The sequence below is a fragment of the Pseudomonas sp. CJQ_9 genome (assembly GCF_043106615.1).
GTDB lineage: Bacteria > Pseudomonadota > Gammaproteobacteria > Pseudomonadales > Pseudomonadaceae > Aquipseudomonas > Aquipseudomonas juntendi.
This window is the reverse complement of the sequence record NZ_JBICMS010000074.1, coordinates 57,672-98,185: the sequence shown is the minus strand read 5'-3', so window position 1 is coordinate 98,185 and position 40,514 is coordinate 57,672. Positions and strand designations below refer to the sequence as shown.

Sequence of the window (40,514 nt, the reverse complement as noted above, 5' to 3'; positions counted from 1 at the left end):
ACATCCACATTGCCGCGGGTGGCATTGGAGTACGGGCACACCTTGTGCGCCTTTTCCACCAGCGCTTCGGCGTCGGCCTGGGCCAAGCCGGGCAGGCTGATGTGCAGATCGATGTCCAGGCCGAAACCGCCCGGAATCTGGCCAATCCCCACCTTGGCGGTGATCGAAGCATCGGCCGGCAAGGCTTTTTTCTCTTGCCCTGCCACGAACTTCAAGGCGCCGATGAAGCACGCCGAGTAGCCGGCGGCAAACATTTGCTCAGGGTTGGTGCCGTCACCGCCAGCCCCACCCAACTCTTTCGGGGTGCTCAGCTTGACGTCCAGCTTGCCGTCGCTGGAACGGGATTTACCGTCGCGCCCACCGGTGGAGGTAGCTTCTGCGATGTACAGCGGAGTGACCTTTTGCATCTTGAGCCTCGCTAATGTGCTGTGCGCTCCCGTTGGCAGGAGGGCGCGGGTTGGTGTGGAACTTAAATTAGCGCGCAATTAGTTAGCGCGCAATATAAATGTTCACCCCTCGGACGAATGGCCATTGCCCAGCATAGCCGCTAAAGGTTTTTCTGCAGGTTCTCGCGCAGGTCCAGCAACTCGGCCTGCAACTGCTGCAACTGCTCAAGGCTGCGACCGCTGGCCTTGAGGATGCACTGCGGCACTTCCTTGGCCCGCTGCTGCAGGGCGCGGCCTTTGTCGGTGAGTTGCACCAGCACCACCCGTTCGTCCTCGCGGCTGCGGTTGCGCTGTAACAGGCCTTCGCTTTCCAGGCGCTTGAGCAGCGGGGTCAGCGAGCCCGGGTCGGTCAGCAGATGCTGGCTGATTTCACCCACGGTCAGGCCGTCATGCTCCCACAGCACGAGCATGGCCAGGTATTGCGGGTACGTCAGGCCCAGGGCCTGCAGCAGTGGTTTGTAGACCTTGGTCATCAGCAACGAGGTGGAATGCAGGGCGAAACAGACCTGGTTGTCCAGCAGCAGCTCGTCACAGGAAGCTTGGGTGTCGGCGTTCATGCACGTCCTTGAAGGTAATCAATGGGAAATCCTGGCACGTTGCGCGTCACTGCACGCATCACTCGCGCAGTCCGCTGCGCAGGGCCAGGTCCCAGGGTGGAATCGGACTGAAGCGGCTCTTGAGAAATTCGAGCAGCAAACGGCTGCGAGAGTTCGTTTCATGTTCCAGGCGTAGCGCGTAAATGCCGCTGCTTTCAGCCTGGGGCAGGCCTGCGTCACAAAACAGTGGCACCAGTTCGCCGCGCAGCAGGTACTCGCTGATCAGCCAGGTGGGCAGGTGGGCGATGCCCAGCCCCGCCAGCGCGCCGAACAACAGGGTTTCGGCGTTGTTGGCCGCCATGCGCATGCGGGCCGGGCGGTACAGGCGGGTTTGCCCCGCTACCTCGAAACGCCACGCATACGGCGGTGCCAGGCCGTCCCAGTCCAGGCCGTCATGGCCGGGCAGTTCGCTGGGGCAGTCGGGGATGCCGCGGCTGGCCAAGTAGGTGGGGCTGGCGCAGGCGATGCGCACCATGTAGGCCAGTGGCGTGGCGACCAGGCGGGTATCGGCCAACGGGCCGGCACGCAACACCAGGTCCACTTCGCCCAGGTGGCTGCCATGCAGGTCGACAAAGCTGTCGATCAGGCGCAGCTGCACGTCCAGGCCCGGGTAGGCCAGCAGGAAGTCGGCAATGGCCGGGGCCAGGTGGCGGCGGCCGAACGCGGCGGGGGCGTCGATGCGGATCAGCCCTTCCGGTGCATTGCTCAGCGACACCGCCTCGGCACGGGCCAGGCGCAGTTCCTCGATGATGCGCCTGGCACGCTCGGCAAAGGCGTGGCCCGCCGGGGTGGCGCGCACGGCATGGGTGCTGCGGGTGAAGAGGCGGCTGCCAACGGCGCTTTCCAGGGCGTCAATGCGCCGCGCCACCGCAGACGGGGTCAGCGGGTAGCGGCGAGCGGCGGCAGAAAAACTGCCGCTTTGCAGCACGTCCAGGAACAGGCTTAGCTGCTCGGTGAGGGTATCGGGGCTCATGGTTGCCTTGCTTTTGCACAATACGCACAGCCATTGTGCGCTGCTGTGCGTTTCCCCGCCAGCGCACACTGGTTAGCATGCCGCTATCAACTTTGCTGGCGAACGAGGCCCTGATGATCGAGTGGTTGCTGTATATCGTGCTGGGCGCTGCCCTGGGCACCATGGGGGGCCTGTTCGGCATAGGCGGTGGGCTGATCGCGATCCCGGCGCTGGGCGTGCTGTTCGGCCTGGATCAGCAACTGGCACAGGGTACTGCACTGGTCATGGTGGTGCCGAATGTGTTGCTGGCGTTGTGGCGTTATCACCAGCGCAACCGCATCGAGTTGCGCCACGCCGTGCCGCTGTCGTTGTGCAGTTTCGTGTTTGCCTGGCTGGGTTCGATCTGGGCCGTTGGGCTGGATGCGCATTCCATGCGCCTGGGCTTTGTCGGCTTTTTGGTGGCGCTGGCGGTGTGGAACGTGGCGCGGATGTTCATGAAAGTGGCGCCAGCCAGTGCCGAACTGCGTTATGCCTGGCCTTGGCTGGGGGTGCTGGGCAGCTTTGCCGGTACCATGGGCGGGCTGTTCGGGGTGGGTGGCGCCGTGGTAGCCACACCGATCCTGACCAGTGTGTTCGGCACTACCCAGGTGGTGGCCCAAGGGCTGTCGCTGGCATTGGCGGCGCCGAGCACCCTGGTGACTCTGGTGACCTATGGCGTGCATCACAGTGTTGACTGGGGGGTAGGGTTGCCGTTGGCGGTGGGCGGCCTGCTCAGTATCAGCTGGGGGGTGAAGCTGGCCCATGCGCTGCCAGAGAAGGTGCTACGGGCGATGTTCTGCGTGTTCCTGGTGGTGTGTGCGGTGATGCTCGGGTTCGAGCTTTGAGCGTTTGACCGCGCCGGTGGGGGCGAGCGCCGCGCAGGCGGCGCTTCGCGGCACCAGGCCGAGGGGGTATGGCGCCGAGGGTCAGCGCCGCACTTGCTTCAGTGTTTCTGCAATCAGGAACGCCAGCTCCAGCGACTGGTCGGCATTCATCCGGGGGTCGCAGTGGGTGTGATACCGGTCTGACAGGGCATCTTCGGTGATTGGCCGTGCGCCACCGATGCACTCGGTCACATTCTGCCCGGTCATCTCGATATGAATGCCGCCGGCATGACTGCCTTCGGCCTGGTGCACCTGGAAGAACTGCTTCACCTCGTCGAGGATCTGCGCAAAATCACGGGTCTTGTAGCCACTGCTGGCCTTGATGGTATTGCCGTGCATGGGGTCGGAGCTCCACAGCACCTTGCGCCCCTCGCGCTCTACGCAGCGGATCAGCCCTGGCAGGTGGTCGCCAACCTTGCCCGCCCCCATGCGTACGATCAGGTTCAGGCGCCCTGGGTCGTTGGCGGGGTTGAGGGTGTCGATCAGGCGGAGCAGCTCCTCGGGGTTCATGCTGGGGCCGACCTTGACCCCGATCGGGTTGTGCACCCCGCGCAGGAACTCGACATGGGCGCCGTCCAGCTGGCGAGTGCGGTCGCCGATCCACAGCATGTGCGCCGAGCAGTCGTAGTAGTCGCCGGTCAGGCTGTCCTGGCGCACGAAGGCCTCTTCATAGTTCAGCAGCAGCGCTTCGTGGGCGGTGAAGAAGCTGGTTTCACGCAACTGCGGCGCGCTGTCCAGGCCGCAGGCACGCATGAACGCCAGGGTTTCGTCGATGCGGTTGGCCAACTGGTGGTACTTGTCGGCCAGCGCCGAGTTGGCAATGAAGTCCAGGTTCCACTTGTGCACTTGGTGCAGGTCGGCAAAACCGCCCTGGGCGAAGGCCCGCAGCAGGTTGAGGCTGGCGGTGGCCTGGTGGTAGGCCTGCAGCAGACGCTCCGGGTCGGGGATGCGGCTCTTGGCGTCGAAACCGATGCCGTTGACGATGTCGCCCCGGTAGGCCGGCAGGGTGACGTTGCCGATGGTTTCATCGCCCGCCGAGCGGGGCTTGGCGAACTGCCCGGCCATGCGCCCGACCTTGACCACCGGGCAGCCCGCGGCAAACGTCATGACGATGGCCATTTGCAGCAGCACCTTGAAGGTGTCGCGGATTTTTGCCGCTGAAAACTCGGCGAAGCTCTCGGCGCAGTCGCCGCCTTGCAGCAGGAACGCGCGGCCTTCGGTCACTTCGGCAAACTGCCGTCGCAGTTCGCGCGCTTCGCCGGCGAACACCAGCGGCGGGTAGCTGGCCAGGGTCTGTTCGACCTTCAGCAGGTGCGCGGCATCGGGGTAGGTCGGTTGCTGCTGGATCGGCAGGGCGCGCCAGCTGTCGGGGCTCCACGGTTGGTTCATGTCAGGCTCGGTCTTGTCGGTTGTCGGCTGGAGACCATGGTAACAGTTGGCGCTGCGCTTGTTGCATCGGGGGTGTTGGCGGACAATGCGCGTTTTTGTGCGGGCGGGTGCAGGCATGACGGCGCAACGGCAAGAGCGGCTACTGGCGCGGGTGGAAGATGCCTTTGGCGTCATCAGCGTGTACGAAGTGGACGACTACCGCTTTCTGGAATTCGGCGATGCCATCGAGCAAAGCTGCGTGTTCACCGCCGACCCCAGCTGGTTGGAGTACGACTACACCCGCGCCATGCTGGTCGGCGCGTTGTGCCATGAACAGCCGGAAAGCGCGCTGTTCCTGGGCCTTGGGGCGGGCACGCTGACCCAGGCCTGCATGAAGTTCCTGGCGCTGGACGATATCGAAGCCATCGAGCTGCGCCCGGACGTCCCGCGCCTGGCCATGCAGTACCTGGGCCTGGACGACGACCCGCGGCTGTACGTGCGCATTGGCGATGCCCTGGAGCTGCTGCCCAGCGCAGAAAAGGCCGACCTGTTGTTCGTTGACCTGTACACCGACCATGGGCCGGGGGTCGGGCACCTGGCGTGGAACTTCCTGGCGAGCTGCCAGCAACAACTCAACCCGGGCGGCTGGTTGGTGATCAACCAGTGGGCCACCGATGATGGCAAGCCGCTGGGGGCTGCGTTGCTGCGCGGCTTGTACCACCGCCATTACTGGGAACTGCCGGTGAAGGAGGGCAATGTGATTCTGCTCGTGCCGGCGGATCTGGAGCAGACCCTGGACATGGAAGGCTTGCGGGCCCGGGCGCAGGCGCTGGCGCCACGGTTGGGCTACAGCCTCGAGGGTTTGATCCGCGAGATTCGGCCGGCTACCTGAATGGCAGGTGCGGCCGTAGCCGTGGCGATCCCTGTAGGAGCGGCCTTGTGTCGCGAAAGGGGCGCGCAGCGGCCCCACATTTTCAGCTTCGCAGCGGATATTGCCGGGGCCGCCCTGCGGCCCTTTCGCGACACAAGGCCGCTCCTACAGGGAACGTGGCAGCGTCAGGGATTATCGTTTCAGCCCCTGAAAATATTCCTCACCTAACCGTACATTTCAGGTATAGTACGCGCCGGTCTTTTAGCGGACCTCAAAATCAGGTGGTGCAAATCCTCCGAGTCCAGCTTCGGCTGCGCGTCCGCTAGGCGGACCTTCCCAAGTTTTCTTTTTCAATCGTTTTCGCAAATCCCCGCCGCCAAAGCTGCCTGGGTGACCTGACGGTCTTTCAAGGCATGTGCAGCTTTGGAGCATGGGTCTTTGCGGATGCACCTAGAGGCAGACCCATGACCCAGGAAACCGGCGGCTTCGCCGCTCTCGATCTCAACCCGAATATCGTTGCTGCCGTAGTGGCTACCGGCTATGAAGAGCCGTCCGCCATTCAGCAGCAATCTATCCCGATCATCCTCGCCGGTCATGACATGATCGGCCAGGCGCAGACTGGCACCGGCAAGACCGCTGCCTTCGCCCTGCCGATCCTCAACAAGATCGATGTGAGCAAGCGCGAACCGCAAGCCCTGATCCTGGCGCCAACCCGTGAGTTGGCGCTGCAAGTTGCTACCGCTTTCGAAACCTACGCCAAGCAGATGCCAGGCGTGAACGTGGTTGCCGTGTACGGTGGTGCCCCAATGGGCCCACAGCTGCGCGCCATCCGCAACGGCGCGCAAATCGTCGTCGCCACCCCGGGCCGTCTGTGCGACCACCTGCGTCGCGACGAAAAAGTCCTGTCGACCGTGCAGTACCTGGTACTGGACGAAGCCGACGAGATGCTCAAGCTGGGCTTCATGGACGACCTCGAAGTGATCTTCGACGCCATCCCTGCTACCCGCCAGACCGTGCTGTTCTCCGCCACCCTGCCGTCGTCGATCCGTTCGATCGCTGAACGCCACCTGCGCGAACCGAAGCACGTCAAAATTCAGAGCAAGACCCAGACCGTTACCGCGATCGATCAGGCCCACCTGATGGTCCACGCCGACCAGAAGATCCCGGCTGTACTGCGTCTGCTGGAAGTGGAAGAGTTCGACGCGCTGATCGCCTTCGTGCGCACCAAGCAAGCCACCCTGGACCTGGCCGCCGCGCTGGAAGCCAAGGGCTACAAGGCTGCTGCGCTGAACGGCGACATCGCCCAGAACCAGCGTGAGCGCGTGATCGACTCGCTCAAGGATGGCCGCCTGGACATCGTTGTCGCCACCGACGTGGCGGCCCGTGGCCTGGACGTACCGCGCATCACTCACGTATTCAACGTTGACATGCCGTACGACCCGGAGTCCTACGTGCACCGTATCGGCCGTACCGGCCGTGCCGGTCGCGAAGGCCGTGCGCTGCTGTTGGTCACGCCACGTGAGCGCCGCATGCTGCAGGTGATCGAGCGTGTAACCGGGCAGAAGGTTGCCGAAGCGCGCCTGCCGAACGCCCAGGCGGTGCTTGATGCGCGCATCAAGAAGCTGACCAACAGCCTGGCGCCACTGGTTGCCGAGGCTGAAGCCACCCATGGTGACCTGTTTGACCGCCTGACCAACGACTTGGGTTGCAGCGCTCGTGCCCTGGCCTCGGCCCTGCTGCGCAAGGCCACCAACGGCCAGGCGCTGGACCTGGCGGCGGTAGAGCGTGAGCAGCCGCTGGTGCCGAGCTTCGCCCCGCGTGGTGAGCGTGCCGAACGTGGTGAGCGCAGCGAGCGCCCTGACCGCGGCGACCGCGAGCGTCGTGCGCCGCTGCCGCTGGCCGAAGGCCGCGTGCGTTGCCGTACCGCCCTGGGTGCCCGTGACGGCATCGCCGCCAAGAACCTGCTGGGCGCGATCCTCAACGAGGGTGGCCTGGCGCGTGACGCGATCGGTCGTATCCAGGTCCGCGACAGCTTCAGCCTGGTCGAGCTGCCGGAAGATGGCCTCGAGAAGCTGCTGTCCAAGCTCAAGGACACCCGCGTGGCCGGCAAGCAGCTGAAGCTGCGCCGCTACCGCGAGGATTGATCCTGGCGCAATGAAAAATCCCCGGCCTTGGCTGGGGATTTTTTTGCCTGTGCCATTGTGGGGTTGCGCGGCAGCCCCCGGCAATCGTCAGTCGAACCGGTAGATGTCCATCCCCAGCGCCCCCAAGGTAAAGCCTTGGTGCACAACGCCAAACTGCCCCCCCGCCCCAAGGGCGAAAAACAGCGGCAACAAATGCTCATCGCTCGGGTGGTTGCGCACCGCAAACGGCGCCTGTTGCCGATAAGCCAGCAACCCCTCCCGGTCATCATCCCGCAGTTTTTCCACTACCCAATCCCGAAACGCCAATGCCCACGGCTCGATCACGTCGGGCCCGGCATGCCAGTCCAGCTCGCCCAGGTTGTGGGTAATGCTGCCCGAACCCACCAGCAGCACGCCCTCCTGGCGTAGCCCCGCCAGTGCCTGGCCAACCTTCACTTGCAGCGCCGGGCCCATCTGGGTGGGCAGCGAAACCTGCACCACCGGGATGCTCGCATCGGGGTACATCAATGACAACGGCACCCAGGCGCCATGGTCGAACGGCCGCTGCGGGTCGAGGCGCGCGGCCAGCCCGGCGCCCTGCAGCAGCTCGCCGACCCGGCTGGCGAGGGCAGGGGCACCGGGCGCTGGGTACTGCACCGCATACAAGGCTGGTGGGAAGCCGTAGAAGTCATGCCAGGTTTCTGGATGTGCGCCGCCGGTGATCAGCAGCTCGCGGCTTTCCCAGTGCGCCGACACCACCACAATGGCGTTCGGCCGCGGCAGTGCGTGGGCCAGCCCGGCCAGCGCCGGGCCGCTGGCGCCGGGTTGCAGGGCAAGCATGGGGGAGCCGTGGGAAATGAACAGGCTGGGCAGCATGGCGGGGTCCTGAAGGTTAAGATGCACTCATCTTCGATCAACTAAAGATCGAAATCCAAACCAACTTTTACTGGCAAACCATCAAAAAATCGGGAGTGTTCATGGAACCATCATTCTGGCAGCAACGGTGGGCCGACAACCAGATCGGCTTCCACCAGGCGCAGGTGAACCCGTATCTGCAGCGGTACTGGCCAGGATTGCAGCAGGTGCCCGGCAGCCGCGTGCTGGTGCCACTGTGCGGCAAAAGCCTCGATCTGGCCTGGTTGGCCGGGCAGGGGCACCGGGTGTTGGGCGTGGAGCTTTCGCGGCGGGCCGTGGAGGGTTTCTTCCGCGAGCATGAGCTTGAGGCCGAGGTGCAGCCGCGTGGCGACTTTGAAGTATGGCGCAGTGGCGACGTGGAGCTGTGGTGTGGGGACTTCTTTGCCCTGCAGGCAGAGGATGTCAGCGACTGCGCGGGCCTGTACGACCGCGCGGCGCTGATTGCCCTGCCGCCGCCCATGCGTATGCGCTACACGCAGGCACTTTCGGCGTTGTTGCCAGCCGGGTGCCGTGGCTTGGTGGTGACCTTGGATTACGACCAGTCGCTGCTGGCCGGGCCGCCGTTTTCGGTGGCGGATGAGGAGCTGAGGCAGGGCTTTGCGGGCTGGCAGGTGGTTGAACTGGAGCAGGCGCAGGTGCTCGGGGAAAGTCCGAAGTTTCTGCAGGCCGGGGCATCCAGTGTGTTGGAGCGGGTGTACCGGGTCTGCCGGCCCTTGCGCGGGTAAGCCTGCACAGGCAGGCACAAAAAAGGGCGACCGAAGTCGCCCTTGCTTGCCTGTTGGATCAACCGCGACGGCGCAGGGCCTCGATACGGTCTTCCAGCGGCGGGTGGCTCATCAGCAAGCCGGCCAGGCCGTGCTTGAGGCCGCCGTTGATGCCGAAGGCCTTGAGCGTGTCCGGCATGTGCACCGGCAGGCCTTGTTCTACCCGCAGGCGCTGTAGGGCGCCGATCATCGCCGAAGTGCCGGCCAGCTGTGCACCTGCTTCGTCGGCGCGGTATTCGCGGCGGCGCGAGAACCACATGACGATCATGCTGGCCAGGATGCCCAATACCAGCTCGGCAACGATGGTTGCCACGTAGTAGGCGATGCCCTGGCCTTCTTCGTTCTTGAAGATGACCTTGTCGACAAAATTACCGATGATCCGGGCGAAGAACATCACGAAGGTGTTCACCACGCCCTGGACCAGCGCCAAGGTGACCATGTCGCCGTTGGCCACGTGGCCGATTTCGTGGGCCAGTACCGCCCGCACTTCGTCGGGCGAGAAACGCTCCAGCAAGCCCTGGGACACCGCTACCAGTGCGTCGTTACGGTTCCAGCCGGTGGCGAAGGCGTTCGCCTCGTAGGCAGGAAAAATGCCCACTTCAGGCATTTTGATGCCCGCTTCCCGAGACAGCTCCTCGACCGTTTGCAACAGCCACTGCTCGTGGCGGGTGCGCGGCTGGGTGATGATCTGGGTGCCGGTGGTCATCTTCGCCATCCACTTGGAGATGAACAGCGAGACGAGGGAGCCGGCGAAGCCGAACACGGCGCAGAACACCAGCAGGCTGCTGAGGTTCAGGTCGACCCCGTTGGCGGCCATGAACCCGTTGAAACCGAACAGGCTCAGGGTAATGCTTGCAACCAGCACCACCGCGAGGTTGGTGGCTACAAACAACAGAATGCGCATCATGGTTGTTACGTTCTCCTGACGGATGAATTGTCGCTTACTGCGGGGTATATAAGGGGCCTGGGTTGCCGTTTCAATCGGGGGACTATTTCAAACTGTGTACGGCGGAGTATGGCAGAGGATGACGTGTGGGCAGTGGGATAGAGCGTTGCAGGATGTAAGAAACAGGTGGCGCAGATAACCGGGCTGCTTTGCAGCCCATCGCCGGCAAGCCAGCTCCCACAGGGACCTCACAAAATTCAGGCCTGTGATAACCCTGTGGCTGGCTCCCATAAGCACTCCCCAATCCTCAGGCCTGTGGTGATCCTGTGGGAGCTGGCTTGCCGGCGATGAGGCCGTTACTTACTGCGAGTAAGTGCGCAGGAAATTGCCGATCCGCCCAATCGCCGCTTCCAAGTCATCCACCCGCGGCAAGGTCACCACGCGGAAGTGGTCCGGCCACGGCCAGTTGAACGCGGTACCCTGAACGATCAGCAGCTTCTCCGACAGCAGCAGGTCAAGGGCGAACTTCTCGTCATTGAGGATCGGGCACACCTTCGGGTCGATCCGCGGGAACGCATACAGCGCACCCATCGGCTTCACGCAGCTTACCCCAGGGATGTCGTTCAGCAGCTCGTAGGTGCGGTTGCGCTGCTCCAGCAGGCGCCCGGGTGGCAGCACCAGGTCATTGATGCTCTGGTAACCGCCCAGCGCGGTCTGGATGGCATGCTGCGCCGGCACGTTGGCACACAGGCGCATGTTGGCCAGCATGTCGATGCCCTCGATGTAGCTTTGCGCATGGTGCTTGGGCCCGGAAATGATCAGCCAGCCAGAGCGGAAGCCCGCCACCCGGTACGACTTGGACAGGCCGTTGAAGGTCAGGCACAGCAGGTCTGGTGCCAGCGAGGCGGTGCTGATGTGCACGGCTTCGTCGTACAGGATCTTGTCGTAGATCTCGTCGGAGAACACCACCAGGTTGTGCTGGCGGGCCAGCGCCAGCATGCCCAGCAGCAACTCCCTGGAGTACACCGCGCCCGTCGGGTTGTTCGGGTTGATGATCACCAGGGCCTTGGTGTTCGGGGTGATCTTGGCCTTGATGTCCTCCAGGTCGGGGAACCAGTCGGCCTGCTCGTCGCACAGGTAGTGCACCGGCTTGCCGCCGGCCAGGCTCACGGCAGCGGTCCACAGTGGGTAATCGGGTGCCGGGATCAGCACCTCGTCACCGTTGTTGAGCAACGCCTGCATCGACATCACGATCAGCTCGGAGACACCGTTGCCAAGGTAGATGTCCTCGATGGTCACGCCTTCGATCTCTTTCTGCTGGCAGTACTGCATCACCGCCTTGCGCGCACTGAACAGGCCCTTGGAGTCGCTGTAGCCCTGCGCGGTAGGCAGGTTGCGGATCACATCCTGGAGAATTTCGTCGGGCGCCTCGAAACCGAAGGGCGCTGGGTTGCCGATGTTCAGCTTGAGGATGCGGTGGCCTTCCTCTTCCAGGCGCTTGGCGTGCTTGAGCACTGGGCCGCGAATGTCATAGCAGACATTGGCGAGCTTGTTCGATTTGCTGAACTGCATGATGGGATCCCGATTGAGAATACGCGCTACGCCCCGCCGAAAGGTTTGAAAGGGCAGCAAGCGGGTGCCAGACTGAACGCCTGGCACACGAAGCCACCTAATATACGTGCCGCCCGCGCCCTGGAAAAGACGGCGTGGGGTGAAATTCAGCCTGCCGAGGTTCCTGCATGAAAAAGATCGAGAAAACCCTGGAAGAATGGCGGTCGATGCTCGACCCCGAGCAGTACCAGGTCTGCCGCCTGAAGGGCACCGAGCGGCCGTTCAGCGGCAAGTACAACAGCGAGCGCCGCGACGGCATCTACCATTGCATCTGCTGCGGCCTGGCGTTGTTCGACGCCCAGACCAAGTTCGATTCCGGCTGTGGCTGGCCGAGCTTCTACGCGCCGATCGAAGACAGCGCGATGATCGAGATCCGCGACACCTCCCACGGCATGATCCGTACCGAAGTCACCTGTGCCCGTTGCGATGCGCACCTGGGCCACGTGTTCCCCGACGGCCCGCCACCGACCGGCCTGCGCTACTGCATCAACTCGGTGTGCATCGACTTGCGCCCGCGCGACTGACCGGAGCCCGACCATGGCTGGATCGATACTGGACATCCCCTGCGTGACCCTGGGCGGCGAGCACAAGACCCTCGGCGACTTCCCCGGCAAGGCGCTGCTGGTGGTCAATACTGCCAGCCAGTGCGGGTTTACCCCCCAGTACAAGGGGCTGGAGCAACTGTGGCAGGCCTACCGCGGGCGTGGCCTGGTAGTGCTGGGCTTTCCGTGCAACCAGTTCGGCAAGCAGGAGCCTGGCGAGGCGCGGGACATTGCCCAGTTCTGCGAGCGCAATTTCGGCGTGAGCTTCCCATTGTTCCGCAAGGTGGACGTCAACGGCCCCGGCACCCACCCGTTGTATGTCGAGCTGAAGCAGCGTGCCCCAGGCTTGCTCGGCTCGCAGAAGGTCAAGTGGAACTTCACCAAGTTCCTGCTCGACCCGGCCAGTGGCCAGGTCACGCGTTACGCGCCTTTCACCAAGCCGCAGGCACTGGAAGCGGACATCGAGCGCCTGCTCAGCCGCTAAGCGGCACCCAGTGGTCGACCAGCGCCAGTAGCTCTTCGCGGCGGAACGGTTTGGCCAGGTAGTCGTTCATGCCCGCGGCCCGGCAGCGCTCGCGCTCTTCGGGCATGGCGTTGGCGGTGAGGGCGACGATGGGCAGGTGCGGCCAGCGGCCGCTCTGGCGAATGCGCCGGCTGGCCTCGTAGCCGTCCATCACCGGCATGTTGCAGTCCATCAGCACCAGGTCGAAGCCTTGCCGTTCCAGCATCGCCAGGGCCTCGGCGCCCTGGGTTGCCAGTTCGACCTGGCAACCGAGCTTGGCCAGCATCCCCTTGGCCACCAGCTGGTTCACCGGGTTGTCTTCTACCAACAGAATGCGCGCGCGGCCTTCGCCCTGGGTCACGGGCGGCGTGGCCAGTGGGTGTTCCGGCTCATGGCCTTGCAAGGTTCGGCGCAGGGTCTGGTACAAGGCGTTGCGCGCCAGCGGGCGGGCCAGCTGGTGCAGCGGTGCCAGGGCCAGCGCCTGCTCCTGGGAGAGAAAGTTGCCGTAGGCGGTAACCAGCAGGATCGGCGCTTGCAGGGCCGGGCGCAGTTCGACCAGGTGGTCCACGTCATCGGTGATCAACAGGTCGAACGCGGTGGCCTGCAGGGTGGTACGGCTGTCATGCCGCTGGTAGCTCAAGCCCCAGGCGGGCAACAAGGCCTGCAGTAGCTCGTGCAGCCCGCTGCCCGCCGCACTCAGGGCGGCCACGCGGCCCTGCAGGGGCTGTGGCGGGATGGCTTCGGTGTGTGCGGCCAGCGGCAGCTCAGCGGTGAAGCAACTGCCAAAGCCCGCTTCGGAGCTTATGTGCAGGTGGCCCTGCATGGCTTCGCACAGGTTGTGGGTCAGGGCCAGGCCCAGGCCGGTGCCACCGTACTGGCGGGTGATGCCGGCGCCGGCCTGGGTGAAGGGCTGGAAAATGCGCACCTGGGCCTCTTCGGGGATGCCGATGCCCGTGTCGCGCACTTGCAGGCGTACGCCGCCGACAAGGCGCTCCAGGCGCACATCGACGCGGCCGAAGCGGGTGAACTTCAAGGCATTGGACAGCAGGTTGCTGACGATCTGCCGCACCCGCGTGGGGTCACCCAGCACGCTGCTGGGGAAGTCGCTGGCGATCAGGCAGGTCAGCTCCACGCTTTGCGCGGTGTTCTGCGACAGCAGGTTGGCGGTGTCTTCGACCATCGAGCCCATGTCGAAGGCAATGCGCTCCAGTTCCAGCTGGCCGGCGTCGAACTTGGACAGGTCGAGAATATCGTTCAGCAGTTCGACCAGCACCTTGCCCGAGTCGTGGGCAATCGCCAGTTGCTGGCGTTGCTCGCTGGGCAACGGGTTATCCAGCGCCAGGGCGATCATGCCGAGCATGCCGTTGAGCGGGGTGCGAATTTCGTGGCTCATGTTGGCAAGGAAGGCGGCGCGGGCCTGGGCCATGTCCAGCGCCCGCCGGCGGGCCTGTTCCAGTTCCTGGTTGGTCAGGCTCAAGCTGCTGTTGCTGGCCTTCAGCTCGTTGGTACGTGCCGAGACGATGTCTTCCAGCTCGTTGAGGTATTGGGTCAGTCGGTTTTCCGCAGTACGCCGCTGCTCGATTTCCGTGGCCATGCTGACGAACTGCTGGTTGGCGACCTTCACCAGCACGCCGATTTCATCAAGCTCATGGCCGTGCGGGCACTCCAGGCGGGTTTGCCGGGGTTTACGCGGGTCACTGCCGCTGAGCGCACTGATCACGGTGACCAGTGGCTTGGTCAGCATCAGGTAGAACAGGGCCAGCAGCAGGCCTGTCAGCACCAGGCTGCGGGCAAAGCCGTTGAGCAGGGTGATGCCGGCGCGGTCGAGAAAGCGGCTGCCGAAGGCGAAGGTGTCGACGTCCAGGTACAGGGTGCCAAGGTATTCCTCGGGCATATGGGTAAGGTACAGGCGTTCCCGTAATTGGCGCTGTTCGCCGAACAGGAAGTCGCTCAGTGGCCGCAGGCGGTCTTGCTGGCGTGGGCGCTCGACATCGGCCAGGACCGTCTGGTTGTTGTCGATCAGCCGTGCGCGGAACACCGCCGGCGACTGCAGCAGGCCGCGGGTCAGTTCCAGGGCCAGTTCCGAGTCTATGTTGTAGGCGATCCGCGAGGCCGGGTTGTGGCTGATTTGCAGCAAGGCCCGCACTTCACGGTTGATGGATGCGTCTTCGCTGGCATAATCGATGCCGATCTGGATGAGACTGAGCAAGGTTCCCAGGATGAAGCCGACCAGGACTGTCAACCGGGCTTGCTTGTATGACAGGCGATTGGTGAACTTGATATCCATGAGTTCCGAGCTGGTTTCCCGTTCCTTGCGCTGCGCAAGCATAGCCGATCATCCCCGGCTACTGGTGGGTCTGTCTGTTCATTTCAGTTGATCGCCAAGCGGGGGCCGCCTTGCGCCCCTTCGCGGGCCCCCAGGCCTAACACAATCCCTGTAGGAGCGGGCAAGCCCGCGAAGGGGCGCGCAGCGGCCCCCAAAAACTGAAATTGCTAGGAGTCGTCATGGACGCTCGCTTGATCGCTTTTCTAGACCGCGCCGAATCGGTACTGGCGCGCCTCGAACCCCTGCTGCCGGCCCCGCGCCCGCACATCGACTGGGCCACCACCCTGGCCGCGCGCTGGCAGCGCGATGGCCGCAGCGGCTACCTGCTGCCATTGGAAGTCAGCCTGGACATCCGCCTGACCGACCTGATTGGCGTCGACAAACAGCGTGACCAGCTGGGCCGCAACACCCACCAGTTCATCAACGGCCTGCCGGCCAACCATGCGCTGCTGTGGGGCTCACGCGGCACCGGCAAGTCGTCGCTGGTGCGTGCGCTGCTGGCCGAGCACGCCAGCGCCGGTTTGCGCCTGATCGAAATCGAACGCGACCACCTGGCCGACCTGCCGCGCGTGGTCGAGCAACTGCAGAAGCTGCCGCAGCGCTTCATCCTGTTCTGCGACGACTTGTCGTTCGAGGCCGGGGAGGGCGACTACCGGGTGCTCAAGAGCGTGCTCGATGGCTCACTCGAGCAGGCACCGGACAATGTCCTGCTGTACGCCACTTCCAACCGCCGCCACCTGGTGCCGGAAAAGGAGAGCGACAACGAAAACTGGAAGAGGGTCGACGGCGAGCTGCACCCCAGTGAAGCGGTGGAGGACAAGATCGCGCTGTCCGACCGCTTTGGCCTGTGGCTGTCGTTCTACCCGTTCACCCAGGCGCACTTCCTTGACGTGGTCGAGCATTGGATCGGCCAGCTGGCGGCCCCGGCCGGGCTGGCCTGGCAGCGTGACGAAGCGCTGGAAATTCTCGCCGTGCGCTGGGCTACCGGCCGCGGTAACCGTAATGGCCGTTGTGCCTATCAGTTCGCCCGCTACTGGGTCGGGCTGCAATTGCTGGAGCAAAAGTAAATGATCGACCTCAATGCCAGTGGCGCCGGCCTCGACGGCTACCACCTGCTGGCGGCGCAAGTGCAGGCGCTGTTTGCCGACGAACGTGATTTCATCGCCAATGCCGCGCAGTTTTCGGCATTTCTCTACCACCAGGTAGGCGACCTGAACTGGGCGGGCTTCTACCTCAACCGTAACGGGCAACTGGTGCTGGGCCCGTTCCAGGGCCAGGTGGCGTGCGTGCGCATTCCGTTCGGCAAAGGCGTGTGCGGCGCGGCGGCTGCCACCGGCAAGACCCAGCGGGTCGAGGACGTGCATGCGTTCCCGGGGCACATTGCCTGCGACAGTGCGTCGAACAGCGAGCTGGTGATACCGCTGGTGAAGGAGGGCAGGCTGATTGGTGTGCTGGACCTGGACAGCCCGAAGCTCGCGCGTTTCAGCCAGGCTGACCAGGAGGGGCTGGAGCGGTTGGCGGCGATCTTCCTGGAGCTGACTGACTGCTGATTGTCGTGTTGCCCGGGCTGGCCCTGTCGCCGGCAAGCCCTGGCAACGCTACAAATTCCGGATCAGTCGTACATCACCTTCTTCTTCCAGGTCTCGTCCTCATCGGTCTTGAGGCCCTGGGTCAGTTCGTTGTGTTCGTCCTCGGCCGGTTCCATCTGGTCCAGCACCTGGGCGTTGGCCCGGCCCAGCAGTTTCTCCAGGTACGTCAGCTGCTCTTCATACACCTTCGGCTCCGGCTGCTTGCGCAGGTACTGCACCCCCCGTTCGAATGCCAGGCGGGCTTGGCCTGGCTGGCCTTTCTGCAGGGCCTGCTGGCCGAGGTTGTTGAAGAACTCGATATGCAGCAGCACCAGGATGTGGCGGATCTCCTTGACCCAGTGCTTGGCCTCCGGCGCAGGCAGGAAGCCCTCTTGCGCGGCGCGGGTCACCTGGTTGTGCAGTGCTTCCAGCAAGAAGCGCACATCCTTGGCCTTGACCTCGGTCTGGATCGGGTTGGGCGGGTTGTTCGCCGGGATCTTTTCACCCAGGGCGATCAGCCCTTCCAGTTCGGCCATGCGTGCCTTCAACTGGGCATTGTGCTTGTCCACCGCCAGCTGGCGCTGGTTGAGGTTGAGCTCCAGGCGGGTCAGCAGCAGCTTCAGCGCCGGGGTCATGAACTGGCCCGGGAAGGTCTCGGTGATTTCGCCGCAGCGGCGCAGGCGGTCGGCCAGTTCGATCTTCAGGCGGGCGCGCTCCAGCTTGCCGTTCTCGACCACATTGTTGAGGTAGCCGATCACGATCAGCAACGCGATACCCGCTACGATGAGCAGGGTGATCAGAAGTGGTGTCACCGTTAATGCCTCATTGAAGAAGAATTACAGCGTTGAGTGTAGTGAGTTTGCCTGGGAGCGAATAGCGGCACAGGCAAACCCGTTCTCTATATCGACAAGCCAGCCCGCATCTGCACCCCAACCCACCCGGAAGTCATTGATTTAAATAAATTTCTACAAAGGGGTTGACGCCTGTATCAAGCATCCATAGAATGCGCGCCACTTGCAGCGTAAAGCACACAGCGAAACGCGGCAGGGAGTGAAAGCAGGCAGCGATGCCAGCAGCGTGTCCCCTTCGTCTAGTGGCCTAGGACACCGCCCTTTCACGGCGGTAACAGGGGTTCGAGTCCCCTAGGGGACGCCAAATTGCGGGAATAGCTCAGTTGGTAGAGCACGACCTTGCCAAGGTCGGGGTCGCGAGTTCGAGTCTCGTTTCCCGCTCCAGTTTCTCCGGCAACGCCTGATGGCGGGGCTGGAAAAGAAAATCCAGGCTGAATCGTGAGGTTCTGTTCTGGTGCACTGAAAAGTGTCGTGTGTCCCCTTCGTCTAGTGGCCTAGGACACCGCCCTTTCACGGCGGTAACAGGGGTTCGAGTCCCCTAGGGGACGCCATTTGCGGGAATAGCTCAGTTGGTAGAGCACGACCTTGCCAAGGTCGGGGTCGCGAGTTCGAGTCTCGTTTCCCGCTCCAGTTCAATACTGTGGCGTCTATGCGGTGCAGTGGTGGTGAAGGTCTTCATGGCGCTTCACGCCAAAAGCGGTAAAAGCTATACAATGCGGGAATAGCTCAGTTGGTAGAGCACGACCTTGCCAAGGTCGGGGTCGCGAGTTCGAGTCTCGTTTCCCGCTCCAATTTAAAAAACCACTTCTCTGGAGTGGTTTTTTTTGGCTTGCGCCAAGCATGCCGAGATGCGATGGCCGAACGGGCTTAACCCGCCACCTGCTCGATTCAATTCACGAGCTGTGCATTTACATATGGAAAGCTCATCCAGCTTCTCTGCTCGTCCACGCTGAGAAATGCTTCGATTTCCAGCCATGTACCGACTTCGAACACGCCCAAATCTTTCGGGGTAAGTTGACCCACCGTCATTTCCCCGGTTGCCGAAGGTACCGGGGTGGCGGCAGCGATCACTACCGGGTCATTTTTGCCGTCTTTGCGCACGCCGATAATCTGCAGCTTGACGCATTGGCTGGTGTCCCTTAGCGTCCACTCAGTCAGAGTGAAAGGGGTACTGTCGCCCATTGAGCCCAGGCTGATCTTGTCACCCTGAATCGCTGCGCATTGCGGATGTGGCAGATTGCGCGGAGCTTGCACTACCAGTGTGTGCGGCGTGGAGGTGAGTGCTGCGCCGCGCCGGGTCACTTGGTAATACAGCACGAGCTCACTGCCCATGCGTGCGGCTATGTTGCTTTTGGGGATGGGGCACTCGGTATCGCCAGCTCCCACGTCGACCACAGCTGTATAAGCGCCGTAATCACCCGGCTGGGCCCAAAATATCTCTACGCGGTCAGTCGGCTCGAAGTTGTTTTGCGCTTTTATGACGAAGCTCGCGCCATTGCTGGCCCGCGCTGGGTCGAGCGTGCTGCTGTTGCCGGTACTGCCGGTTTCTTTCAGATAAGGGGCGGAGAAATCTGTCGGGAAAGGGGTGGCATTGCACTGCAATGGTATGGGTAGCGAGCGCTGCGCGGGCGTTCTGGCGCGGTCCTGGATGGTGTAGTGCGCATAACGTATGCCATCTCCCCGCTCACGGATCAACCCGCCAGGGAAGCCGATCCGCAATGGTTTGGTGATGTCTGTCTGGGTCAGGGTGTGGTTATCGACCAAATCGACCGGGTCTTGCCCGTTGTGGGTTTTGCTCCAGTACCAGGTTACGCAATCGCCGGGGTGCGCGGTGTCATAAGCCGGAATCGTGGCGAGCAAGCGATCGCCATTGGCTTGAAGATAGGCATCGGTTACCCCGTGTTCGATGACCTGGGTGTCGAACAGCAGGCTGCTGTCCTCAGCCAATTGCGGGGGCGACCTGTCAATGTGGATGGGTAAGGGTAGCGAGTCGGATGTATTGCCGTTGTAGAGCGCCACCCCATACTCCACTTGGTGCGCGCCTTCTTGATGCAGGAAGCGTTCGGGCACCATGATGAAAAGCTCTTGGTCAGCAATCGGGCCGACCAGTGTCTTGGCTTCGACCAGTACCCCGTCCCAGTAAAGCGTTACGGTGTCTTCATCGTCCGGGGTCGGTGCCGGGTTGTCCCAGCGTTTGAATTTCACTTTCAATGGCGCCTGGGTTGCGCTGAACGGCAGCAGGTTTTTTTCGCCACCGTCTATGTCATCCAGCAACTCCTCGATCAGCGCAGGCTCAAGCGGGCCGTCAGCGCTGTTTCGACGCAGCACGCGGCCGATGAATGCGTGTAGCAGGGCGGTCAGGGACATGGAAGAAGCTCCTGATAAAAACCGATTCACCAGTTGCCGCGCTGCCCCGAACCGAGGCAGCGCAGCGCCCGTGGCTACCAGTTGTAGCGCACGCCTATGCTGGCCCCCCACGGCTGTTCGAGACGTTCACCGTTGGCGTAGTCGAACTCCGCGTGTACTTGCCAGTTGTCGGTCCAAGCCGCGACCACGCCGGCCCCCACCTCCGCTCGTGAGCCGGCAAGGTCGTTATGGAAGCGGTTGCCATTGATCTTGACACGGTTGCCGTTGACGAACTCATGTGCGCCGGCAGCTCGCACATACGGCTGGACCATGCGGCCTTGGCCGTAGTCGAATGTGCGTCCGATGGTGGCCCCCAGCTTGCCCTGCAGCGAGCGGGTGTCCTCGCCGCTGGCTTGCATGCCATTGGCCAGGTGGTAGGACTGCCCCTCGATGGTCATGGCTGCCAGCTGGGCATAGGGTTCGATGAAATAACCATGGTCCAGTTTAATATGGCGGCCGGCCTCCAGCGATACACCGATGCCATAGTTGCTGTAGTCGCCTTTGGTCTTGCTGCCGTCGCTCAGCAGCACATCTGCCCGGTTCTGATAGCGGTTGAGTTTGGCCACGCCGTCGAAGTAATAGCCGCTTTGGGGGTCGAGCCACGTGGCGTACGCGCCGATGTGGAAGCTGTCAACGCTGCCCGAGTTGCCGCCCTGCAGGTTGAGATCGGAATTGCTATAACCTGCGCTTACCCCTGCCAGCCAGTTGCCGTCGCCGAAGGGCAGGCGGCCGTCGGCACCGAATGACAACCCTTGTTGCCGCTGTTTGTAGCCGAAACCGGAGGTAGACGCGTTGTACTGGTTGCCGTAGCTGCGCATCCAGGCGCCGGCCGCGCCATCGTTACGGCGCACTTCCCCCATGCGGCTGCGCAAAGTGTTGAGCTCGCCATACCAGACCGTAGGTGCGGTATTGGCCAGGGCCAGCACGGTCTTGGTGCCATTGCTCAGGCTGCGCATGGTGGCATCGAGGTACCAGTCGTTGCCGCGTTGCACCAAGCCATAGGCGTAGGTGCCGAGGTCGACCGGCCCGCCCGCCAGCGAGAAGTTCGCATCGCTGCCGGCACCGGTTTCCACCAGGTGCAGTTGGGTATCGCTCAGCGGGTCCTTGCCGGTGCTGGTCACGCGGATCTGGTGGTCACCGGTGGCGTTACCGGTCACTTGCAGCAGGTCACTTTGGCCATCAGCAAAATCGACATTCATGATGAAGGTGCCGTTACCTTCCAGGCTGGCTACTTGCAGCGTGTAGAATTCGTCACTTTCGCCGAATTTCACGGCACCGCCGTCCATGGCCAGCTCGTTGAGCCGGGCATCACCGACCATGGTCCATTTGCCGCCACTGTTGAGGGCCAGGTGGTCAAGGTTCTCCAGGCGGCCTTTGAGGGTGGCCTGGTTGGCCAAGGTCAACCTGCCGCTACCACCCTCGGCGACGTTGAAATCACCTTCCAAAGCGCTGGCGCTGACCAGGATGTCTGCGGTGCCGCGGGCGCCGATATCAACCAGGGTGCCGTTACCAGCTTTGAGGGTGGAACCGTTCAATACTTCTATGCGGGCAGTCGCCGGTGCGTTGCCGGCGGTGCCCACGGCGATGGCCGAGCCGTTCTGGCCTTCCACATGGCTGGCATCCAGCACCAGGCTGCCGGCACTGGCGGGCTGGCCGGTGTCGCCGCGAAAACGGACGCCATCCCGGCCCCCGACGATGCGGCTATTGGCGCTGGCCTGCAGGTCGCCATCGAACAGGTTTACCCCTGTACCCGTGGCGTTGGTGCCGAGTACCTGGCTGCCTGCCAATTTCAGCAGGCTGTTGTTGACGACCGCTCCGACGGAGCCGCCGCTGATGCGGCTGTCATGTGCGTCGACCTGTGCGCCGCTGCCCAGGGCCAGGCCCTGGAAGGCGGATGTCACGCTGCTGTTGCTGCGGAGTGTGGCCGCGCCAGCGCTGATGCGCACGCCAGCCGCGTTGCCGGTAGCGTTGACCTGGCTGCCCTCGAGTATCAGTGCCGAGCCAGCCTCTACTGTGATGTCGCGGGTAACAGCACCGTTGGCCGTCAACGTTGCTTTATCCATTACCGTGAAGTTGTCGAGTTCGGTAGCGCTATCGATCGTGGTGTCGGTCTTGATGAACGTTTGCGCCAGGCTGCCAGGGCTAAACAGTAGCAATGGTGCTAACGAGGCCACGTTCAACACCCTGCGTACGGGCGACAGACGGAATGCTGGCATATGGATACCTATGTCTTATCCTGATCGGAAACCAGCCTGCGGCAAGCGGCAGGCTGGAATAGCGGTGCCAAGTCTATGAATCTCGTAAACTTTTCCTGTAGGAAATTTCTGATGGCAGCTAGGACTTTTCATATGCATGGCCGTAGGCCAGTCTGTCAGCCATTGTCGTCTCCTTCGGGGATTGGACAAGTTCCTGAGCCAGTGCCAAGGCTGACCACGGCTTCGGCCGGTTTCGAGTGTACGGTCTCTCCATTGAACTGGAAGTTGTAATTGATGAAACCGCGCCCATCCTGGCCAAAGCCCTCAGGATCGTAGATGGGCAGAATGTGCGTTTCGTATGGCTTGACCTCCCAATAAAAGCCGGCTTCTGCCTGCTCTGCACTGATGGTCTCTTTCGTGGACAGTCTGGCTTCCTCGATCTCGTTATCGCCGCTGCGGCCACCGAAGGCGGTCCACACTATGTTTACTTCCCCACCCGTAGGCAGGTACTTGTCCAGCGGCGGCAAGAAAACTTTGAAGGCGGCTTCGCCACTCGGATTCCCCGAGTCTTCCCATAGCGAATCGCAGTTGAGAAACCTGCCATACATGCGTTGAAACTCTGCAGCTTCCGCCTCGATGACAACCGCGTTTGCGTTTACATCTGCGGTCAGGGAGCGTTGTTCATTGCCTGCCCCAGAAGCCTTGCGAATAGCGTAGTACACCGGTAACTGAGGGTTGTTGCTCGCTTCAAGGATGTAGCTCCAGGGAAGGGAGCGTTCAACCGGATCCTTGTCCTCCAGTACAACTGTGTATGTGGCCTCGGCTACGAGCGTGCCGGCATAATAGAAGTCCACAATGTCGCCCGCCTTGGCGCTTTCATAGCGTTTGAACAAGAACTTTGCGTTTCTGCCGGTATCAGTCCGGTCCAGCACGTTATCGGCATCGGATACTTCGCCTCTTACTACAGGCGCTTCCAGATTGCTGTTGACGGGGTCTGGCCAGTCGGGGTCGGGGCTGGGGCGGGTGGGACCTGCGGTCGAGAAGTCGACTTCCACCTCGGTTTCCTCGGGGCCATAGGGTACGTCATGGCGCAACACGCGATAGCTTACAGAGGTCGTCACCGCATCGTCGGCAGAGCCGTAGGCCGTTTGCAGGCGATCGTGAGGGACGGCGACAGAGAACGGGGGCTCACGCCCCCCTATCGGCTCCATGAAGGGCTCGGTTGGGCCCCAGGTGATCTCGATAACGTCGCTTACCTGGTAATTTGTGAAGCTGACATCAACCGTTACGCCTGTTTGGGCATCGGCCAGGTCAAGCAAACCGTCACCTGCAAGCGGTACGACCGGCTCTTGCAGTGCGGTGGGTAAAACCCCAAGGTTCACAAACACTTCGGCGATTTCGGAAATGCGGCTGCGATTGGTCGCTTTGTCGATCAGTACATACACAATATAGAAGTGGCCATCACCCTGGGTTTCTATGTAATCCTTGGTTATCAGGAGTTTTCTGTCCGGGGGTACGGGGCTGTAAATGACGGGGGGCGGTATCGAGCCGTCGCCAGGAACAGTGTCGGAATAATAAACTGCGCATTTGTCCGTGGGCGCCTGACCCGTATATTCCGGTAATGTCAGTTCCAGGCCCTCTGGGTTTTCACGCAGGAAGGTGTCTGTAATCACTTCCCCAGTGAGCACTGCTACTGGAGGTTCTACAGGATCCCATGGGGGCGTTTTATCGAAAATGAGATCGATGGGTACCGAGTACTCCGGGGTGCCAGTGTTGTATCTGTTGATTTTGTAGCGCAGCTTGCGAATGCCATCGCGAGGATAATCATTCTGGGGGATGTACAGGGTCGTGGGGAATGGACTGGTATTGTCGTATGAGCAACTCTCACCCACAGACCCGAATTCGCCGATATCGTCACCGTTAACGACAGCCATTTCTAACTGCAACGTATCGTGATCGCCATCGATCGGCTCAGGCAAGTTATCCCACTGCTGGATTGTCACTGCAATAGGCGCATCAAGGACGTCCTTGTTCAAGGTGCCGTCTTGGTCGTCGATCATGCCCTCTACTATAGGGTCTGCCAGCGCGAAGGGCTGCCGCGCTGCCCGCCTGTCGGCTCGTTGTTTTTTATAGTCGAGGCGAACTTTTGCTGCACGTTTACGTGCCGAATCATTGCTCATGAGGTTTCCCCTGGCGGTGAATTCTGACAGCAGTTTGCATACCAACGGGTTGAGTTGGCGGTTGCGGTGTGCGACTGAATTCAGGCTAACGGTGCGCAGCGTTTTCGGAAACTGGTAAAAATGCTAGGTGGTCGGTGGTGTGCCGAAGACGCGAACCTGCAAAGCCCCCCCCGCCAAGTCGCAGTGCGTTGGACACTGCGGCTTGGCGGGGGGCGGGTTGCGGGCCTAGGTGTGTGAGAGCTGGATGATCAAGGCCTGAGTCCTTGGCGCTGCGAAGTTCCAAAGAAGCGGAGAACGAGTGCGCCGTATACATTACGCGCGTGAGCAGCCGCCAGGTTGCTCGGCGGTGCCGGAGGGCCAGAACGGGGCACAGATCCCGTGACACTTGGCCGCGGGGTACCCGAGGTAGCCGAGGTAGCCGAGGAAGGCGGCGGAGGCGAGTCAGTCATAGGTATTGGTCGACCTGCCCTGGCAGCCCTTTCAAAGACTTTACTCACCCACTTCGCCCCAAATACTCCCGCCTTGCCCACGGCCCACGCAACGTTCAACCCGGCAGCCCCAAGTCCAACATAAAACGCCGCAGTTTCGTATTTCGGATCCTTAGTAATTAGGCTCATTGTCTGCAGCACGGTACCGGCAGTAATGACTGCGAGATTGACTACGTTGTAAATCGTGGAGCCAATGGTGGTTCCGGCAAAGGAGCCCAGGAAGGTGTCTATCGCGCCGGCTGTGCCTGCTGTCACCGCAGCGCCGGCAGCGGATATCGCGTTTGCCGCGGCTGCACCGAACACGCCCACCGCAGCCAGGGACGCACCTGCCGTGACCACGGCGGCAATGGTGAATAGGATCCCGACGGCCAGCCCTATCCAACTCATTGCGGAGCCCCCGCCGCCACCGCGCCCCAGCCAGTTGGGGTCGTCTTCATCTGGGCGTCGTGGCCTGCCGCCGCCATTCGAGGTCGTCATGCCCGTGGGGTCGCGCAGGACAATCGGGTTGTTCAGGCAGTAGCTATAGGGGTTCAACTCGCCGGTCTCGAACACGCTGCGGGGGTCGGGGCTGTTGAAACGCCGCAATTCTGGATTGTAGGCGCGCACTCCCCGCCCCAGCATGTACCAATCACTGGCCTCATCGAGTGCTTCGCCATTGAAGCCCAGCTGGCTGTGCACGGGAATGGTGACGTGCCGCTGACCGTAGGCGGTGTACTGGATGTCGCGTACCGTGCCCGCTTCGCACTCGGCCGTTACAGTGTGGCTGGCATCGGTTTGCAGCAACAAGGTCTTGGTGGATGATCCCCCTTGCTGCGCCAACGGCATGTCGGTATGGAAACTGAAGTGCGTGCAGACGTCGTTCTGGATGGCCAGGCTCAGCCGGTTCTCTTCGAACCACAACTGGCGCGGCGGGGCATCGCCTGCCTGGCTGCTCAGCATTTGCCCCTCCCCATCGTAGAGGTAACGGCTATGCTCCCCGAGCTGCCGCAATTGGCTGTATTCGTCGTAAATCAGTGGCCGGCCACGCTGGTCGAGCGTGAGGTTGCCATTCTGGTCGTGACAGAACCTGTAGATCTCGTCGTTCTCGCCTGAGCTGGTGAGCGTCAGCGACTCCAGAAGAAAGCGATCAGCCTCGGTGTAGGCATACGTCGCCATCTGGGTGGTATCGTCGGAAAATGTGGTCTGGCACTGCCGGATGTTATCGATGCTGTCGTAACGGAACACCTGTTTACGCACCTTGCGGCCGGCCTCGTCAGCAGGCAGTTCACCGCCGCTGTACTCGACGATACTGAGCCTGCCACGGACGTCGTAGGTGAATTTTTCCCGCAGCCTGATGATGTGCCCGTTTTGCGACACACGTGTTTCGAGCAGGTTATCTTTGCCCCAGACTTGGCGCACCACGCGTGCCGGGGAGTTGTCCAGGCGGTGGGTGCGTTTGTTCTCGCGCCCATGTTCGTCGTACTGCAGGGCGGTGGTCAGTTTGCTGCCGCTGTCGGTGTCGGTGCTGGTGACCTCCATCAACCTGCCCAAGCTGTCGTAGTCGAACGTCGCGTGCAGGTTGCCCTGCGTGGTGGCCTTCATACGCCCACGCTCATCGTAATCATGCTCGGTGGTCATCTGCGCGGCATCCGTGCGCAGTTTCAAGCGATTGAAAAATGAGCTGACAAGGTTGACTGTGCGTTCAGCCTCTCCTTGCCGGACGAGCGTTTCACCTGTGAAACGCCCATGCGCATCGTAGTGGTAGAAACGGTCACCATTGGGGCTGCGCGATTCCTTCATCAATGCCGTGACCGGGTCATAGACATACTGCGCGTCGACCGCGTTCACGCTACGGTGAGTCGGGGAGCGCGTCAGCGGCAAGTCGTACTGAAAGTCGATAGTGTCGCGCGCCCCGGTGACCCTGGATTTCGGTGTGGTTTGGTCCGGGTCGTAAATAAACGTTTCGGTACGCTTGCCGATGCGCAGCGAAGTTACCCTCCCCAGGCCATCGTGGTGCTTCCCGCCCACCTCGAAGGGCGCTTCGGAGCCAGCGTTGGCGATCGCCATGATGCTTGTAGCCCACTCAGCGTCGGTGTGCCACGCATAGCGATGCTCGACACGGGTATCGTCCGGGAGCACGCTCGCACTCATGCGCCCGAACGGGTCATATTCGAACCTGGTGGTCTTATTGCGTTCGTCGGTGTTGCTCACGCACTGCCCGAGGCCGTCGTAAAGCAGCTGCTGGGTCGCTTCCACGGCGTCGTCACTGCCCAGGCGCTGGATGTGTACCGGCTTGTCGAACGCGTTGTTCCAGGTTATGACCTTCGTACTTTTTTGCGTTTGCTGGCCGGCCTGCAACCAGGTGGTATGGCAACGATTGTTGTCTGCGTCCGTCACGGTGGGGTCGAACTGCGTGTGTTCCTGAACGTTATCGGTGCGGATCACCACACTGCGTGCTTCCCAGCTGTCGTACAGGTATTTCTGGGCCAGAAACGGCACGTCGGCCGGGAACGGTTTGGCATCCAGCCAATCGTACTGCCGGTCTTCCACTTCCCGGCCCCAGGCGTCGTGCAACAGTTCCCTGACGATAAAGCTTACCTTTGGTTGTGCAGGGTTCAAATTGTCCACCCGCTCCTGGTGCACGCGCCCCAGGCCGTCGTACAGGGTCTGGGCGATAACCGAGGTGGGCAAGGTGACGCGCTGTTGCGCCTGCTCCGTTTCGTCAGCGCACAGGGTATATTCGGTGGCAAGTACGGCTTCGTTTTCGCTCGCTCCCGCAACCACTTCGAAGATCAAGCGTTGCAACCGGTCGAACACATTACGCCGCTCAACCTTGTCCTGGTCTATGGCCAGCAGCAGTTGGCCGGTAAATCGAGAGTGGCCTTCGCTACTCTGCAGTCGGGTCTGGTCGTAGCCGACGATGGTCTGCACGTTGCTGATGACTGTGATCGGCGGCAGTTCGTGCAACCGTGCGTCGCGCATGCCGCCCCATTCAAGCGTGTCGAACCGGTATTCATAGCCCACTGCGGTTTCCAGCATTTGCGGTTCGCCCGGTTCGCCGGCGCCAGGGTTGGGAAACCCGACGGTGCGGGTCTTCAAGCGCCCGTGCAGCAAGGGCTGCCCGGGTATCGGGCGTTCATCCGCTTGTTCGTGGTAGGCATAGGTGGTGACTTTCAGGATGCGTTCGTCATGCGTCAGCGTTTCGCTATGAAGCCCGCACCACGCCTGCCGCCCGATCGCTTCGCTGCTGCTGGCAAGTGCATCATAGGCCCGATAACGGTTCGTCGTGACCAGCGTCGGGGCGTTGCCTGGGCGCCCGGCAGCCGGGGTCACGGTGCGCGTGTGCATATCGCAGACGAACCCTTCGGCGTTGCCCGGGTAGTCTTGATCTCCGTTTCTGTACCAAGTGTGTGTCTCGACGATGCCATTGGCATGTTGTTGCTTGAGTACATTGCCGTAATCGTCGTATTGGTTAACCACTTCTTCTACGCGGTGGCGGCTGCTGTCGAGCACCCACCACCGTGTCTGGATCTTGATGGGCAACTGGCAGGCGTTGACCTGCTCCTTGAAGCGCCCATTCCTCAAATCATACGAGATGGTCTTTTCTTCGATGTTATTGCCGATCACCTCGGTGTTTTCGGCATTCAAGCGGCTCCCCCGGAACACCGCCTCACGGGTGTTCAGATGAAACTTGTTGAACTCGCGGACGATGCTGCGTACCGGTTTTTCATCGACCCACAGTGTCTCGGTAGTGGCATAGTCGTATTCGATGACTTGGCGGAACAGGTTGTCCAGGCCATCGTCGGTCCAGTCCAGCCGGATGTTGCCACCGAGGAAGTTATGGCCATCGGCGCCGTAGGTGTAGCGTGTGTCGATCGGCGGTTGCCCATGGCCAGGGTGCTGTACATGGCGGGTTACCCGCGGCAGTGGGGTCAGCCCTGAACCGATCGGGAACTGGTGGCCGCCATCGCCGTAGGTGATTTCTTCGAAACCGCCGGTCGGGGTGCGTACCTCACGCAAGCAATAGAGTCCGCGCTGCTCGCCATAGGAAAAGCGCCAACTCGCCAGGTTCTCGGTGGGCAGTTCGATGCGCTCCACCCGGCTGTCGCCGTTCAGCACCAAGGTATAGCTGGCACTGCCGGTGTCGCTTGGCTGTGCCAGCGTGACGCGGTTGCCTTGGCCTCTGGGGGTCACCTCGAACACCACCTCGTCGCGCATGTCGGTGATTTTGCTCAGCATCGGAAAACCGGCATGGGTGGTGTATTCGAGGTCGAGCCAATGCCCTTGGCGGCTGAAGATGCGGGTCGGCACGGCCCTGGCATTTTTGTCCGTGCCTTTTGGCTCGAGCACCTCGACCACGCCGGAACGGTGCACCACGCGCCATTGGCTGTCGCTGTCCTCATACAGGTGGAAGGTGTCGATTTTCTTTTCCGACATGGTCAGCTGATTGGTCGTACCCACTCGGCCGTCGGCCTTGAAGGTTTCGCCATTGGCCAGGGAGATGATCCGCCGCCCGCGGTTGAAATCGAACTCACTGGTCGGCAGGCTCCAACCGCGGCCAAAACCACGGTCGTGGAGGTTGAGCGGGCTGTAGCGCAGGCTCAAGTCGATTTCCGGCGCCAGCAGATCACTGCCATATAAACCGGACAATTCAATGCGGAACATGTAGAGGCCCGTACGGGGATCCACGCCATTCTGCATGTGTTTGAGAAAGTTAAAGGCATTTGAACTGACTGAAGATTCGCTAGCCATGGCAGGTGCTCCAGAGGCTTGGGGTGCATGATGAACAGGCGTGAGAGCACAAGCTAACAAAGCCCGCCGGGGCGGCCACCTATCAGAACTGCTAGTTTCAGCCCGGCAGGCATGCGTGTAAAAAATCTCCAATCCAATGGCGAAAGTCGCCAGTTCCGGGCAAAGGCTGCAAAAGGGGAGCCTCAAATGATTAGTTGCACAGGGCTGGGGCCGTACCAAAAGAACTCAGCCATCACCAACGCATCGCTGCCTGCGCCAGTAATCCCGTTACTGGAGGGTGATTCACTGGATCTCGAGCGCTTGGGCAATGAACGCCTGGAAACCTTTTTGTGTTATCCGGGCATGGCGGTCGGCGATATCATCTGGCCGCGTTTTTTTGGTTGTGGTGCTAACGGCGAGATTTTCGATCGGCCGCCGACACCGGTCACTATCGAAAAACTGGAGCCCGATGGCAGCTTCCTCGTGACCCTCGATAATGATTTATTGAGAAACCTGGATAAGGGCGTCGCCTTCTATTCCTACGCGAAAAATGTTGACACTGAGGCGCCGGGGTATCATCTGGAAGACACCTCCATGCGTTTGTTCTTCTATATCAACAAACCGGTTGATTCCGGTGTTTTGCTTGCGCCGCCTCACTTCATGGAAAGTGACGGGCTGGTCATTGACCTTGAACGCGTTCCGGGTGATGGCCAGGTTATCACCGCGGCGTATCCATTCATGTTGGAAAATGACAAAGTCGTTCTGTCCTGGAAGGACACCTTTAATTCCGAGCAGTTCACCAAGCAACTGAAGGCCGAGGATCTGGGTAAGCCCCTGGTGTGGCGCATTGATTCAGCCTCTCTGCAGCTGGCTGGAGAATGGTGCGAGCTGAGCTACACGATCGAGTATGCAGGTGGCCGTAAAAGCGAGTCACCCTCCCAGCGTTTCACCATTAAGGAGCGCGGTGCTGGGCAGTCGCCGAGCTTGCCTGCCCCCCAAGTGCCTGATCACAGTGGCGACATACTGGACCCCAACCAGTATCGGGAAGGTTTACCCGTGGTGGTGGACGACTACGGCGTTCAGTACGGTGACGAGCTCTTGCTGACCGCCCAGGGCGCACAGACCAGCCGCTCGATGCTGCGCGTAGACCGCTCTATCCAGGATAGCGGCCGCTTGGCCTTTACCATCCCGGACGAGTGGTTGCAGGCGCATCTCGGTGAAAGGGTGCGTGTGACCTGGCAATGGGCCAGGCAGGGGGCTGCAGCGGATTCCGCACCGCTGGAACTGACGCTGAGCAGGCCCTTGGATCTGAAGGGGCCTTTCATCGAACAAGCCACACCGAAGTATCCAGACCCGGACGAATCGTTTGACCCCGACATGAAGGATTTTGCCTTTATCTACCCGGACGGTCTCAGGGAAGGCGCCTATGCCCAGATCCCTGTCGAGTCGGAAACCGGAGACGGCAAGATCACCTTGTACTGGGAAGGGTTTGGCGAAAAGGGGAAGTACGAAACGAGTACGCCGGTGGTTGGCAATAACCTCAGGTTTCAGATTCCCAGTACCGCCGTGCCTGCCAACTTCGACCGGCGCGTGAAAATTTTTTATACCGTCGAAGACAGTGCCGGCATTACACACACATCACCTGCGTATGGCCTGAGAATCGAACCCCTGACGAGCTCAAGTTTTGAAGCTGTTCAGTGCCCGGCTTTTCCGAATGGGGCAATCTCACTCGCTGCGGTCAAAGATGAAGTGATTTTCAACTTGAGTTCAAGAAGCTGGCACTTTTTCGACCAGGGTCAAGAAGTTCTGGTCTACGTTAGAGGTCATGCTGAGCCGCCAGTGCCTGATAAGGTGATCAGGGACAGAACCAAGATTTCCAAAGAAGAATGGCTCGCCGATCAATTGCTCATGAAACTGGACAAGACATATCTGGAGGGTCTCACTCTGCATTCGGCTTTGAATATTTATGTAGAGGTGAGTTTCGATGGAGGGTACAGCTTCATTCCTGGCAGGTCTGCAGAGTTCAGAGTGGACCCTTGATTGGCAAGTGGGTTTTCAGTATTTCCCTCGTCCGGGCATAGGCATTGATCAATGTCAGGGCAACAACTTCAATGGAGAAGCCGACGATGGCCGATTATAGTTTCGATGAATTGTATCCCTGGTTGAGAGAGCGCGCGCGCACGCTGAACTGGGGCATGGTTTGCTTCATGGATCGGGATAAGCTCAACCTGTTACTGCTCCAGGCGTATATACAACGGTTCAAGACCAGTGCTTACTTGCCGCCCGTCACCGGGAGTATTCCCCACGGGGATGACCTGCGCTTTGCGCTGAACGCGTTCACCCTGGATTGGCCAAGACTGAGCTTTGCCAGCACGCAGTCCAACGATTCCAGGGCGCGCTTGCACATGCAGGTCATGTCGGGCACGCAGCTGGGTTTGGCTCGCATCGGTAACAACTGGGAAGTCCGCGAGATCCGTGAAACCGGCCCGCTGCAGGGGCCGCTGCTGGGCCTGGACCTGTTGCTGGCTAGAGTACCGGGTGTAGTGGGTGAAGAGGGGCGGTTACGGCTTGACCTCAAGTGCAGCGCCGACTTCAGCATGGACCTGTCAAACGACCCGGTTGTGAAAGGGCTGGTGGGCGAGTATTTCAGGCAAAAGTTTGAAGCACTACCGGACGACCAGCGCGTATTCCCGTTGGGCCAGATCGAAGCAGGCGTTCATCCCTTGCTTCGCGCAGCATCCTTTGCCCTGCGCACCCAAGCACGCAAGCGCGATCCGGAGGATGAAGAGGGGGCGGTGCTTGCCATGGTGTGCTTTGAAGGAAGCACCGAAGGGAACTTGCCCGGTAACGACTTCCGCTACCTCGTCCCCCATGACAGGGACTATAACGCTGCCGTGCTCTTCGCCCCCGAGCGGGTCATGCTCGCACAGTTGACTGAATCATTGAAGAGCATCGTAGAAAACCTCGAGTTCGAGCTGGTTCTGGATGGTGAGGGCAATATCACAGGTGCAGTCGCCAAAACGGGTCGAATGGTCATCGCTGAGCACATCCGAAAGCACAAATTCGACACAGACCCCGAAAATGGGCCTGTGATACATGTGACCGTGGAGTTGAAGGTCCACGATATTGTATTGGAGGTGAAAGATGCCCTCAGCGTATCGATAAATGGAAACCATGTAGAAATCGTCTGGGAGGTCGTCGGTGAAATGTCGATTGAACCAGTGAGCATGGATAGCGACGATGGGCGTTTGGCGAAGGCGTTGGATAGCCCGTTCTTCGATACGTCGGATTTCTACGAGTCCAGCAGTGACGACTTTAGCTACACATTCACCTGCACTTATGCATTGGAGGATATCGACGGTGGGCGGCTGTCATTCATCGACTTGTCGATGGATGAGATCAAGGCACCCGCGCCACCTGTTGGCGAGATCAAGCCACTTGATCCGAAGAACACACCTCCGGAGCTAAAGTTTTTCCTCATTTTTTTAATGTTCTACATGACGCCCATTCTTGTCGGTATAGCCTGGGTGGTGCGTCATATCTTCAAGGCGCTGAGCGATGCCGAATATCCGAGTGTCGAGTCCATTTTAATCGACGCCTTTGAAAAGGATTTCCAGTTCTCCCAATCCCTTCGGGCGCTGATTGACGAAACGGTCAAACTCAACTTTGGCAATGCCCTCATTGGCCAGGACCAATTCGCGCCACGCGATATCGCGTTCTATGGCGTGGTCAACCCGGCCTTTACCGCCTTTGCCATCGAGCCCATGGAACATACCTTGATGGCAGGCGGTGCGCCCAAGCCGTTCGCCACCCTTCCGGATCAGTCCGGCCAGCTGCATTGGACATGCGAACCGGTGCTCGACAGTGTGAGCAGCGAGAAGATCGGCCACATCGATCCGCGCAGCGGCGTCTATACCCCACCCGATGCCTCGGACTTCGACGGCGCCTTCGTTCGTTTGCGGGTCAATGCGCAGCATACGCAGAACGGCTTCAGGAGCTCGGCGCTGATTACCGTGTTGAAGCGCCCGTTGCAGATCAACCCGCTGCTCTATGTGACGCATGCCGAGGGCGAGGTCCCGTTGCAGGCGGGCTATCTGGGCGACAGCAAGGACTTGCGCTGGTCAACGCCTACCCATGGCCAGCTGAGCCCAAGTGGGCTGACAGCAGTTTACAAAGGGCCCACCACGATGCCGCCCCTTGATGACAAGTCTCCTCACGAGTTGGCGGCCTTCACTGTCGATGAGGTGGTGCTCAGCAATTCCTCGGCGGAACAAACCGCATTGCTGATCACTGAAAGCGCGACCAAACCGCCGATGACGATTCGCCGCGAAGTGAACGCCGAGGCGGGCACCGTTCAATTGACCGCTGTCATCAATGACTATGTGCAGGACCCGAAAACCGTTAAGTGGGTCCTCCGCGGTCCAGGCCAGATCGATTGTGACACTGGCGTTTACACCCACGATAAAAGCAGTCAAGAGCCATTTGCCCTCATCACTGCAACCCGTAACACCGACGGTTTGGGGATCTATCACGGTTACGTCGTGCAGACCTTGCCGCCCGCCAAGTTGGAGGATGCGGTGCTGGGTATCGGCGCTTTTGAGGTACGCCAAGGTCCAGAGCAGGCCACCTCATGAGTAATTACGAACCATCCTCCCTGGCTCAGTGGCGCCCTGTCTATCCGAGCTTACTGCAGCACGCAAGCCTCAGGCTGAACGGGCGCTAGTGGGGAAATAGCGATGACTGATTATAGTTTCAATGCATTGTACGCCTGGCTCAAGGAGCGGCCCCGAAATTTGAACTGGGGCATGGTTTCCTTCATGAGTCGACAAAAACTCAACCTGTTACTGCTTCAGTTATATATACAACGCTTCAAGTCCAGCGCTTATCTACCGGCCATTACCGGAAGTATTCCTAACGGGAGCGACCAGCGCTTTGCACTGAGTGAGTTCACGCTTGATTCGCCAAGGTTGAGCTTTGCCGGAACGCAGCTCAACGATTGCAAAGCGCGCCTGCACCTGCAGGTCATGTCGGGCACGCAGCTGCTTTTGGCCCGTGCTGGTGAGGGGTGGGAAGTACGCGAGATCCGCGAAGCCAGCCCGCTGCAAGGGCCGCGACTGAGCCTGGACCTGTTACTGGCCAATGTGCCTGGTGTGGTGGATGAAGAGAGGCGGCTGCGGCTTGACCTCAAGCAAAGCTCTGACTTCAGCATCAACCTGTCAGAGGATGCGGATGAGCAAAGATTACTGGGCGAGTATTTCAAGCAGAAATTCGAAGCGCTGCCGGAAGCACAACGTGTATTCCCGCTGGGCCAGTTAGAAGCAGGCTCCCACCCGCTGTTGCGCGCCCAATCCTTTGCCCTGCGGACTCAGGCGCGCAGGCGCGATGCGGGTGATGAAGAGGGCGCGGTACTTACATTGGTGCGTTTTGAAGGGAGTGACGAAGGCGATATTCCCGGGCAGGACTACCGCTACCTGATTCCCCGAGACCGTGGTTACAACTCAGGCGTGCTGTTCCAGCCCGAGCGCATAATGTTGGTGCAGTTGCTCGAGTACTTGAAGAATACCGCGCTTGATGTGGAGTTTACACTGACTTTCGATGAGCAAGGCAGGCTTACGGGCGCTATCGCCACCTGCGGCAAAATAGTGGTGGCGGACCAATATGTTCTTATTGAATTTGATACAGAGCCAGACAGTGACGGGAATGTCCGGCACATAAAATTTTCTCTCAGGCTCTACAAAATGGACTTGAACATGGCCGATGCATTGGCGGTGTCTTTGAGAGACGACCGCGTGGAGGTTTCGTGGCGAGTGGCCGGTGTGATGACTATAGAGCCGATCCAGCTGGATGACGAAACTGGGCAATTGGCTGATATGCTCGAGCATTTTGATACCTCTGAGTTCTTTGCGCGCAGTCAGGACAGTTTTGAATATCAATTCACTGCTACTTACAAGCTTGTTGATCAAGCGGGCGGTACGCTTCAATTCGAACAATCGGATATGGCGGAAGTCAAGGCACCTCGGCCTGCCCTTGGTGAAATCAAGTTCCCTCCGCCTGATTTAGGGGACCCGCTGGAAAATTACTACCTGTATATGCTGTGGGTGGTGATCAGGATTGTAACGGGCGCAGTCCTTGAAAGGCTCATGAGGGATATCGAAGCCTCCGATTACCCGAGTCTCGAGCGGGTTATAGGTGAAGCGTTCAACCGCAGTTTTGAGTGCTCCGAGCCAGTCCACGCGCTGATGAGCGAAGTCATCAAGCTCAACTTTGGGAATGCGCTTATCGGCCTGGACCAGTTCGCGCCACGCGATATCGCGCTTTATGCCGCGGTCAACCCGATCGTTACCGCCTTTGCCATCGAGCCTATGGAACATACCTTGATGGCTGGCGGTGCGCCCAGGCCGTTTGTTGTTCGTCCGGCTCAGTCCAGCGAGCTGAATTGGACATGCGAACCGGTGTTAGACAGTGTGAATAGCGAGAAGATCGGCCACATCGATCCGCGCAGCGGCGTCTATACCCCACCAAACGCCTCGGACTTCGACGGCGCCTTCGTTCGTTTGCGGGTCAATGCGCAGCATACGCAGAACGGCTTCAGGAGCTCGGCGCTGATCACCGTGTTGAAGCGCCCGTTGCAGATCAACCCGCTGCTCTATGTGACGCATGCCGAGGGCGAGGTGCAGTTGCAGGCGGGCTATCTGGGCGACAGCAAGGACTTGCGCTGGTCAACGCCTACCCATGGCCAGCTGAACCCAAGTGGGCTGGCAGCAGTTTACAAAGCGCCCGCCACGATGCCGCCCCTTGATCCCGAGTTCCCTCTCGAATTGGCGGCCTTCACTGTCGATGAGGTGGTGCTCAGTAATCCCTCGACGGAACAGACCGCAGTGCTGATCACTGAAGGCGGGAACAAAGATTTGATGAGGATTCGCCGCGAAGTGAACGCCGAGGCGGGCACCGTTCAATTGACCGCTGTCATCAACGACTATGTGCAGGATCCGAAAACCGTTAAGTGGGTCCTCCGCGGTCCAGGCCAGATCGATTGTGCCACTGGCCTTTACACCCCCGATAAAAGCAGTCAAGAGCCCTTTGCCCTCATCACTGCAACCTGTGACACCCAAGTGATCGGGATCTATCACGGTTACGTCGTGCAGACCTTGCCGCCTGCGAAGTTGGAGGATGCGGTGCTGGGTGTCGGGGCTTTCCAGGTTTGCCGAGTTGCAGAGGAGACCGAATCATGAACGAGAAAGATCCAGCCGATTTAAGCACTATCTGGCGACACTAAAACTAAAGTAGGCCCGCGATTTTTTGGGTTTAGAGTCGATGAGGCGAACGTTTTATTTCTAGCAAGACTGCGGTATTCACGATCGCGCCTCAGTTATAACAAGGTCTGCAAGTACGGCGCACGCTGTCGTGCGCGTTATTACACCCAGATAGAACCATTTCAATGAGGATAAGGCCATGGCTGATTACAGTTTCGATGAATTATATGCATGGTTAAAACAGCAGCCCCGTCATCTGAACTGGGGCATGATTTCCAGCATGGACCGCTCCAAGCTCAACCGATTGTTGCTCCAGGCTTATATACAACGGTTCAAGACCAGCGCTTATCTACCGCCCATCACGGGGAGTATTGCCAATGGCAGCGCCGGGCGTTTTGCGCTGAATGAGTTCACGCTGGACTGGCCAAGATTGAGCTTTACCAGCACGCAGCCCAACGATTCCACAGCGCGCTTGCACATGCAGGTGATGTCGGGCACGTACATGAATTTGACTCGCATCGGTAACAGCTGGGAAGTCCACGAGATCAGTGAAACTGGCCCGCTGCAGGGGCCGGTACTGAGCCTGGACCTGTGGCTGGATCAAGTACCGGGTGTAGTGAGTGGAGACGGGCGGCTACGGCTTGACCTCAATGAAAGCTCCGACTTCAGCATACCGCTGTCAGAGGATCCGGGTCAGCGAAGGCTGGCGGGGGAGTACTTCAGACAGAAGTTCGAAGCGCTGGCGGACGAACAACGCGTATTCCCGCTGGGCCAGATTGAAGCGGGCTCCGATCCGCTATTGCGCGCCGCATCTTTTGCTTTGCGTACCCAGGCACGCGGGCGCGATTCGGAGGATGAAGAAGGCGCGGTGCTGGCCTTTGTGCGCTTTCTAGGAAGTGAAGAAGGGAACTTTCCCGGAAAAGACTACCGCTACCTGATTCCGCGAGACAAAGCGTATGACGCGGCGGTGATATTCCAATCTGAAAGAATCATGTTGGCACAGTTGCTCGAATCCCTCAAAGGGATCGCGAGCAATGTAGAGTTCGAACTGACTTTCGATGATGAAGGCAAGCTGACAGGCGCGGTCGCCAAACGCGGCGAGCTGGTGTTGCCTAAGCACAGTCATACCTATCCGTTCGATACACCGCCTGATGACTTTGGAGTCGTCTGGCACATGGTGTTCAAGTTCGACATCGAGGCCATCAAGCTGAGCATGGCGGATGAGTTGAGCGTGTCTATGAAAGACGACCTCGTAGAGCTCTCTTGGCGCGTAACCGGTGTGTTGGGTGTCCAGCCGGTTTCTCTGGATGACACGACCGGGGAAATCGCTCGCGTCCTCGAGCAATACGACTTCGATACCTCTGCGTTCTTTGAGCGTAGTGAAGATACCTTTGAATATGAATTCACCACCACGTACAAGCTTGTCGATGAGGCGGGCGGCACCCTGCAATTCGACGACACAACTATGAGCGCGGTCAAGGAGCCTGCGCCTTGCATTGGCGCCATCAAGCCCCCTGAGCTCGATCCCCAGGATCCTAGGCTCAGGATCGCCTTTTGGATAATCAGGGTGGGGGAGGGACTAGTTTTTACGTGGTTCGACAACGCCATCACCAACATATTGAAGATGGTCAACGAGCTCGGTTACCCGAGTCTCGAGCAAATAGTAAATGCCGCGTTGGCCCGCAGTTTCGAGTTCTCCGATTCGGTCCGTGGGCTGGTAAGCGAAACCATCAAGCTCAATTTCGGCAATGTTCTCATTGGCCAGGACCAATTCGCGCCACGCGATATCGCGCTGTATGGCGCGGTCAACCCGATCGTTACCGCCTTTGCCATCGAGCCCATGGAACATACCTTGATGGCAGGCGGTGCGCCCAAGCCGTTCGCCACCCTTCCGGATCAGTCCGGCCAGCTGAATTGGACATGCGAACCGGTGCTCGACAGTGTGAGCAGCGAGAAGATCGGCCACATCGATCCGCGCAGCGGCGTCTATACCCCACCCGATGCCTCGGACTTCGACGGCGCCTTCGTTCGTTTGCGGGTCAATGCGCAGCATACGCAGAACGGCTTCAGGAGTTCGGCGCTGATCACCGTGTTGAAGCGCCCTTTGCAGATCAATCCGCTGTTTTATGTGACGCATGCCGGCGGCGAGGTCCAGTTGCAGGCAGGCTATCTGGGCGACAGCAAGGACTTGCGCTGGTCAACGCCTACCCATGGCCAACTGAACCCAAGTGGGCTGGCAGCAGTTTACAAAGGGCCCGCCACGATGCCGCCCCTTGATGACAAGTCTCCTCGCGAGCTGGCGGCCTTCACTGTCGATGAGGTGGTGCTCAGTAATTCCTCGACGCAACAGACCGCAGTGCTGATCACGGAAGGCGGGAACAAAGATTTGATGAGGATTCGCCGCGAAGTGAACGAGGAGGCGGGCACCGTTCAATTGACCGCAGTCATCAATGACTATGTGCAGGATCCGAAAGACGTTGAGTGGTCCCTGCGCGGTCCAGGCCAGATCGATTGTGCTGGCCTTTACACCCCCGATAAAGGCAGCCAAGAGCCGTTTGCCCTCATCACTGCAACCCGTAACACCGAAGGTTTTGGGATCTATCAGGGTTACGTCGTGCAGACCTTGCCGCCCGCCAAGTTGGAGGATGCGGTGCTGGGTGTCGGGGCTTACCAGGTACGTCAAAATCCATCGGAGGGCAAGTCATGAGCGAGAACAATCCATCCCACCTGGCCGAGTGGCTGCCGGCCAACCCGGATCTGCTGCAGTGGGACAGCATTACCGGGGTGGCACTCACCGCTGGCAATGCGGCCCTCAGGCTGGCCCATGCCACCCACCTGAGCCTCGGCCAGGAAGTCGCTGGCATTGCGGGCACGCTTGAAATCGAAATGAGCAATATCGCTTACCATTTGGCGGGTTACCAGCTGTCAGGGCCGCAAGTCGAAATCTCGCGCACTGCATACGAGAGCGTGCGACTCGACATGTTCGCCGAGTTGCACGGCGGAACGCAGGTCAGGGCCGAAGCGCCCTACAAGGTGCTCAGCATTTCTGAACATGACCCGTTGCAGAGCATGGCGCTCAGGCAGCAGGTAAGCGCTGAGTTCAAGGATGGGGCGCTGGTGCTGGATGTATCCAAAGGGGAGGACATGCGCCTGGCCGTGAGCGATGCTGCCACCGAGCAGGTGTTGGCCGGTGAGTGGTTGCGCCAGCAGTTGACCGCGCAGCCAGGCAAACTCGACTACCTGCTGGTGGGTGGGGAACAAGGGCAGCCAGCGTTGGCGCTGAAGTCCGCGCGCCTTGGGGCCCAAGCCGATGGCGATGGCAAAGGCGATACGTTGGTCGTGTTCGCCTCGTCACAGTATGGCCGGGACGGTGATCTTCCGAATGTCGACGGTTTCCCACGCCTGCTGGCGGACCCTCCCGAGCCCGATGCTGCCGTGCAGTTGCTCAGCTCGCGGTTGCTGCACCGCAATGCATTCGTGGCCGGTTTCACCCAGATGCTGGAGGGAGGGCGTTTCTGCGATCGGTTCGAGGATGGGCAGCTTGTCGAGGTGGTCGCTGACGCGGGCACGTTGGCGGTTCCCCCTACGGTTTATCAGTCTAGCCAGTACACCTTCACCGGCGAAGCTTTCCGCGTGGATGCGCTGGGTGGGCTTGCAGCGACCTTCGAACTGGACATGGCCACTCAACAGTGGAATGGCCAATGCACCATTGCGTTCAGCTGCCTGCCGCACGGTGCAGAAGTGCCGCTTGAATTTACCGCGGAGTTTGAGCTTTCACTGCGCCATCGCCTGTATTTGCTGGCCAACCCAGACCCCAGCCAAGGCTGGTTGGAAGGGCAGTTTTTCTCGCCCTGGCCTGAAGCGCAGGAGGCGCGGGCCTTGCGCGGCCTTCCCGAAGGCGAGGAGAACGAGCAGCTGCGTTGGCAGGCAGAGGACTTTGCCGCCTACGCCGTCAAGCGCGCCATCCTGCTGGCGCTTGCGCAAAAACTTGACGGCGCGCCAGCGCAACGCTGGCTCAGCGCGCTGGCATTCGGGACA

Annotated in this window: 25 protein-coding genes, 5 tRNA genes and 1 pseudogene (1 of these 31 only partly in view); 18 read left to right on the top strand and 13 right to left on the bottom strand. The window is 60.6% G+C overall.

The window, feature by feature from the left end:
• The 3 genes from ACF8SD_RS14985 to ACF8SD_RS14975 form a co-directional block, all read right to left on the bottom strand.
• A partial coding sequence (locus ACF8SD_RS14985) for an organic hydroperoxide resistance protein (protein ID WP_392484627.1) occupies positions 1-407 on the bottom strand: 407 nt, incomplete at its 3' end.
• A gap of 140 nt (positions 408-547) precedes the next feature.
• Complete coding sequence (locus ACF8SD_RS14980) at positions 548-1,003, bottom strand: MarR family winged helix-turn-helix transcriptional regulator (protein WP_009685225.1); 456 nt, start codon at positions 1,001-1,003, stop codon at positions 548-550.
• 58 nt (positions 1,004-1,061) lie between these two features.
• Positions 1,062-2,015, bottom strand: a complete 954-nt coding sequence (locus ACF8SD_RS14975; protein WP_173890739.1) for a LysR family transcriptional regulator — start codon at positions 2,013-2,015, stop codon at positions 1,062-1,064.
• Between the two features lie 113 nt (positions 2,016-2,128).
• Here ACF8SD_RS14975 and ACF8SD_RS14970 point away from each other — a divergent pair, with 113 nt between their 5' ends.
• Positions 2,129-2,878, top strand: a complete 750-nt coding sequence (locus ACF8SD_RS14970) for a sulfite exporter TauE/SafE family protein (RefSeq protein WP_029885627.1) — start codon at positions 2,129-2,131, stop codon at positions 2,876-2,878.
• A gap of 81 nt (positions 2,879-2,959) precedes the next feature.
• Here ACF8SD_RS14970 and ACF8SD_RS14965 read toward each other — a convergent pair whose 3' ends face one another.
• Entirely contained in the window at positions 2,960-4,306 is a 1,347-nt protein-coding gene (locus ACF8SD_RS14965; protein ID WP_182369764.1) for a class II 3-deoxy-7-phosphoheptulonate synthase, read from the bottom strand.
• Between the two features lie 115 nt (positions 4,307-4,421).
• On the opposite strand from ACF8SD_RS14965, the gene ACF8SD_RS14960 reads away from it, so the two are divergent.
• Together ACF8SD_RS14960 and ACF8SD_RS14955 are read left to right on the top strand one after the other, a co-directional pair.
• The gene (locus tag ACF8SD_RS14960) at positions 4,422-5,177 is read left to right on the top strand and encodes a spermidine synthase (RefSeq protein ID WP_173890737.1); all 756 of its coding nucleotides are present in this window, start codon (positions 4,422-4,424) and stop codon (positions 5,175-5,177) included.
• Positions 5,178-5,586: 409 nt separating this feature from the next.
• Positions 5,587-7,300, top strand: a pseudogene (locus ACF8SD_RS14955) (DEAD/DEAH box helicase).
• Between the two features lie 87 nt (positions 7,301-7,387).
• On the opposite strand, the gene ACF8SD_RS14950 reads toward ACF8SD_RS14955, so the two are convergent.
• Positions 7,388-8,155, bottom strand: a complete 768-nt coding sequence (locus ACF8SD_RS14950; protein WP_392484626.1) for a DODA-type extradiol aromatic ring-opening family dioxygenase — start codon at positions 8,153-8,155, stop codon at positions 7,388-7,390.
• A 101-nt stretch (positions 8,156-8,256) separates the two neighbouring features.
• Between ACF8SD_RS14950 and ACF8SD_RS14945 the strand changes: the two genes are divergently transcribed.
• Positions 8,257-8,919, top strand: coding sequence for a thiopurine S-methyltransferase (locus tag ACF8SD_RS14945; protein ID WP_173890734.1), 663 nt, complete (start codon positions 8,257-8,259; stop codon positions 8,917-8,919).
• A 58-nt stretch (positions 8,920-8,977) separates the two neighbouring features.
• Here the strand turns inward: ACF8SD_RS14945 and htpX are convergent, their stop codons facing one another.
• Both htpX and ACF8SD_RS14935 read right to left on the bottom strand, forming a co-directional pair.
• A complete protein-coding gene (gene htpX, locus ACF8SD_RS14940; RefSeq protein WP_047150248.1) occupies positions 8,978-9,865 on the bottom strand; it encodes a protease HtpX in 888 nt (295 codons plus the stop codon).
• 339 nt (positions 9,866-10,204) lie between these two features.
• Positions 10,205-11,416 carry a pyridoxal phosphate-dependent aminotransferase gene (locus tag ACF8SD_RS14935; protein ID WP_009682838.1) on the bottom strand — a complete coding sequence of 404 codons (1,212 nt, stop codon included), beginning with the start codon at positions 11,414-11,416 and terminating at the stop codon, positions 10,205-10,207.
• Positions 11,417-11,583: 167 nt separating this feature from the next.
• Here ACF8SD_RS14935 and msrB point away from each other — a divergent pair, with 167 nt between their 5' ends.
• Both msrB and ACF8SD_RS14925 read left to right on the top strand, forming a co-directional pair.
• Entirely contained in the window at positions 11,584-11,979 is a 396-nt protein-coding gene (gene msrB / locus ACF8SD_RS14930) for a peptide-methionine (R)-S-oxide reductase MsrB (protein WP_173890732.1), read from the top strand.
• A gap of 13 nt (positions 11,980-11,992) precedes the next feature.
• Complete coding sequence (locus ACF8SD_RS14925) at positions 11,993-12,481, top strand: glutathione peroxidase (protein WP_173890731.1); 489 nt, start codon at positions 11,993-11,995, stop codon at positions 12,479-12,481.
• On the opposite strand, the gene ACF8SD_RS14920 is transcribed toward ACF8SD_RS14925, so the two are convergent.
• Complete coding sequence (locus tag ACF8SD_RS14920; protein ID WP_392484625.1) at positions 12,471-14,828, bottom strand: response regulator; 2,358 nt, start codon at positions 14,826-14,828, stop codon at positions 12,471-12,473. The genes ACF8SD_RS14925 and ACF8SD_RS14920 overlap by 11 nt on opposite strands.
• Before the next feature lie 176 nt (positions 14,829-15,004).
• On the opposite strand from ACF8SD_RS14920, the gene ACF8SD_RS14915 reads away from it, so the two are divergent.
• A complete protein-coding gene (locus ACF8SD_RS14915) occupies positions 15,005-15,892 on the top strand; it encodes an ATP-binding protein (RefSeq protein ID WP_054913045.1) in 888 nt (295 codons plus the stop codon).
• Positions 15,893-16,375: a GAF domain-containing protein gene (locus ACF8SD_RS14910; RefSeq protein WP_392484624.1), complete on the top strand. Its 483-nt coding sequence runs from the start codon at positions 15,893-15,895 to the stop codon at positions 16,373-16,375.
• 62 nt (positions 16,376-16,437) lie between these two features.
• Here the strand turns inward: ACF8SD_RS14910 and ACF8SD_RS14905 are convergent, their stop codons facing one another.
• Positions 16,438-17,205, bottom strand: coding sequence for a hypothetical protein (locus ACF8SD_RS14905; protein ID WP_392484623.1), 768 nt, complete (start codon positions 17,203-17,205; stop codon positions 16,438-16,440).
• A 267-nt stretch (positions 17,206-17,472) separates the two neighbouring features.
• Between ACF8SD_RS14905 and ACF8SD_RS14900 the strand changes: the two genes are divergently transcribed.
• From ACF8SD_RS14900 to ACF8SD_RS14880, 5 genes are all read left to right on the top strand, one after another.
• Positions 17,473-17,548: transfer RNA gene (locus tag ACF8SD_RS14900), tRNA-Glu, on the top strand.
• A gap of 4 nt (positions 17,549-17,552) precedes the next feature.
• Positions 17,553-17,628: transfer RNA gene (locus ACF8SD_RS14895), tRNA-Gly, on the top strand.
• 91 nt (positions 17,629-17,719) lie between these two features.
• Positions 17,720-17,795 (top strand) — tRNA-Glu (locus ACF8SD_RS14890).
• A gap of 3 nt (positions 17,796-17,798) precedes the next feature.
• Positions 17,799-17,874, top strand: a tRNA-Gly gene (locus tag ACF8SD_RS14885).
• A gap of 85 nt (positions 17,875-17,959) precedes the next feature.
• Positions 17,960-18,035 (top strand) — tRNA-Gly (locus ACF8SD_RS14880).
• Positions 18,036-18,132: 97 nt separating this feature from the next.
• On the opposite strand, the gene ACF8SD_RS14875 is transcribed toward ACF8SD_RS14880, so the two are convergent.
• The 4 genes from ACF8SD_RS14875 to ACF8SD_RS14860 all read right to left on the bottom strand — a co-directional run bounded on the left by ACF8SD_RS14875 (position 18,133) and on the right by ACF8SD_RS14860 (position 29,244).
• A complete protein-coding gene (locus ACF8SD_RS14875) occupies positions 18,133-19,611 on the bottom strand; it encodes a hypothetical protein (RefSeq protein WP_392484622.1) in 1,479 nt (492 codons plus the stop codon).
• Between the two features lie 74 nt (positions 19,612-19,685).
• Positions 19,686-21,866, bottom strand: a complete 2,181-nt coding sequence (locus ACF8SD_RS14870) for an autotransporter outer membrane beta-barrel domain-containing protein (RefSeq protein ID WP_392484621.1) — start codon at positions 21,864-21,866, stop codon at positions 19,686-19,688.
• Positions 21,867-22,021: 155 nt separating this feature from the next.
• Positions 22,022-24,025 (bottom strand): hypothetical protein, encoded by a 2,004-nt coding sequence (locus ACF8SD_RS14865; RefSeq protein WP_392484620.1) that lies wholly within the window; start codon positions 24,023-24,025, stop codon positions 22,022-22,024.
• Positions 24,026-24,273: 248 nt separating this feature from the next.
• Positions 24,274-29,244, bottom strand: a complete 4,971-nt coding sequence (locus ACF8SD_RS14860) for an RHS repeat domain-containing protein (RefSeq protein ID WP_392484619.1) — start codon at positions 29,242-29,244, stop codon at positions 24,274-24,276.
• A gap of 111 nt (positions 29,245-29,355) precedes the next feature.
• Here ACF8SD_RS14860 and ACF8SD_RS14855 point away from each other — a divergent pair, with 111 nt between their 5' ends.
• From ACF8SD_RS14855 to ACF8SD_RS14835, 5 genes are all read left to right on the top strand, one after another.
• The gene (locus ACF8SD_RS14855) at positions 29,356-31,263 is read left to right on the top strand and encodes a hypothetical protein (protein WP_392484618.1); all 1,908 of its coding nucleotides are present in this window, start codon (positions 29,356-29,358) and stop codon (positions 31,261-31,263) included.
• Positions 31,264-31,349: 86 nt separating this feature from the next.
• On the top strand, positions 31,350-33,857 hold the full coding sequence (locus ACF8SD_RS14850) for a hypothetical protein (protein ID WP_392484617.1): 2,508 nt from the start codon (positions 31,350-31,352) through the stop codon (positions 33,855-33,857).
• Between the two features lie 102 nt (positions 33,858-33,959).
• Positions 33,960-36,455 (top strand): hypothetical protein, encoded by a 2,496-nt coding sequence (locus ACF8SD_RS14845; RefSeq protein WP_392484616.1) that lies wholly within the window; start codon positions 33,960-33,962, stop codon positions 36,453-36,455.
• 220 nt (positions 36,456-36,675) lie between these two features.
• Positions 36,676-39,183 carry a hypothetical protein gene (locus ACF8SD_RS14840; RefSeq protein ID WP_392484615.1) on the top strand — a complete coding sequence of 836 codons (2,508 nt, stop codon included), beginning with the start codon at positions 36,676-36,678 and terminating at the stop codon, positions 39,181-39,183.
• Positions 39,180-40,514: the 5' portion of a hypothetical protein gene (locus ACF8SD_RS14835; protein ID WP_392484614.1), read on the top strand. 948 nt of this gene lie beyond the right edge of the window; only the first 1,335 of its 2,283 coding nucleotides appear in the window; its start codon is at positions 39,180-39,182; its stop codon lies off the right edge, out of view. The genes ACF8SD_RS14840 and ACF8SD_RS14835 overlap by 4 nt, the downstream gene beginning before the upstream one ends.

Excerpts from the sequence above, each read along its gene's own strand:
- ACF8SD_RS14840 (WP_392484615.1), top strand. The coding sequence starts at position 36,676 with ATGGCTGATTACAGTTTCGATGAATTATATGCATGGTTAAAACAGCAG.
- ACF8SD_RS14975 (WP_173890739.1), bottom strand. The coding sequence starts at position 2,015 with ATGAGCCCCGATACCCTCACCGAGCAGCTAAGCCTGTTCCTGGACGTG.
- htpX (WP_047150248.1), bottom strand. The coding sequence starts at position 9,865 with ATGATGCGCATTCTGTTGTTTGTAGCCACCAACCTCGCGGTGGTGCTG.
- ACF8SD_RS14875 (WP_392484622.1), bottom strand. The coding sequence starts at position 19,611 with ATGTCCCTGACCGCCCTGCTACACGCATTCATCGGCCGCGTGCTGCGT.
- ACF8SD_RS14855 (WP_392484618.1), top strand. The coding sequence starts at position 29,356 with ATGCGTGTAAAAAATCTCCAATCCAATGGCGAAAGTCGCCAGTTCCGG.
- ACF8SD_RS14850 (WP_392484617.1), top strand. The coding sequence starts at position 31,350 with ATGGCCGATTATAGTTTCGATGAATTGTATCCCTGGTTGAGAGAGCGC.
- ACF8SD_RS14950 (WP_392484626.1), bottom strand. The coding sequence starts at position 8,155 with ATGCTGCCCAGCCTGTTCATTTCCCACGGCTCCCCCATGCTTGCCCTG.
- ACF8SD_RS14935 (WP_009682838.1), bottom strand. The coding sequence starts at position 11,416 with ATGCAGTTCAGCAAATCGAACAAGCTCGCCAATGTCTGCTATGACATT.
- ACF8SD_RS14845 (WP_392484616.1), top strand. The coding sequence starts at position 33,960 with ATGACTGATTATAGTTTCAATGCATTGTACGCCTGGCTCAAGGAGCGG.
- ACF8SD_RS14965 (WP_182369764.1), bottom strand. The coding sequence starts at position 4,306 with ATGAACCAACCGTGGAGCCCCGACAGCTGGCGCGCCCTGCCGATCCAG.
- ACF8SD_RS14970 (WP_029885627.1), top strand. The coding sequence starts at position 2,129 with ATGATCGAGTGGTTGCTGTATATCGTGCTGGGCGCTGCCCTGGGCACC.
- ACF8SD_RS14920 (WP_392484625.1), bottom strand. The coding sequence starts at position 14,828 with ATGCTTGCGCAGCGCAAGGAACGGGAAACCAGCTCGGAACTCATGGAT.
- ACF8SD_RS14945 (WP_173890734.1), top strand. The coding sequence starts at position 8,257 with ATGGAACCATCATTCTGGCAGCAACGGTGGGCCGACAACCAGATCGGC.
- ACF8SD_RS14960 (WP_173890737.1), top strand. The coding sequence starts at position 4,422 with ATGACGGCGCAACGGCAAGAGCGGCTACTGGCGCGGGTGGAAGATGCC.
- ACF8SD_RS14860 (WP_392484619.1), bottom strand. The coding sequence starts at position 29,244 with ATGGCTAGCGAATCTTCAGTCAGTTCAAATGCCTTTAACTTTCTCAAA.
- ACF8SD_RS14870 (WP_392484621.1), bottom strand. The coding sequence starts at position 21,866 with ATGCCAGCATTCCGTCTGTCGCCCGTACGCAGGGTGTTGAACGTGGCC.
- ACF8SD_RS14980 (WP_009685225.1), bottom strand. The coding sequence starts at position 1,003 with ATGAACGCCGACACCCAAGCTTCCTGTGACGAGCTGCTGCTGGACAAC.
- msrB (WP_173890732.1), top strand. The coding sequence starts at position 11,584 with ATGAAAAAGATCGAGAAAACCCTGGAAGAATGGCGGTCGATGCTCGAC.
- ACF8SD_RS14910 (WP_392484624.1), top strand. The coding sequence starts at position 15,893 with ATGATCGACCTCAATGCCAGTGGCGCCGGCCTCGACGGCTACCACCTG.
- ACF8SD_RS14865 (WP_392484620.1), bottom strand. The coding sequence starts at position 24,025 with ATGAGCAATGATTCGGCACGTAAACGTGCAGCAAAAGTTCGCCTCGAC.
- ACF8SD_RS14925 (WP_173890731.1), top strand. The coding sequence starts at position 11,993 with ATGGCTGGATCGATACTGGACATCCCCTGCGTGACCCTGGGCGGCGAG.
- ACF8SD_RS14915 (WP_054913045.1), top strand. The coding sequence starts at position 15,005 with ATGGACGCTCGCTTGATCGCTTTTCTAGACCGCGCCGAATCGGTACTG.